Origin of the sequence: Yeosuana aromativorans, from assembly GCF_014646655.1 — a bacterium.
Taxonomy (GTDB): Bacteria; Bacteroidota; Bacteroidia; order Flavobacteriales; family Flavobacteriaceae; genus Yeosuana; species Yeosuana aromativorans.
Genome location: NZ_BMNR01000001.1, coordinates 684,243 through 741,913 on the forward strand (window position 1 = coordinate 684,243; position 57,671 = coordinate 741,913).

52 protein-coding genes (1 of these 52 only partly in view) are annotated in these 57,671 nt (G+C 35.8%); 19 read left to right on the top strand and 33 right to left on the bottom strand.

Annotation, left to right across the window (positions count from 1 at the left end; genetic code table 11):
* Nucleotides 1-31 precede the first annotated feature (31 nt).
* Together IEW94_RS02755 and IEW94_RS02760 are read right to left on the bottom strand one after the other, a co-directional pair.
* Nucleotides 32-631 (bottom strand): YceI family protein, encoded by a 600-nt coding sequence (locus IEW94_RS02755; protein WP_188649727.1) that lies wholly within the window; start codon nucleotides 629-631, stop codon nucleotides 32-34.
* Nucleotides 632-1,095: 464 nt separating this feature from the next.
* Nucleotides 1,096-1,677 carry a DUF4468 domain-containing protein gene (locus IEW94_RS02760; RefSeq protein ID WP_188649728.1) on the bottom strand — a complete coding sequence of 194 codons (582 nt, stop codon included), beginning with the start codon at nucleotides 1,675-1,677 and terminating at the stop codon, nucleotides 1,096-1,098.
* A 360-nt stretch (nucleotides 1,678-2,037) separates the two neighbouring features.
* On the opposite strand from IEW94_RS02760, the gene IEW94_RS02765 reads away from it, so the two are divergent.
* The 4 genes from IEW94_RS02765 to IEW94_RS02780 all read left to right on the top strand — a co-directional run bounded on the left by IEW94_RS02765 (nucleotide 2,038) and on the right by IEW94_RS02780 (nucleotide 5,070).
* Complete coding sequence (locus IEW94_RS02765; protein ID WP_188649729.1) at nucleotides 2,038-2,895, top strand: YicC/YloC family endoribonuclease; 858 nt, start codon at nucleotides 2,038-2,040, stop codon at nucleotides 2,893-2,895.
* 65 nt (nucleotides 2,896-2,960) lie between these two features.
* On the top strand, nucleotides 2,961-3,533 hold the full coding sequence (gene gmk, locus IEW94_RS02770) for a guanylate kinase (protein WP_188649980.1): 573 nt from the start codon (nucleotides 2,961-2,963) through the stop codon (nucleotides 3,531-3,533).
* A 9-nt stretch (nucleotides 3,534-3,542) separates the two neighbouring features.
* The gene (nadD, locus tag IEW94_RS02775; RefSeq protein WP_188649731.1) at nucleotides 3,543-4,121 is read left to right on the top strand and encodes a nicotinate (nicotinamide) nucleotide adenylyltransferase; all 579 of its coding nucleotides are present in this window, start codon (nucleotides 3,543-3,545) and stop codon (nucleotides 4,119-4,121) included.
* 85 nt (nucleotides 4,122-4,206) lie between these two features.
* A complete protein-coding gene (locus tag IEW94_RS02780; RefSeq protein WP_188649733.1) occupies nucleotides 4,207-5,070 on the top strand; it encodes an NAD(P)-dependent oxidoreductase in 864 nt (287 codons plus the stop codon).
* Between the two features lie 77 nt (nucleotides 5,071-5,147).
* Here the strand turns inward: IEW94_RS02780 and IEW94_RS02785 are convergent, their stop codons facing one another.
* Nucleotides 5,148-6,089 (bottom strand): nicotinic acid mononucleotide adenyltransferase, encoded by a 942-nt coding sequence (locus tag IEW94_RS02785; protein ID WP_188649735.1) that lies wholly within the window; start codon nucleotides 6,087-6,089, stop codon nucleotides 5,148-5,150.
* Between the two features lie 129 nt (nucleotides 6,090-6,218).
* Here IEW94_RS02785 and IEW94_RS02790 point away from each other — a divergent pair, with 129 nt between their 5' ends.
* Entirely contained in the window at nucleotides 6,219-7,220 is a 1,002-nt protein-coding gene (locus IEW94_RS02790; RefSeq protein ID WP_188649737.1) for an NAD(P)H-dependent glycerol-3-phosphate dehydrogenase, read from the top strand.
* 1 nt (nucleotide 7,221) lies between these two features.
* Here IEW94_RS02790 and IEW94_RS02795 read toward each other — a convergent pair whose 3' ends face one another.
* From IEW94_RS02795 to IEW94_RS02825, 7 genes are all read right to left on the bottom strand, one after another.
* Nucleotides 7,222-7,617: a hypothetical protein gene (locus IEW94_RS02795; RefSeq protein ID WP_188649739.1), complete on the bottom strand. Its 396-nt coding sequence runs from the start codon at nucleotides 7,615-7,617 to the stop codon at nucleotides 7,222-7,224.
* A 35-nt stretch (nucleotides 7,618-7,652) separates the two neighbouring features.
* Nucleotides 7,653-9,068 (bottom strand): efflux transporter outer membrane subunit, encoded by a 1,416-nt coding sequence (locus tag IEW94_RS02800; RefSeq protein WP_188649741.1) that lies wholly within the window; start codon nucleotides 9,066-9,068, stop codon nucleotides 7,653-7,655.
* A gap of 5 nt (nucleotides 9,069-9,073) precedes the next feature.
* Nucleotides 9,074-12,211 (bottom strand): efflux RND transporter permease subunit, encoded by a 3,138-nt coding sequence (locus IEW94_RS02805; protein ID WP_188649743.1) that lies wholly within the window; start codon nucleotides 12,209-12,211, stop codon nucleotides 9,074-9,076.
* Between the two features lie 12 nt (nucleotides 12,212-12,223).
* Complete coding sequence (locus IEW94_RS02810) at nucleotides 12,224-13,357, bottom strand: efflux RND transporter periplasmic adaptor subunit (protein WP_188649745.1); 1,134 nt, start codon at nucleotides 13,355-13,357, stop codon at nucleotides 12,224-12,226.
* A gap of 9 nt (nucleotides 13,358-13,366) precedes the next feature.
* Nucleotides 13,367-13,867: a GbsR/MarR family transcriptional regulator gene (locus IEW94_RS02815; protein ID WP_188649747.1), complete on the bottom strand. Its 501-nt coding sequence runs from the start codon at nucleotides 13,865-13,867 to the stop codon at nucleotides 13,367-13,369.
* Nucleotides 13,868-13,990: 123 nt separating this feature from the next.
* Nucleotides 13,991-15,010 carry a phenylalanine--tRNA ligase subunit alpha gene (gene pheS / locus IEW94_RS02820; RefSeq protein WP_188649748.1) on the bottom strand — a complete coding sequence of 340 codons (1,020 nt, stop codon included), beginning with the start codon at nucleotides 15,008-15,010 and terminating at the stop codon, nucleotides 13,991-13,993.
* Nucleotides 15,011-15,155: 145 nt separating this feature from the next.
* Nucleotides 15,156-15,512 (bottom strand): hypothetical protein, encoded by a 357-nt coding sequence (locus IEW94_RS02825; RefSeq protein ID WP_188649750.1) that lies wholly within the window; start codon nucleotides 15,510-15,512, stop codon nucleotides 15,156-15,158.
* A gap of 69 nt (nucleotides 15,513-15,581) precedes the next feature.
* On the opposite strand from IEW94_RS02825, the gene IEW94_RS02830 reads away from it, so the two are divergent.
* Complete coding sequence (locus IEW94_RS02830) at nucleotides 15,582-16,112, top strand: CvpA family protein (RefSeq protein ID WP_188649752.1); 531 nt, start codon at nucleotides 15,582-15,584, stop codon at nucleotides 16,110-16,112.
* Nucleotides 16,113-16,119: 7 nt separating this feature from the next.
* Here the strand turns inward: IEW94_RS02830 and IEW94_RS02835 are convergent, their stop codons facing one another.
* The 11 genes from IEW94_RS02835 to IEW94_RS02885 all read right to left on the bottom strand — a co-directional run bounded on the left by IEW94_RS02835 (nucleotide 16,120) and on the right by IEW94_RS02885 (nucleotide 27,807).
* Complete coding sequence (locus tag IEW94_RS02835) at nucleotides 16,120-16,746, bottom strand: carbonic anhydrase (protein ID WP_188649754.1); 627 nt, start codon at nucleotides 16,744-16,746, stop codon at nucleotides 16,120-16,122.
* A gap of 39 nt (nucleotides 16,747-16,785) precedes the next feature.
* A complete protein-coding gene (locus IEW94_RS02840; protein ID WP_188649756.1) occupies nucleotides 16,786-17,535 on the bottom strand; it encodes an SH3 domain-containing protein in 750 nt (249 codons plus the stop codon).
* A 1-nt stretch (nucleotide 17,536) separates the two neighbouring features.
* Nucleotides 17,537-19,309, bottom strand: coding sequence for a BatD family protein (locus IEW94_RS02845; protein ID WP_188649758.1), 1,773 nt, complete (start codon nucleotides 19,307-19,309; stop codon nucleotides 17,537-17,539).
* A 19-nt stretch (nucleotides 19,310-19,328) separates the two neighbouring features.
* Entirely contained in the window at nucleotides 19,329-19,706 is a 378-nt protein-coding gene (locus IEW94_RS02850; protein WP_188649760.1) for a four helix bundle protein, read from the bottom strand.
* A 46-nt stretch (nucleotides 19,707-19,752) separates the two neighbouring features.
* A complete protein-coding gene (locus IEW94_RS02855) occupies nucleotides 19,753-20,628 on the bottom strand; it encodes a tetratricopeptide repeat protein (RefSeq protein ID WP_188649762.1) in 876 nt (291 codons plus the stop codon).
* A 97-nt stretch (nucleotides 20,629-20,725) separates the two neighbouring features.
* Nucleotides 20,726-21,763 carry a vWA domain-containing protein gene (locus tag IEW94_RS02860; protein WP_188649764.1) on the bottom strand — a complete coding sequence of 346 codons (1,038 nt, stop codon included), beginning with the start codon at nucleotides 21,761-21,763 and terminating at the stop codon, nucleotides 20,726-20,728.
* A 99-nt stretch (nucleotides 21,764-21,862) separates the two neighbouring features.
* Complete coding sequence (locus IEW94_RS02865) at nucleotides 21,863-22,870, bottom strand: vWA domain-containing protein (RefSeq protein ID WP_188649766.1); 1,008 nt, start codon at nucleotides 22,868-22,870, stop codon at nucleotides 21,863-21,865.
* Entirely contained in the window at nucleotides 22,870-24,531 is a 1,662-nt protein-coding gene (locus IEW94_RS02870; protein WP_188649768.1) for a BatD family protein, read from the bottom strand. Before IEW94_RS02870 ends, IEW94_RS02865 begins: the two co-directional genes overlap by 1 nt.
* Before the next feature lie 7 nt (nucleotides 24,532-24,538).
* Entirely contained in the window at nucleotides 24,539-25,405 is an 867-nt protein-coding gene (locus IEW94_RS02875; RefSeq protein ID WP_188649770.1) for a DUF58 domain-containing protein, read from the bottom strand.
* A 90-nt stretch (nucleotides 25,406-25,495) separates the two neighbouring features.
* On the bottom strand, nucleotides 25,496-26,497 hold the full coding sequence (locus tag IEW94_RS02880; RefSeq protein WP_188649773.1) for an AAA family ATPase: 1,002 nt from the start codon (nucleotides 26,495-26,497) through the stop codon (nucleotides 25,496-25,498).
* 185 nt (nucleotides 26,498-26,682) lie between these two features.
* The gene (locus IEW94_RS02885; protein ID WP_188649775.1) at nucleotides 26,683-27,807 is read right to left on the bottom strand and encodes a DUF4382 domain-containing protein; all 1,125 of its coding nucleotides are present in this window, start codon (nucleotides 27,805-27,807) and stop codon (nucleotides 26,683-26,685) included.
* Nucleotides 27,808-28,054: 247 nt separating this feature from the next.
* Between IEW94_RS02885 and IEW94_RS02890 the strand changes: the two genes are divergently transcribed.
* Both IEW94_RS02890 and IEW94_RS02895 read left to right on the top strand, forming a co-directional pair.
* On the top strand, nucleotides 28,055-28,807 hold the full coding sequence (locus tag IEW94_RS02890) for an SDR family NAD(P)-dependent oxidoreductase (protein ID WP_188649777.1): 753 nt from the start codon (nucleotides 28,055-28,057) through the stop codon (nucleotides 28,805-28,807).
* A gap of 34 nt (nucleotides 28,808-28,841) precedes the next feature.
* Entirely contained in the window at nucleotides 28,842-29,975 is a 1,134-nt protein-coding gene (locus IEW94_RS02895; RefSeq protein ID WP_188649779.1) for an ATP-binding protein, read from the top strand.
* A gap of 148 nt (nucleotides 29,976-30,123) precedes the next feature.
* Here IEW94_RS02895 and amaB read toward each other — a convergent pair whose 3' ends face one another.
* Nucleotides 30,124-31,677 carry an L-piperidine-6-carboxylate dehydrogenase gene (gene amaB / locus IEW94_RS02900; RefSeq protein ID WP_188649782.1) on the bottom strand — a complete coding sequence of 518 codons (1,554 nt, stop codon included), beginning with the start codon at nucleotides 31,675-31,677 and terminating at the stop codon, nucleotides 30,124-30,126.
* A gap of 122 nt (nucleotides 31,678-31,799) precedes the next feature.
* On the opposite strand from amaB, the gene IEW94_RS02905 reads away from it, so the two are divergent.
* Nucleotides 31,800-32,858 carry an isoaspartyl peptidase/L-asparaginase family protein gene (locus IEW94_RS02905; RefSeq protein ID WP_188649784.1) on the top strand — a complete coding sequence of 353 codons (1,059 nt, stop codon included), beginning with the start codon at nucleotides 31,800-31,802 and terminating at the stop codon, nucleotides 32,856-32,858.
* The gene (locus IEW94_RS02910; protein WP_188649786.1) at nucleotides 32,851-33,168 is read left to right on the top strand and encodes an antibiotic biosynthesis monooxygenase family protein; all 318 of its coding nucleotides are present in this window, start codon (nucleotides 32,851-32,853) and stop codon (nucleotides 33,166-33,168) included. The genes IEW94_RS02905 and IEW94_RS02910 overlap by 8 nt, the downstream gene beginning before the upstream one ends.
* Nucleotides 33,169-33,175: 7 nt before the next feature.
* Here IEW94_RS02910 and IEW94_RS02915 read toward each other — a convergent pair whose 3' ends face one another.
* The 4 genes from IEW94_RS02915 to IEW94_RS02930 all read right to left on the bottom strand — a co-directional run bounded on the left by IEW94_RS02915 (nucleotide 33,176) and on the right by IEW94_RS02930 (nucleotide 35,761).
* Nucleotides 33,176-34,006: an endonuclease/exonuclease/phosphatase family protein gene (locus IEW94_RS02915; protein ID WP_188649788.1), complete on the bottom strand. Its 831-nt coding sequence runs from the start codon at nucleotides 34,004-34,006 to the stop codon at nucleotides 33,176-33,178.
* 44 nt (nucleotides 34,007-34,050) lie between these two features.
* Nucleotides 34,051-34,539, bottom strand: coding sequence for a YciI family protein (locus IEW94_RS02920; RefSeq protein WP_188649790.1), 489 nt, complete (start codon nucleotides 34,537-34,539; stop codon nucleotides 34,051-34,053).
* A gap of 95 nt (nucleotides 34,540-34,634) precedes the next feature.
* Nucleotides 34,635-35,102 (bottom strand): CYTH domain-containing protein, encoded by a 468-nt coding sequence (locus IEW94_RS02925; protein ID WP_188649792.1) that lies wholly within the window; start codon nucleotides 35,100-35,102, stop codon nucleotides 34,635-34,637.
* Nucleotides 35,099-35,761: an NAD(P)H-binding protein gene (locus IEW94_RS02930; protein WP_188649794.1), complete on the bottom strand. Its 663-nt coding sequence runs from the start codon at nucleotides 35,759-35,761 to the stop codon at nucleotides 35,099-35,101. Before IEW94_RS02930 ends, IEW94_RS02925 begins: the two co-directional genes overlap by 4 nt.
* A 42-nt stretch (nucleotides 35,762-35,803) precedes the next feature.
* On the opposite strand from IEW94_RS02930, the gene dinB reads away from it, so the two are divergent.
* Nucleotides 35,804-36,916, top strand: coding sequence for a DNA polymerase IV (gene dinB, locus IEW94_RS02935; protein ID WP_188649796.1), 1,113 nt, complete (start codon nucleotides 35,804-35,806; stop codon nucleotides 36,914-36,916).
* Nucleotides 36,917-37,015: 99 nt separating this feature from the next.
* Here dinB and pyk read toward each other — a convergent pair whose 3' ends face one another.
* From pyk to IEW94_RS02960, 5 genes are all read right to left on the bottom strand, one after another.
* On the bottom strand, nucleotides 37,016-38,452 hold the full coding sequence (pyk, locus tag IEW94_RS02940; protein WP_188649798.1) for a pyruvate kinase: 1,437 nt from the start codon (nucleotides 38,450-38,452) through the stop codon (nucleotides 37,016-37,018).
* Nucleotides 38,452-38,937 (bottom strand): IPExxxVDY family protein, encoded by a 486-nt coding sequence (locus IEW94_RS02945; RefSeq protein WP_188649800.1) that lies wholly within the window; start codon nucleotides 38,935-38,937, stop codon nucleotides 38,452-38,454. The genes pyk and IEW94_RS02945 overlap by 1 nt, the downstream gene beginning before the upstream one ends.
* 124 nt (nucleotides 38,938-39,061) lie before the next feature.
* On the bottom strand, nucleotides 39,062-39,796 hold the full coding sequence (rnc, locus tag IEW94_RS02950) for a ribonuclease III (protein ID WP_188649801.1): 735 nt from the start codon (nucleotides 39,794-39,796) through the stop codon (nucleotides 39,062-39,064).
* Between the two features lie 7 nt (nucleotides 39,797-39,803).
* Nucleotides 39,804-41,054 (bottom strand): beta-ketoacyl-ACP synthase II, encoded by a 1,251-nt coding sequence (fabF, locus tag IEW94_RS02955; protein WP_188649803.1) that lies wholly within the window; start codon nucleotides 41,052-41,054, stop codon nucleotides 39,804-39,806.
* 12 nt (nucleotides 41,055-41,066) lie between these two features.
* The gene (locus tag IEW94_RS02960) at nucleotides 41,067-41,300 is read right to left on the bottom strand and encodes an acyl carrier protein (RefSeq protein WP_007647141.1); all 234 of its coding nucleotides are present in this window, start codon (nucleotides 41,298-41,300) and stop codon (nucleotides 41,067-41,069) included.
* A 190-nt stretch (nucleotides 41,301-41,490) separates the two neighbouring features.
* Between IEW94_RS02960 and purN the strand changes: the two genes are divergently transcribed.
* Together purN and IEW94_RS02970 are read left to right on the top strand one after the other, a co-directional pair.
* Nucleotides 41,491-42,063, top strand: coding sequence for a phosphoribosylglycinamide formyltransferase (gene purN, locus IEW94_RS02965; protein WP_188649805.1), 573 nt, complete (start codon nucleotides 41,491-41,493; stop codon nucleotides 42,061-42,063).
* On the top strand, nucleotides 42,056-42,697 hold the full coding sequence (locus tag IEW94_RS02970) for a ribonuclease H1 domain-containing protein (protein ID WP_188649807.1): 642 nt from the start codon (nucleotides 42,056-42,058) through the stop codon (nucleotides 42,695-42,697). Before purN ends, IEW94_RS02970 begins: the two co-directional genes overlap by 8 nt.
* 18 nt (nucleotides 42,698-42,715) lie before the next feature.
* On the opposite strand, the gene IEW94_RS02975 is transcribed toward IEW94_RS02970, so the two are convergent.
* Complete coding sequence (locus IEW94_RS02975) at nucleotides 42,716-44,674, bottom strand: M1 family metallopeptidase (protein ID WP_188649809.1); 1,959 nt, start codon at nucleotides 44,672-44,674, stop codon at nucleotides 42,716-42,718.
* 232 nt (nucleotides 44,675-44,906) lie between these two features.
* Here IEW94_RS02975 and IEW94_RS02980 point away from each other — a divergent pair, with 232 nt between their 5' ends.
* Nucleotides 44,907-45,842, top strand: coding sequence for a PfkB family carbohydrate kinase (locus tag IEW94_RS02980; protein WP_188649811.1), 936 nt, complete (start codon nucleotides 44,907-44,909; stop codon nucleotides 45,840-45,842).
* A gap of 154 nt (nucleotides 45,843-45,996) precedes the next feature.
* The gene (locus IEW94_RS02985) at nucleotides 45,997-47,895 is read left to right on the top strand and encodes an amidophosphoribosyltransferase (RefSeq protein ID WP_188649813.1); all 1,899 of its coding nucleotides are present in this window, start codon (nucleotides 45,997-45,999) and stop codon (nucleotides 47,893-47,895) included.
* 499 nt (nucleotides 47,896-48,394) lie between these two features.
* Here the strand turns inward: IEW94_RS02985 and IEW94_RS02990 are convergent, their stop codons facing one another.
* Nucleotides 48,395-49,003, bottom strand: a complete 609-nt coding sequence (locus IEW94_RS02990) for a superoxide dismutase (protein WP_229669425.1) — start codon at nucleotides 49,001-49,003, stop codon at nucleotides 48,395-48,397.
* 135 nt (nucleotides 49,004-49,138) lie between these two features.
* On the opposite strand from IEW94_RS02990, the gene IEW94_RS02995 reads away from it, so the two are divergent.
* The 4 genes from IEW94_RS02995 to IEW94_RS03010 all read left to right on the top strand — a co-directional run.
* A complete protein-coding gene (locus IEW94_RS02995; protein WP_188649815.1) occupies nucleotides 49,139-52,273 on the top strand; it encodes a UvrD-helicase domain-containing protein in 3,135 nt (1,044 codons plus the stop codon).
* 23 nt (nucleotides 52,274-52,296) lie between these two features.
* A complete protein-coding gene (gene kbl / locus IEW94_RS03000) occupies nucleotides 52,297-53,490 on the top strand; it encodes a glycine C-acetyltransferase (protein WP_188649817.1) in 1,194 nt (397 codons plus the stop codon).
* A 123-nt stretch (nucleotides 53,491-53,613) separates the two neighbouring features.
* Nucleotides 53,614-54,972: an OmpA family protein gene (locus IEW94_RS03005; protein WP_188649819.1), complete on the top strand. Its 1,359-nt coding sequence runs from the start codon at nucleotides 53,614-53,616 to the stop codon at nucleotides 54,970-54,972.
* A 66-nt stretch (nucleotides 54,973-55,038) separates the two neighbouring features.
* Nucleotides 55,039-57,671, top strand: the 5' portion of a protein-coding gene (locus IEW94_RS03010; RefSeq protein WP_188649821.1) for a PD-(D/E)XK nuclease family protein. It continues 133 nt past the right edge of the window; the window shows 2,633 of its 2,766 coding nt (coding positions 1-2,633); its start codon is at nucleotides 55,039-55,041; its stop codon lies off the right edge, out of view.

Sequence of the window (57,671 nt, forward strand, 5' to 3'; positions counted from 1 at the left end):
TGTTATTTAACTGTTTAATATTTAATTTATTTTAATTGTTTAATGCTTTTTGAAATATGGTTGAAAATTCAATGGTAAGTTCATCACCTGTAGTTATTGTTCCAAATAAGGCTGTTGGGGGTTCTATGTTAAACTCGGTCATTTTAATTTTTTTCTCACCGGTCAATTTTATTTTAGATCCTGTAATAGTAACTGTAAAATCCAACGGGATGGTTTTTTTAACACCAGCAATAGTTAAATCACCAATGGCATTTACATCAAATAGTCCATTACCTTTGCTGACAGTTTTTTTGACTTCAGTTAACCTAAATGAAATAGTTTTATACTTATCTGTTTTTAATGCTTCATAAGTGTTTTTATCCATTCCACGTTTACCGCTTTTTATACTTTCTGCAACAATATTAATAGTGATTTGTTCTATTTGACCTGCTTCAAGATTATTGAAATTAATTTTGCCGCTTTGACTTTCAGCAACTTCATGCCAGTCGTGAATACTGGAAGTCCCCATGATTTTTAAAGATGATTCTCCATTAATTAAGTCAAACTCCTGAGCTTGAATTGAATTGAATGATATTGTCAAAAGAACCACTAAACTTAAAATTCCGGTACTTATTTTTTTAGATGTTTTCATTATAAAATTATTTTTAATTATGGTACAAATTTCTATATGAAACAAATGTCAAAACATGATATTTCTCATATCTGGGTGCAGTGAAAAAAGAAGATGTCAAAACATGATTTTTCTCATGTTTGAGTGCATTTTAAAGAGTAAATTTTAAAATATGATATTTCTCATAAACACAAAAGAATGAGATAGTACATCGCTCCTAAAGATATTAAAGTGAGCAAAGTACGGCGGGTAAAAGTATACCTGACAAAACAAATTAAATTGAGCCAATATTAATTGATTCTATTGGTAACGCTTTAAATATCTTTTGTAAAAAACTATTCAGGACAAGAAAAAAAGGATATATTTAAATAACCTATTCTCTCATCTTTAAGTGCCGCCTATTGTAGTAACTTTAGGCTTCTTTTAGATTTTTTTTTGGAATGTTTATAAAACGCTTATAATAAAGTATTGATCAAAAAGGCTTATTACCATTCATCCTCTTGGTCTTCATTGTTTAAATAATTTGACAAACTCTCATTTAAACCGTTAAACAGAGTTTCTATTTGGGAAGGAACTTTGGAATAATCAACATCTATTTTGCCACTTTTATCATAATAATCACCCTTTTTAAGGTTGATGTTAACCTTCTTTTTACTATTTGAATCGTATGATAATTTTAAAGGTTTAAGCTTGTATTGTCCGTCTTCAAAAGATATTTCTATTTGGTAGGTCAAACCCTCGCAGCCATAATCGGCTCCCGTTCCATAACAAATGGCATTATCGGTAAATCCCTCAAAACGGATTTTATCATTCTTTTCTTTCTTTTCTATAACTTGATCGGGGTCTTTATATTTATCAGAAAGCCAGTTCAGGGTTTTAGAATATAACTCATCTTTTTTGGCTTTTCTCACACTCATTGTAACGTCTCCAGGGCTCAATCCGTTAGCATCATAGGTGAATTTTTCTGAAGTATTATGTTTCTTTTTTTTTGAAACAGCATCAACATCATTTTGGGAAAATGAAATGGCTGAAACCAAGACAGCAGTTAATAAAATGATTTTTTTCATAACCAATTATAGTTTGGGGTTGTTTTTTATTCTCATAAAATTAAAAAACTAATTGTTATAATCACTATTAATTAGCTATAAATATGCACTTTATAACTTTTTTACTGTTTCCTTTTAATTTCAAAAACCTAACAAAAGTCATGTTTTATTTAAAATATTTTTTGTTGTTTTGATATTGTAATCGGGAAGAACCCATACCCAGATTATGTGAGAGAAGGGAATATATCTTAATATGTTCCCTTTTTCTATTACTATTCCCAAGCTTTTTTGTTGACATTCACTCTAAAAACAAAACAGCCTGATATGTATTTCCAAAACCTTTGGTTTTAATTACCTTTGTATAACTTTATACACAAGCTTATGATATATTCAATGACCGGTTACGGGAAATCCATTTTACAGTTACCTACCAAAAAAATAACCATAGAACTTAAATCCTTAAACAGTAAAAGTTTAGATTTAAATGCCAGAATGCCTTCAATATACAGAGAAAAAGAACTGGACATAAGAAAACTTCTTGCCGATAAATTGGAACGTGGTAAAATTGATTTTTCTATTTATGTAGAAGCAACCGCCGATGACACTTCTACACAAATAAATACACCAGTGGTAAAGCAATATATCCAGCAATTAAAAAAAGTAGTAGATGGTGATGAAATTGAATTGCTTAAAATGGCCGTTAGGTTTCCTGATGCCTTAAACACGGTGCGCGAGGAAATAGATGAAACCGAATGGGAAGCCATTCAAAATGAAATAATCAAGGCTATAGAGTATATAACTGATTACAGATTAGATGAAGGCAAAGTACTTGAAAAGGAATTCAATAAACGCATTGCCCTTATAAGTGATTTACTTGACCAAGTCATTGCCATGGATCCTGATAGAATTGACGGTGTTCGTGAACGATTGACCAAAGCCATTGAAGAAATTAAAGAAAAATATGATGAGAACCGGTTTGAGCAAGAACTGGTTTATTACATTGAAAAATTTGACATAACCGAAGAGAAAGTCCGTTTAAAAAACCACTTGGATTATTTCACGGAATCCATAAACTCAAAACATTCCAACGGAAAAAAGCTTGCCTTTATCAGTCAAGAAATAGGAAGGGAAATAAACACTATTGGTTCAAAAAGCAATTATGCTCCCATGCAGCAATTGGTGGTTCAAATGAAAGATGAGCTTGAGAAAATCAAGGAACAACTATTAAATGTCCTTTGATATAATTTGCAGCACTCAATAACAATATTCAGTTAAAAAACATATTCTTGGAAAAACAAAAAACTATAAATAAAGGCAAACTAATTGTATTTTCAGCACCATCTGGTTCGGGCAAAACCACTATTGTAAGGCATTTATTGGGCATTGAAGATTTAAATCTAGAATTTTCCATTTCGGCAACATCCAGAGAAAAACGGGGGCAGGAAGTCAACGGCAAAGATTATTATTTTTTGTCTGCCAAAGAATTTAAGACCAAGATTAAAAACGGTGAGTTTTTAGAATGGGAAGAAGTCTATCGTGATAATTTTTACGGAACCCTAAGATCTGAAGTGGAGCGTATCTGGGCCATGGGCAAGCATGTGATTTTTGATATTGATGTGTCCGGGGGCTTGCGTATCAAACGTAAATTCCCAGAGGAGACACTAGCTGTTTTTGTAAAACCTCCCAGTATTGATGAGCTTAAAATCCGATTAAAAAAACGCAAGACAGAAAGTGAAGATAAAATAAACATGCGCATTTCTAAAGCATCTGCCGAATTGGCCACAGCGCCTTTATTTGATGTTATTATTGAAAACAATAATCTGGATAAGGCCCTGATTGAAGCTGAGACCTTAGTTAGAACATTCATCAACTCATAACAAATTACCATGAAAATCGGACTGTTTTTTGGTTCTTTTAATCCTATTCATATTGGCCATTTGGTAATTGGCAACCACCTAGTTGAATACAGCGATTTAGATCAAGTATGGTTTGTGGTGACACCTCACAGTCCTTTTAAAAAGAAAAACACCTTGTTGGATAATTATCAACGTTTGGAAATGGTGTATCGCGCCACAAAAGACTACACCAAACTAAATCCCTGTGATATTGAGTTTAACTTACCACAGCCCAATTACACCATCAACACGCTCACTTATTTGCAGGAAAAATATCCGCAACACGAGTTTGCCCTAATTATGGGAGAAGACAATTTAAAAAGTTTTCACAAATGGAAAAATTATCAATTGATTCTTGATAACCATCATATTTATGTGTATCCTAGAGTTTCTGATAATTCAATGGAAACCCAGTTTGATGGGCATCCAAAAATCCATCAAATACAGGCACCTATCATGGAGCTGTCTTCAACTTTTATTCGAAAAGCCATTAAAGAAGGTAAAAATGTCCAGCCCATGTTACCTCAGCACGTTTGGGAATATTTGGATGAAATGAATTTTTATAAATGATATTAGTTTAAATCTTTTCTTAATTTCAGAAAAGGAAATCTCAACAACATAGTCATATCAAATACATCATAAAAAATTATAAGCCATGAAAATCACATTTTTAGGATTAGGAATTATGGGTAGCCAAATGGCTCATAACCTTGCCAAAAACAATGCAAACTTGACCGTTTATAACAGAACTCCTATTGACTATTCTTTATTTAAAGCGGAAAACGTAACCATAGCTGATTCATTGGAAAATGCTGTAAAAGATGCCGATATCGTATTTAGCATGCTTTCAACTCCCGAAGCTGTTGAAGAGGTTTTTTTTGGAAATGGAAAGGTCTTAAAATTAATGAAAGACCATGCTATTTGGGCAGATTGCACAACGGTAAATCCTTCCTTTAGCAAACAGGCTTTTGAGCAGGCAAAATTAAACAACATCAGATTTTTAGACACTCCTGTTTCTGGCTCAAAACCTCAAGCCCAAAACGCTGAACTGATATTTTTTGTTGGAGGAAACGCTGAAACTTTTAATGAAATAAAGCCTTATTTAAATATGATGGGCAAAAAAACCATTTTGGTTGGAGACATAGGTAAAGGAGCATCTTTAAAAATGCTGGTAAATGTAATGCTAGCGCAGTCCATGGCTATCTTTTCTGAAGCTGTTTTATTTGGCGAAAGCATGGGAATTTCCAAAGACTTTTTACTGGATTTGTTACCAAACTTAGTGGTTTCAGCTCCTTTTACAAAGTTTAAAGCTGAAGGAATACGAAATGATAATTATGAGGTTCAATTTCCTTTGGAGTGGATGCACAAAGATTTACATTTGGCTACGCTAACGGCTTATGAGGTCAATCAACCTTTATTCCTTGCCAATCTAACAAAAGAATTATATGCAGGAGCCAAAAACAACGGCATGGAACGGCTTGATTTTTCTGCAATATTTAAGCATTTAAAAAACAACTAATAACCACAACAAAAGAAACCGCTTAAAGTACTTGACTTTAAACGGTTTCTAAACTAAATAACCAACCAAACTATGTATTATCCTCGAGTGCTCTCTCTTGGATTACTAACTTTATTTTGTCTTTCTTTTCGCAATTTTCCTGAGGTGACCGAAGTCTTACCTTTTGTGTTTGCTGTTTTTAAATACTGAATATATCCGCGACCTTCAAACTGATAAACACTTTGAGAAGATGGTTGATATAACTCAATCTTTCCGTCATTTATAACGTTCAATTCAAAGTATTCATTGTTGAAGAAATCATAATCTAATGTTAAAGTTTTTAAATAGGCATCTCCATTGACGTTTCCTACACCGTAAACTCCTGTATAATCCCAAATCAAGTTAGAAACATTGGTGCCAGGGTTGTCTTGTGAACTCCTAAAAGTATCATCATTGCCCCCTGATATAAACTGCAAGTAATTTTCATTATCAAACTCATTTACAGCACCATAATCGCTGGTATATATTTTTTCCCAAGCTTCATATTCCTGCAAGAAATAATGGATATTATCATAAAACACATAGTCATAATCAAATGTGCTACGTTGATAGCCTTTTAAAAAGTAAGACGTATCATTATTAGGATTATATAGCTCTATGGTGTTATTATTTATTTGGTAAACATCAAAGGTCTCAAAACCATCAACATCGTGGTTTACATCCAAAATCATATCATACGCATCATAATCACCAACAGCAATTCCAAATCCATTTCCAGTGCTACCTATACCTACCAAATTATTGTTGGCATAAAGGGTTCCGTTCCTAAATGAAATGGTAAATGCCATTTGTAAAAACGGTGTCGTACCATAACCAACGGTTTCATTAACATCAACATACCATAATTCGTAAGAATTCAAAAGTTGGTTTATTGAGATTGTAGGTTCCTCTACATAATTGTCTACAACAACATCTGTATAACATGAGGTAAAAAGTGTTGCAGTTAATGCAAATCCTAAAAGTAGTTTTAAAGTTTTCATACGCCTTAATTTTATCGTTCTGTTAACAGTTATTCAAAACACATGCCAAAAAAATTTGTGTTTTAAAATTACTGGCTTATCTATCACTGATATTTTATGTACTTTTGAAATTGAAACTCTCTTTAAAGTATGGACAAACAACTAAAATATGCCGTTTTTGGGGCCGGAAGTTGGGCAACTGCCATTGTGAAAATGTTATGTGAAAATCTTCCTGAAGTTGGATGGTATATGCGTAGTGTTTATACCAAAGAGCATTTGTTGCGCGAACAGCACAACCCTAATTATTTGAGTTCGGTTGAGTTTCATTTAGAACAATTGAAACTCAGCAATGACATTAATGAGATTGCTGATTATGCCGATGTATTGATTTTTGTGATTCCTTCTGCTTTTATGCATAGCGAACTTGAAAAACTAACCATTGATATTTCCAACAAAATAATTGTTTCAGCCGTTAAGGGTATTATTCCAGAGTCAGGTTTGTTGGTTGGTGAACATTTTAATACGTTTTACAAGGTTCCTTTAGAAAACATAGCTGTTATTGCTGGTCCTTGTCATGCTGAAGAGGTTGCCCTGGAACGCTTATCCTATCTTACCATTTCATGTGCCGACCCTAAAAAAGCCAAGGAAATTGCTAAGAATTTGTCCAGCGATTATATTAAAACCAAAATCAACGATGATATTATGGGTGTTGAATACGCCGTGATGCTCAAAAATATTTATGCTATTGCAGCCGGTATTGCCCATGGTTTGGGGTATGGAGATAATTTTCAAAGTGTTTTAATGAGTAACGCCATTAGAGAAATGAGGCGCTTTATCAAAAAAATGCACAAAATGAAACGCAACATCAATAATTCTGCTTACTTGGGTGATTTGTTGGTAACTGGTTACTCGGTTTTTTCAAGAAATCGCATGTTTGGGAACATGATTGGAAAAGGCTACACAGTAAAATCAGCTCAAATGGAAATGAGCATGATTGCCGAAGGGTATTACGCCACAAAGAGTGCCCACTTGCTCAATGAGAAAAACAAAAAAAAGACAAAGCTTCCTATTATTGATGCAGTCTATGAAATTTTATACGAAGGCAAAGACCCTAAAAAAACGTTTAAAAAATTGACAGAAAAGTTGGATTAGCTTATTTAACCAAAACGCCTTTGGTATTCATTACAGGAATGGTTTGCAAGGCTTTTTCATTAATCGTGTTCTTTCTGAATAAAAAGGTTTTATCAAACATCACACTCCCTTCAAAAAACGTGACCTTAAATTCGTTGTTAAGCTGTAATACCTCATCTTGCATAAGTTCTATTTTGGCGTAACTTTTTGCAGGAAGCCTATCCAATTTATGACGCATAACCGATGTCTCTTTTGTTTCACTAAACCCTTTGCTTACTATTAAAACCATTTCCAAATCTACAGTCTTGTCATTAATAATGTAAGCCTTCCAGTCGTTGGTTTTATAAATATCGTTATACTCATTAACAACCGCTATATAAACATTTTCAACTTTTGGAATATGGATGTCTTTTTTCATAGAGCAGGAATATTAAAATCAATAAAGGGCTTAACTTATTTCAAACCGCCGCCTAGTGCTTCATATAAATTGACAACCGAAAGCAATTGATTAAGCTTACTGTCAATAACGTTCAACTCGGCATTTAAAGCGCTCTGTCTGGCTGTTAATAAATCCAGGTAATTCGCAAAACCATTGTTCAACAGTGCTTCTGAATTTTGTTCCGCTTGGCGCAAGGCTTCCACTTCATTTTCCCTGAATTGGTATTTTTTGGTTTCAGCACGATAGTCATACAATGCATTTGAGACTTCGTTCCCTGCAACCAAAAGTGATTTTTTAAAGTTTAACAACGCCTGTTCTTGCTTTGCTTTTGCCACTTCATACTGCGTTTTAATTTTACGTTGGTTAAAAATAGGTTGGGTCAATCCTCCAACCACAGTAGCAAACAATGAATTTGAGTTTACTAATTTATCCAATTCCAAACTTTGAAAACCACCTGTTGCTGTTAATGTCAGAGATGGATAAAAATTGCTCCTAGCTACATTGGTAAGCTCAAAGGACTGGATTAAATTATATTCTGCTGATTTAACGTCTGGTCTGTTTGCCAACAATAACGCTGGAACGCCAAGTTTTAAATCCGTATCAATATGCTGAGCTTCCAAAGGACTTCTTTCAAAGTTTTGTGCTGGTTTTCCCAACAAAATACTTAAGGCATTTTCAGTTTTAAAAATAGCTGTTTCCAAATCTACTTGCAAGGCTTTGGCATTGTTGTACTGCGCTATATTTTGATCTACAGCCACTTGTGTAACCTGACCGGCATCCTTTAAAGCCTTGATGGTTTCAACACCTTTTTCTCTGGTTTGAATTGTTTCTTTAGTAATAGCCAATTGTGCATCTAAGGCCAATAATTGATAATAGGTAGTTGCTATACTTGAGATAAGTTTTGTTTTCACTGCTTGATGGGCAGCAACGCTTTGCAAATAACTGGCCTGATAGGCGCGTTTATTACTGCGAATTTTTCCCCAAATATCTGCTTCCCAAGACAGGGTTGTCGACAATTCAAACTGTTCAATGGATCCATTAAAAATAGACCCAAACTGACTGTTTTTTGCCAGTTCTTGGTGTGTTGCTGTTCCTTTAGCATTAAGGGTTGGCAGAAATCCAGCTTTACCTTGCTTTAAATAAGCTTCAGCTGAAAGTATTTGTTGAATGGCAATTCTGATATCAAGATTGTTTTGAAGTCCTTCTTCTATGTATTGATTTAAATAACTGTCTGTAAATAATGTTTTCCAAGACACATCGGCCATTGATATACTGTCAGTTGGGAAGTTATCGGTTCTGTATAAATTTTGAGTGTCTTCAAACTCAGGCCTTTTATAATCCTTTGCCACAAAACAACTTTGCAGTGATACAGAAACAATGACAAGCAAAACGGCCTTGCTAAAAAATTTATGTGATTTTATAGATTTCATACGAATTATTCTTCAATTGTTTGAATGGCTGGTTTATTCGAAATTTTTTCTTGTAACCATTGAAATAAAATAAACAGGGTAGGAATGACAAAAATTCCTAAAATGGTACCTATTAACATACCTCCAGCGGCTCCACTACCAATCGATCTATTACCCTCAGCGCCTACCCCTTTTGCCAACACCAAAGGCATTAAGCCTAAAATAAAGGCAAAAGACGTCATTAAAATAGGTCTTAAACGCGCCTTGGCACCATTAACCGCAGCATGCAATATGCTTTCTCCTTGTCGCCGTCTTTGAAGCGCAAATTCCACAATCAAAATGGCATTTTTAGCCAATAGCCCAATCAACATAATCAAAGCTATCTGAAAATAAATATTGTTTTCAAGACCTAAAAATTTGGCAGTTATATAGGCCCCAAAAACTCCTAAAGGAAGCGAGAACACAACGGCAAGCGGTAAAATATAACTCTCATATTGCGCACATAATAAAAAGTAAACAAACAAAATACTCAATATAAAAATAAAGGTTGTTTGGCTTCCGGCATTAACCTCTTCGCGTGTTAAACCAGAATAGGCCACAGAATAATTACTTGGTAATTTAGCAGCTTCTTCCTCAATGACCCTAATAGCGTCACCTGAACTGTACCCTGGATTTGTTGCGCCCGTTATGCCTGTTGAGTTAAATAAATTAAAGCGTGTTACCGATTGAGGACCGTATACTCGTTTTAAAGTGACAAACTGGGTAATGGGTGTCATCTCACCAGAATCTGTTCTAACGTACATACTGTTTAACGAACTAACATCTGCCCGATCTTCAGGTAAGGATTGAATATATACACGGAATTGCTTTCCAAACCGTGCGAAGTCTGATGCATAAACCCCACCTATATATCCTTGAAGTGTGGAGAATATGCTATTGATTGGTACTCCTTTTTCTTTGGCCAATGGCACATTGACTTCCATTTCATATTGTGGATAGTTTGTGTTGAAAGATGACTGCGCATATTTAATTTCTGGATGTTGCATTAAAGCCCCAATAAACTCATGATTGACTTTATCCAACTCCGTAAACGCACCACCAAAACGGTCTAATAAATTAACCTCAAATCCTGCCGAATTACCAAACCCTCTGATACTTGGAGGCGCAAAGAAAATAATATTGGCACCCGGTATGGTAGAAGCTACACCAAATAGTCTTCCTGTAATGGCTTCAGTTGAAAGAGATTCGTCTTCACGGTCTTTCCAATCTTTAAGCTTGACAAACCCCATGGCATAATTACTACCTGATCCACTTATTAAACTACGCCCTCTAATAAACGACATATCTTCAACCCCTGGCATGCCTTTAATTTTCTTATATAGCTCATGGGTTATTTCGCTTGTTCTATCTAAAGATGCACCAGCAGGCAATTCAATGTTTGTAAAAATGATACCACGATCTTCATTAGGCACAAATCCTGTTGGTATTGTGCTTGACGACCAAAATATTCCAACAACAGCCAATATCAATAATAGTATGGGTATCCATTTTTTCTTATAAAAAAACTGGATGGATGTTTCATATTTTTTTACAGTAGCATTAAATCCGCGGTTAAAAAGTGCATGAAAACGCTGGATAGGATTCTTGCTTTTCAATTCTTCATCTTCATCATGATGTTTTAAGAATAAGGCACACAACGCCGGACTTAATGTCAAAGCATTGACTGCTGAAATCAGAATAGCAATAATTAATGTGACTCCAAACTGTTTGTAAAACACCCCTGTTGGACCTTCAACAAACGTTACCGGAATAAATACAGCCGCCATAACCAAGGTAATGGACACAATAGCTCCCGCTATTTCATGCATGGCTGTTAAAGTTGCTTTTTTAGGGTTTTTCTCCCCTTGGTCTATTTTGGCATGAACCGCTTCAACTACCACAATGGCATCATCAACTACAATTCCAATGGCTAAAACTACTGCAAAAAGAGTCAACAGGTTAATGGAGTACCCAAACAGATTCAAAAAGAAAAACGTACCGATAATGGAAACGGGTACCGCTATTGCTGGAATTAATGTGGACCGTAAATCCTGTAAAAAGATAAATACTACTATAAATACCAGTAGAAAAGCTTCTAACAAGGTGGTTACCACTTTATCTATGGAAGCTGTTAAAAACAAACTGGTATCATACGGAATAAAAATATGTAAGCCTTTAGGCAAGTTTTTTTCAATACCATCTAATGTGGTCTTAATGTTTTCTATAATATCTTCAGCATTAGAACCTTTTGTTTGAAAAATTCCCATAAAAACTGCAGGATGCCCCAAGCTTTCTGCGTTAGAGGAATACGACTGTGCATCCAATTCAATTTTGGCTACATCATTTAACCGTAAAAACTGACCATTGCCTAGTGCTTTAACTATGATGTTGGCATATTGCTTTTCATCTTTAAAACGGCCGCTGTACTTTAAAACATAAGAAAACGCTTCGCCATTATTCTCACCAAGTGAACCTGCTGCGGCTTCTAGGTTTTGCTCTTTTAATACCGCCGTTATGTCTGATGGAATTAAGTTATATGCGGCCAGTTTTTCTGGTTTTAACCAAATGCGCATGGCATAATCTTGCTGCGAAAACACACCAACATTACCAATACCATTGATACGCTGCATGGCCGGAATGACATTGATTTTTAAATAATTCTGAATAAAAGTAGCATCGTAATTATCATTATCAGAATACATCGACAAGAACATCAATGCGCTGGTTTGTTGCTTTTGGGTTGTTACCCCAGTTTGTTTTACCTCTTGTGGTAGTAACGGATTGGCCCGTGATACTCTATTTTGAACGTTTACAGCGGCGACATCGCCATCTACATTTTGGTCAAAATAAACGGTAATATTTGCGCCTCCATCATTTGAAGCCGTTGAGGTGATATAAGTCATTCCTTCAACACCATTAATCTGTTCTTCAATAGGAATGATAACACTTTCCAGAACTGTTTCTGCATTGGCACCAGGATAAAATGCAGATACCGTTACGGTTGGCGGTGCAATATCTGGATATTGTTCAATGGGCAAACTCGTGATGCTTATAACGCCCAACATGACTATAATGATAGAAATAACCGTGGACAGTACAGGTCTTTCAATAAATGTCTTTAACATAATGATACGTTTCTAGTTTTTAAACAATATTTTAATGGGTTTGATAATACTATCAAAAGGAACAACTTGTGGCGTAATTGGCATATCACTTTTAAGTTTGCCAACACCCGTAGTTACAATAGTATCCCCATTTTTAATACCAGATTCTATAACGTATAAATTATCAATATTGGCTTTAACGTTAAGCATTGAGCTTGTTACGGTATTATCCTTAGAAACCTTAAAAGCAATGATATTGCCCTGTTGTTCATAAGTTGCTTCCTGAGGAATTACAATGGCATTTTCATAAATGGTTGGAATCTTAATTGTTCCACTATTGCCATTGGTTAACAATTGGTTTGGGTTATCAAAAATTGCTCTAAAATTAACAGTTCCTGTGTTTTGGTTTATTTGCCCCGAACTGGTTTGTATGGTTCCAGTTTCTGAATAGGTTTCCCCATTGGCAAGCACTAAACTAACTTTAGGAAAATTAGCAATCTTTTCGTTTAAATTCTTTCCATTAGCATTCTGTAAAAAATCCAGATAATCCGCCTCGTTCATACTGAAAAAAGCATAGACTTGTTTGATATCTGTAACCGTAGTAAGCGGCATATTATTAGTTGCACTTACCAAGGAACCCTCTCTAAAATTAATGGCTCCTACGTAACCATCTACAGGGCTTTTAACCATGGCATAATCAATATTGGCCACAATGCTACTGTAATTGGCTTTGGCTTGGGCTAAATTAGCTTTGGCGGTCTCTAGCTGTACAGGACTGATAATATTTTTTTCAACCAATGGAATGAGCTTATCAACCTCCACTTGAGCCACATTGATTCGGGCTTTGGCAGCACTGGCATCCTGGCTTAACGATTGGGTTTCTAGTTTAAATAGAATTTGCCCTTTTTTTACTTTTTGCCCTTCGTCCACAAGCACTTTTTGAATATAGCCAGATACTTTTGGCCTAACATCACTATTAACAATCCCCTCTATATTTGTTGGATATTCTTTATAGCCTGTTACCGTTTTTGGGGTTACTTGGGCCACTGGAAATGTAGCTGGGGGCCGTTGGCCTGCTTGTTGGTTATCTTGCTTATTTCCACAACTTGATAAAACTACGGTTGTTAAGCAAACTGCTAGTATTGATTTTATACGGATTGTACTCATGTTAAAAGGTTATATGTTGTTTATTGTATTGGTTATTTTTGTTCGTAATGCTAAAATAGATTTCGTGGCTTCATCTAAAAATTGAATGTAATTGTCATGAAACGCCAAATCAAATTTTGTTGTACTGTCTGAAATGGTTGAATTTGCATGTTCTTTATATGCTTTAATTTCCAAGTGCAGTTCTTTTTGGGCCGACCACGTTTCGATCATGTCGTCAATACTTTGAATCATGGCATCTTGATTCATTACAAAATACTTTTTTCGGTCTCCTGGTTTGGTAAAATATGCTATTTTTTTTAAGTCCAGTAAATGATTTAAGTGGGTAGATATGGTACTTTTACTGGCACATAGTTTGGTTACCAAATCCTCAAAAGTGGTTCCTGCCTTTCCCGTTAATATGATGTAAGATAAAATACGCGCTTCAACAGGAGCCAGATTGTCTTTACTTTCTATCAAAACGCCTAACTTCTCAACCAAAGCATGTTTTTGCTTACATAATTCATCATTCATAACCTGCAAATTTGAACACAAATATACTTTAGGTTCGTTTTTAACCGAACTAAACGAAGTTAAAAAAATGTTAAATAAAAAAGCCGACAAGAATCGGCTTGAAGTTTCTATACCAAAATCTTTTTAAAAAGCAGACTTAAACTGTTCTAAAAAACGAACGTCATTTTCACTCAATAACCTAATATCACTAATTTGGTGAAGTAGTAAAGCAATACGGTCAATACCCATTCCAAAGGCAAACCCGGAATATTCTTTAGAATCTATACCGCAGTTTTCAAGTACATTGGGATCTACCATGCCGCAACCCATAATTTCCAACCAACCGGTCCCTTTGGTCATTTTATAATCAGTTTCGGTTTCCAGTCCCCAATACACATCTACCTCAGCGCTGGGCTCAGTAAATGGAAAATACGATGGGCGCAAGCGTATTTTGGACTTTCCAAACATCTCAGTTGTAAAGTATTGAAGTGTTTGCTTAAGGTCTGCAAAACTAACGTCCTTATCTATATACAAGCCTTCCACTTGATGGAAAAAGCAGTGTGACCGCGCTGAGATAGCCTCATTTCTAAACACTCTACCAGGTGAAATGGTTCGAATTGGCGGTTTATTATTTTCCATATAGCGCACTTGTACCGAACTGGTATGTGTACGCAACAATATATCGGGATTGGTTTGAATAAAAAAGGTGTCCTGCATATCACGGGCCGGATGGTATTCCGGCAAATTCAACGCCGTAAAGTTATGCCAATCATCTTCAATCTCTGGACCTTCACTGACATTAAAGCCGATTCGTGAAAAAATATCAATGATTTGGTTTTTTACTATGGAAATAGGGTGACGTGCACCAATCTCAATAGGTTCTCCTGGACGCGATAAATCACCATAAACACCTTTAACCTCTTCTTTGCTTTCAAGTTCTTCCTTTAACGCATTAACGCGTTCTTCTGCTGATTTTTTAAGTTGATTGATAACTTGACCAAATTCTTTTTTTTGGTCATTGGCCACATTTTTAAACTCTGCAAAATAATCGTTTAGCAGCCCTTTCTTTCCTAAGTATTTTATTCTGAATGCTTCTACTTCCTCTTTTGATTGGGCTTTAAACGCCTCTACTTCAGCAATCAGTTCCTTTATCTTGTCTATCATGATATCAATTCAAAAAATGATGGCAAATTTAATGATTTTTGTTTGAACTGCGTTAGTGATGGAGCAATTGTTGGAGCTCTCCCAATTTTATTGGGAAGCGACTTGCGAGAGCACGGCTTTTTAATTAAAAAGCAACGCCCAAATATTAGTTTATAAATTCTATTTCCAAAAAATAGTTAACAATGGCTTCTTTCATCAAAACGCTTTGCTCACCTGCCTTAAGATGTGGCAAGGCTTCTTTAACTTTGTAATGTGGCCAGCCTTCTTCATCCACGAAATCAAACTCATAATAGCCGTAGGGTGCCAACAGTTTGCAAATAGCTATATGCATTAAATCCAGCTTTTGGTCTTTTTTAAACGTCCGGTTTAATTGTCCCAGCTCCTGAACACCAATCAAATAAATAATGGCATCAAGGTCCAACGGGGCTCCGTCAGCAAATTGTTTGGATAACTTTTGGGTTACCACTTCCCAACGTTGTTTTAATTGATCGTCTCTTGACATTTTATGTTACAAAGTAAAAAAGTTACAAAGTGACAAAGTTAATTTATATTTGTTATAAATCTGTATGTTATGAGTATTTTGGACATTGCTTTATTGGTCTTATTGATTTTAGGACTGGTTCGTGGTTTTAGCCGTGGCTTTTTTGTTGAAATAGCGTCTGTGGTAGCACTGATAGCTGGCGTTTATGGGGCGTTTCATTTTAGCAATTTTGCAGCCACTTTTTTAAATGAACGGGTTGATTGGAATGAGAATACGGTTAACATTGCTGCATTTGCCATTACTTTTATCATTATTGTTTTGGTGATTGCTTTGGCCGGAAAAGCCTTGACCAAAATAGCCGATTTTGCCATGTTGGGGCTTTTAAACAAATTACTTGGCGCATTGTTTGGTGGCTTGAAAGTAGCCCTGATACTGAGTGTTATTTTAATTGTGTTGGATAAAATGCACGCTAATGTATTATTTGTTAAAGATGCCGATAAGGAAAGTTCTGTACTTTACAAGCCTATTAAATCTTTAGTGCCTACTATTTTTCCAACGATTCTGGTTAACGGAAAACCTATTGGTGAAGATATTACAGACGACAATAATGATGAAGGGTGATTATGGTTTAATCTAAATGATAAATTTCCATAATACTTTTTAGAATGCGTTCAAAATCGATTTTCAAATCGATAAGTTTACCAGTATGCACATCAAACACCCAACCGTGAACCTTTAACCCTCGCTCTCTTGATGCTTTTTGCACTGCTGCCGTTTTTATAAGGTTTACACATTGTTCCTGAACATTTAGTTCTACTAAACGGTCATATTTTTTTTCCTCATCAGTAATGGCGTTCAACTCGGTTTTATGAATACGGTATACATCCCGTATGTTGCGTAGCCACGAGTTTAAAATGCCTAAATCTGCGGATTGCATAGCAGCTTTAACGCCACCACAGGCATAATGGCCACAAACCACAATATGTTTTACTTTCAAGTGAACGACTGCATACTCAACAACCGACATGGCGCTGAGGTCTATACCAGAAACCATATTAGCTATATTTCGATGGATAAAGGCTTCTCCGGGACCTAGCCCCATTAAGTCTTCGGCTGTGACACGACTATCCGAACAACCAATGTATAGGAGTTCTGGGCTTTGTCCTTTTCCTAAATTATCAAAATAGTTGTCATCTTCAGATAACTTATTTTGTATCCATTTTTTGTTGTTCTCAAAAACCCTGTCTAAATCCATATTGGCTTATTTTATATAGATAAAGATAAACCAAAAATATCAAAGTTGTTTAATGTTGTCGTTTTCTATCCAACCTGTTTTACCATCGGCCAATTTAATTTTTTTCCAACGGTTAATCGTGTCTAAAATTTTAACCTTGGTGCCTTCATGTAGTCTAAACACCTCATTGCTTCTGGTATTGGGCTCACTTTTTATAGTTGCTTCCTGAGCAAAAACAATCGCCTCTTTGTCATTTTGGTGAACATTATATTTATGGAAAGCAATCACAACAGATATGATTGCTATAAAAAGAAAGAGGTTGCTGGACACAAATGCCAATCGTTTTTTAAATGTTGAATAAGTGAAATAATATACCAAAAACAACAATACAAATAAGATAACGGATGCTACAGCAACTTTGGCCCAATTATCAAAACTCATGATACCCGTTATGTTTTTTATCAGTTTAGAAAAGCCCGCATCAGGAACGGCGTCTATGGCATCTACGGTCATATTCTTGGCAAATGCTAAATTGTTTTTTATATCGGGGTCATTAGGTGCCAATTGTAAGGCTTTTTCATAATAATAAATACTGGGTGCTATATTGTTGAGTTTATAATGCGCATTAGCCAAATTGAAATACAAAGCTGCTGAATGGTTTTTGGTTTCAAGTATAGCCTTGTATTTATCAATAGCTTCAGCATATTTCCCTTGGTTATACAACTTGTTACCTTGATCAAATAATGTTTGATTTTGGGCAAAACCCCCAAGACTTAACAAAAACGATAGTATAAATAAATACTTTTTCATCTTAACGTGCTTGTTTATCAATTAATGAAATGGTTTTGGCTGCTTTATCATAATCCTCTTGCATGGTCACTGCTGTAATGGGCGTGTACCTTGCCAAATCACAATTTTCCATAATACTGCTAAAATCCTTGATGGTCTCTTCGTCAACCCCTCTATCAGAAAGTAGCGTTTTTATTTTGTCCTTGCTTAAATCACTGGTCTCTATTCGTAATTTGGCTTTTAAATAATTATGTAAGGCTTTTTCCATAGCAACATAAAAGGCTTCTTTTTGGCCCAATGATTTTTTGGCGTTGCTTAAATATTTTTTAGCCAATCTATCTGCGGCTCTTATTTTGTTTCCATAAACATCGGCGTCGCGTTCCGCTTTTTTCTTTCTGATGAGTATGGCAAATGGTATAGCCAAAAACGGTAATAGTAATGAACCCCAAAACAATTTGGTCTCAAAAAAATAAGATGGCTTAATTGATGTAAACTGCGTTTTTGTTTTAATAAATGCAAACTGGTCTTTATTGAGAACAACAGGTTGTTTTACCGTATTTGATGTTGTTGAGTTCTCATTTAAATTATTTAAAGGCCCGTCTAACACATCGATGACTTTTTCATCTGATGACAAACGTTTATAGGTTTCTGTCTTTAAATCAAAATACGAAAACGAGATGCTAGGTGTTGGATATTTACCTTTGTATTGTGGCACTACCGTGTAAGTATCTGAAATAGACCCTTGCATGCCATCTAATGTGGTTCTAACATTTTCATTGTGCTCAGGTTCGTACACTTCTAATGAACTTGGTAAGGAAATTTTGGGTAGTTTGATAAGTTTTAAATTTCCATTTCCTTTAACCTCAACTTTTGCCTGTAATGATTCTGAAGCTTTAAGCTCTGTTTTGGACAAGGAAACATCAAACGAAAAATCACCAACAGCCCCCGAAAAATCAGCAGGTTTTCCCGCTTCTGGCAACGGTTTTACGTTAATGGTTTTCTTTCCTGCCGAAACCGTTCTGTGCGCTTGCATCATTAATCGTCTGCCAAAAATATCACGCCTGCTTGTTGGCACTTGTACGGTGATATCCAAACTAAGCGGTTCAATATCCAGTTTTCCCGATTTTTGTGGATACAGCACTGTTTTTCTTAACACCAAAAACCGATAGGTCTCTCCGTTATAGGTTCCTGTTTGTACTTTTTGACCTTGCATATCAATGTTCTGGCTCCAGAAATCATTATATCTTGGGCTATCAATTTCCTGCCAATTGTCAACACCTGTATCTGGTGAGACATACAGTTTATAAACCACAGTAATGGCCTCATTTAAATACGGATTGGTTTTAGAAATTTCGGCTACTAAATGTATGTTTTCAGAAGCAATATAGTTAGGATCATCGGGGTCTTTTGGTATATCAACTGCCGCTGTAACTTGAATTTTTACCGGTATTGTTTTATAAATTTTACCATCTATTGTAATGGTTGCCTGATCAATGGTAAAGGTTCCCTGCTTTTTGGGTGCTAAAAAATAACTATATGTTTTGGTAAAGGATCGTACACCGTTGATCCAAGAATTACTAACGGATTGATTGGGGCCGCCAACAACTGTAAAGTTGCTGAAATCTGGTGGATTAAAATGATCACCATCTTGGTTCATTTCAAAATCCACACGCAACCGCTCATTAATACCTAGTTTGTTTTTACTAACCTTTGTTTCAAATTTTACTTGAGCAAAAGTTATCTGAGACACCAACAGTGTCAAAAAAACCAATACTATGTGTTTACTCAATTTCATAATAAATAACGAACAACGATTAACGACTTTTGATGCTTGAATTATTGTTTTTAGATGTTTTTATACTCGCAACAAAAATTGAAATTAATTGATTATTTTCATCTATTGCCTTTAAAATATTTTCTTCACTTCCATTATACAAATTGGCTTTTTTAATTATTCTTAAACAATTATAACTTTCCCTTAATTCCTTTAAAGAAACCCCCATTTTATGAACAAAATCTTTATGTGATTCAGCACTTCTTGCTTCACCATAATTTAAAGCTGGCGACCCTGAAGACCTAATTAATTGATTGCCATAATAATTCCCTGAGTAATTATTTTTTAACCCTTCAACCAAATTTATGATTAATACTGCAAAATCGATAATTCGTTCTTCTAAATCACTCGTTTTCATTTAATTCTTATCTCACAAATCGTTAATCTTTAATCCTCAGTTTAAATTACCAATCTTTATCTGTTTTTATTTTGACGCCTTTTTCCTTTTCGGCATTCATTTTTTCCTGAACCTTTTGTTCTTGGTTATTCATGGCCTCAAGAAGGCTTTTTATTTGTTGTTGCGATAATTTTCCAGGCTGCGGCTGTGGTTGTGCGTTCTGCTTGTCTTTCTTGTCTTGATCACCTTTGCCTTGGTCTTTTTTATCATCTTTAGGCTTGCCTTGATCATCTTTTTTGTCGTCTCCTTGTTTTTTATCCTGGTCGCCTTTGTCTTTATTATCGTCTTTTTTATCCTTATTGTCTTTGTTGTCCTTGTTTTGGTCTTTTTTATCTTTCTTATCCTTGTTGTCTTTGTTATCTTTCTTATCCTTGTTGTCCTTGTTATCTTTATTGTTTTTGTTTTGGTCTTTTTGTTGCTCTGCACATTGCTTGGCCAATCCTAAATTATAGCGTGTTTCTTCATCTGTAGGGTCATTTCTCAAAGCATTTTTATACGCTTCAACCGCTTCTTTGCATTTTTTTCCTTTCATCAAAATATTGCCTATGTTATGAAACGCCCTGTGTTTTTCTTCTTTTGAAGTCGCTGTTTTAGCAGCTTCTTGTTGACGGTACAGGGCTTCCTCAAAGTCGCCGTTTTTATAATACGAATTAGCCAGATTATAGGTTGCTACACTATTTGATGGGTGTTCTGAAATAGCCTTTCTGTAAGCCATTTCAGCCGAAACAAAATCGTCATTATTAGCCAATTGGTTTGCTTGATAGACATATTCATGAGCTTTCTTTTGGGCCAATTTGTCCTGCTTATCTTCTTGTTTGTCTTTTTCTTGTGCAAACGAACAGGTAAAAAATAAGGTTAATATGATTAAGACTGTATATTTCATTTGTTATTGTTTGTTTTAAATACGCATCAATCTGTCTATTTTAAACAAAAATTACTTTAAAGGTATTAAACCATTATGTTTGAATCCGTTAAAGGTTTTATAAATTCTCATTAAATAAATTTAATTTCTTTAGCCATTCTGTTTTTCGTTCCAATAAGAAAATATCAAGTAGCAAGAAGAAAATGGCAAATCCTAAAAACCATTGAAACTGGTCTTTAAAATCGGCATATTGCTTGGCCTCGAACTCCGTTTTATCCATTTTATTTAAAATCTCGGTAATTTCATCAACCACTTTGCCTGTGTTTCTTCCATTTATGTAAACACCATTGGCGTTGCTGGCAATGTCCTTAAGCACTTCTTCATTTAAACGAGTAATGACAGTTTCTCCCTGACTGTCTTTTTTATAATTTAAAACAATCCCATTGCGTTTTTCTGGGATTGGTCCACCTTTAACGTCGCCTACGCCAATGGTATAAATCCGAATGCCTTCTTTACTGGCTTCTTTTGCAACAGCGGCCGCTTCTTCACTATGGTCCTCTCCATCTGATATAATAATCAAAACGCGGTTGGTCTGTTCGGCATCATCATAATAGGTTTTTGCCAAATTAATGGCCTCATTGATAGCCGTTCCTTGTGATGACAACATATCGGTATTCATACTTTGCAAAAACATTTTAGCTGCTGCATAATCTGTTGTGATGGGCAATTGCGGAAATGCTTTTCCTGCATAAGCTATGATTCCAACTCGGTCACTGGCCAATTTATTGATGATTTGAGTAACCAGCTGTTTGGCTTTTTCCAATCGGTTGGGGGCAATATCTTCGGCCAGCATACTTTTGGATACATCGATTGCAAACACAATATCAACACCTTCGCGTTTTACGGTTTCAAGCTTGGTGCCTATTTTTGGATTTACCAATGCAATAGCTAAGCAAGCAAATGCTAAGCACAAAACAATCACTTTTAAGACGGATTTAAACAAAGATGTATTAGGGCTCAACCGTTTTAACAACTCCTTTTTAGCGAATTTTTGCTGTGCTTTATGCTTCCAAACTTGCAGAATGAGAAAACATAGAATGATCACAGGGATAACACCCAATACCCAAAACCATATTTTTTCGTCTAATTGATACATTAACTGTTTATTTGTTTTTCGTGGATTTGTTTATTTGATTTACCACGAATTCACTAGTATTTATTTATTCTATTTTTTTTCAAATTCTATTGGTTCTTTTTAAACAAAACTTCTAAAAAAGGTATATCTAAGCAATAGTTCAAATAGCAATAAAGCGCCTGCCAATAAAGCTAACGGACGATATTTTTCTTGGTAATTATAATACTTAAACTCATCAATATCTGTCTTTTCAAGTTTATTGATTTCACCATAAATCTCCTCTAACTTTTTGTTATTGGTTGCCCTAAAGTATTTCCCACCGGTTACATCTGCAATATCCTTGAGTAGGGCTTCGTCAATTTCCACCTGCACACGACCATACTGGAACTCACCCGTTCTAGGGTCAATGGCCACAGGCGATAAAGCTGTTCCGTTGGTTCCCAAACCTATGGTATAGACTTTAATTCCGTATTCAACGGCCAATTCGCTGGCTATTTTAGGATCTATAAAACCTGAATTGTTAACACCATCGGTCAATAAAATAATCACTTTACTTTTGGCCTTGCTGTCCTTTAACCTATTGACGGCTGTGGCCAGTCCTGTTCCAATAGCGGTTCCGCCTTCAATAATGGTGTTATATTTTATGTCATTTAAAGACCGTATAACGATAGCCTTATCACTAGTTATTGGTGTTCTGGTATAGGCTTCACCAGCGTATTCAACCAACCCTATTCTATCATTGGGCCTGCCTTTAATAAACTCTGAAGCCACGTTTTTAAGTGCTTCCAATCTGTTTGGCGACAGATCTTTTGCCAACATACTAGCTGACACGTCAATGGCCATAACAATGTCAATTCCGCGTGTGGTTTTTGTCCTTGTAGACACATCAACCGTTTGGGGTCTAGCAATGGCCGTAATCAATAATGCTAAAGCCAACAACCTTAACACAAACAAGGCATGTTTTGCTTTTGGTAACCACGTGTTGGTGGTTTTAAACCCTTTTAGGCTTGATATTTTAAGTTCTGCTGTTTGCTTTTTGTGCTTAAGCACGTACCATAATATTGCCAATGGCAGCAATAACATCAACCAGAATAATTCTTTGTTTACAAATTCAATGCCTTCAAACATTATTCTTTAGGTTTTATAAGTTCTACTGAATTTAATATACGTTTGGCCATCTGGTCTGCGTAAACATCCTGGTCTCTCCAAGTTATAATGATTTCTTGAATGACATTGTTTGAATTGAACGCCAAAATAACGTAATCGCCTTTCACCAAATCATTTGATTTGCTTGTTGGAAAATCACCTTTACCGTAGGTTTTCAATCCTTCAGCGCCATTGGGTGTTTCAAATTTTTCGTCTTTAACAACCATATTTTGAGCGCCATTATTTTCCCAAGATTTTAGGGTTTTTTCAACAACCTGTTTTAAATCTATTTTATTATCACCTTGTGTGCTGACTTTTGATGTGGACACCAAAATACTGAATTGCCCCGTTACGTCACCATACCCAAATGCTGTTGTTTGCGTAGGTTGTTTCATGCCCTTAGTGTTTTTATTTTGTTCAGGAACAATACGCTTTAACACCTCTGGTGTTGAAATGGTAATTGGTGGCACCCCATAATCACTGGTTACCCATTCGCCTTCCAACAATTCTTTGCTATGGTTTCCAATAATGGTGTCAACCACATAATTAAAACCGTACTTTATAGAAAATCCTGTAAAAACGGTCAATATAAAGGCTACGCCAACAGCAGCGGTAATAATGATTTTTTTTCGTTTTTTCTTTCTTTCAATCTCTTCTTTGTATTGCTCATCCAATAGTTTTTCTTCTTCTGTTGGCTCTGGCAGCACTTCTTTTACATGGTCAATTTCAACATCAATTGTTTTTCTGTCCAATTCGGCTAGTGCCACATCTGGAGCCGATTTTGCAAACTTAACCAAGTCGGCACGCCTTAAGATGTCTTCAATGTTTTTTATGGTCTCTGGGCTTAAATCTATTTGATTGCCTTCTTTAAGCAATCGCAGCCTGTTAACAAGTTCCTCCGTAGTGCTTTCCATGGCATGGTCATACACTTGTTCGTCTAAATACTTTCTAATGATATCCGTTAGCTCAGAATAGTATTCTTTAAACTCCGCTTGTTTTAAATAGGTGCTTTCCTCTAATTTTTTTATGGCCAATTTAGCGCGATCATAAGGTGGCAACAAGGCTATTTTCTCTGATTCGGTAAGTGGTTTTTTTCGCCATAAAAACCAATATAGCAACCCTGAAACTATGGCTAAAGCAACCAAAATATAGAGTGCGTATTTCCACCATTGACTACTGGGTTTTTGAACTTCTATTATAGGTTTGATATCATAAAGGCCTTGTTTTGTGGAATCGACCAAAATATTCCTGACCTCGACTTGTAACGAATCCGTGAAAATGGTTTTGTTTCCTATAATAATTTTTTGCCGTGGAATGGTGTAGTGGCCAGAATCAAATTGGGTTAATCCGTAGCGTTTAATGAGGTTGAATTTATCTTTTTGCTTTAAAGTGTCTGTTTTATACGATTCAATCATCTCCAAAGGGGTGAAGGTTTGGCCTTCGGGGAACACTACCAAGCTTGTAGTATCTGTCTGTACTTGAATTTTATAGGTTATTTGTTCACCTATTTTAATGGAAGTTGAATCTATTGTGGCTGAAACTTGTGCGTGCAAGAACCAAGATGCAAGAACAAAGATACAAGACAATATATACTTTTTTATTAATCCTCCCTCTACATTCATAATTCTCAAATCGTAATTCATAAATCGTTTACCCTCTTGCTTTAAAATATCCCAATAATTTTTTTACATAACTTTCATCAACCCTGCAATCAATGGTTCCAGCGCCAGATTTTGTAAAGCTTTCTTTGTAATAAACTACTTTGTCATGATAGTATTTGCCATAATTGAGACGCACTTTTTTTGATGAGGTGTTGACTAGCATAAGCTCACCTGTTTCACCATCTTGCATTTGTACCATTCCCAAATTGGGCATGTCTTCTTCACGTTTATCATACACACGAATTCCAGTTACATCATGTTTTTTGGCTGCAATTTTCATGGTGTGCAAATAATCATCTGCTATAAAATCAGATAGGATGAACACAATGGCTTTTTTCTTCATCACACTGGATAAAAACTTCAAGGCTTCTGCAATATTTGTTTCCTTGCTTTGTGGCTCAAACTCAATTAGCTCACGAATTATCCTAAGCACATGCGAACGTCCTTTTTTAGGTGGAATATAGAGTTCGATTTTATCTGAAAATAAAATCAACCCTATTTTATCATTGTTTTGTGTAGCCGAAAACGCCAAAGTTGCCGCAATTTCTGTAACAACTTCGTTTTTAAATTGTTCTTCTGTACCAAAAAATTCTGACCCCGAAATATCTACCATGAGCATCATGGTGAGTTCACGTTCTTCCTCAAAAATCTTTATAAAAGGCTCATTGTATCTAGCGGTGACATTCCAATCAATATTCCTAACATCGTCACCAAATTGGTATTGGCGCACTTCACTAAAGGTCATACCTCGTCCTTTAAAAGTGGAATGGTATTCTCCACCAAAAATATGATCAGACAGCCGGCGTGTCTTAATTTCTATTTTACGTACTTTCTTTAGTAATTCTTTAGTGTCCATTTTCCAATTTACGATTGAAGATTTTTGATTTATGTTTTCTTCAAGTTAAGAAATCACAAATTGTAATTCAGCATTCTTAAATCTAAAATCCTATGGTACTTCTATTTCGTTTACAATTTTGTTGATGATATCTTCTGACGTTATATTTTCAGCTTCAGCTTCATAAGTAATGCCTATTCTGTGTCTTAGCACGTCATGAACCACAGCACGAACATCTTCAGGAATCACATAACCTCGTCGTTTGATAAATGCATAACATTTTGCAGCGGTGGCTAAATTGATACTTCCACGAGGTGATGCTCCAAAGGAAATAAGTGGTTTTAAATCTGGAAGTTTATGTTTCTCTGGATAGCGGGTTGCAAATACAATGTCCAGGATATATTTTTCTATTTTCTCATCCATGTAAACCTCTCTAACAGCATTTTGGGCTTTTAAAATCTGATCGGTAGAAACCACGGCATTCACTTTGTCCCATTCACCTTTCATATTGGCCCTCATGATTAATTGCTCTTCAGCAATTTTTGGATAGTCAATAACGGTTTTTAGCATGAACCTATCCACTTGGGCCTCGGGCAACGGATAAGTACCTTCTTGTTCTACTGGGTTTTGAGTTGCCATAACCAAGAAAGGTTTATCAAGATTAAATGTTTCATCGCCAATGGTCACTTGTTTTTCTTGCATGGCCTCAAGTAAGGCTGATTGCACTTTGGCCGGTGCTCTATTAATCTCATCAGCCAACACAAAATTGGCGAAAATAGGCCCTTTTTTAATTGAGAAATCACTAACCTTTATATTGTAGATTAATGTTCCTGTAACGTCTGCTGGCAATAAATCTGGCGTAAACTGAATTCTACTAAAACTACCATTAATGGCCTTAGCCAAGGTATTGATAGCCAAAGTTTTTGCCAGTCCTGGAACTCCTTCAAGCAATATATGACCTTGTCCCAGCAAACCAATCAGCAAGCGCTCTACCATATGCTTTTGCCCTACAATAACCTTATTCATCTCAAGCATGAGCAAATCAACAAAAGCACTTTCCTTTTCTATTTTCTCATTGATTGTCTTAATGTCAATTGTACCTGTTTCTTCCATTATTATGTGTTTTTTAAAAAAAATCGAATATACCACCCTTATTTGAGCAATGCAAATTGTTAAAATTTTAAATGGAACGCTGTTAATGATTGGTTAAATTATCAAATGGGCTCCGTTAATAATTGGTTAAAAAAATAGCGCGACACCTAAGCGTCGCGCTATTTAATAAAGCTGTTTTTAATATTTTATTCAGCTACCAACGTAATTGGATCAAGAACGGTTTCTGTGTTAGATGTCACCACAACATCTATAGAACCATCTTTTGTGTAATCTTGTGATACAAAACCAGTAGCACTTATTGTTACAATATATGTTCCGGTTGGGATGTCTTCAAAAAGAAATTCTCCAGTTTCATTTGAGTCCATAGTAGCAACAACATCGCCGCTATCTTTATCTTTAACCGTAACGGATACAACAATATCATTGGTTACATCACCACTTATAGAACCTGGTTTCATAGTTAATTGAATAGGGTCTGCGATTGTGGTTGTTTCACCATTAACAACAGTTACTCCCATTGCTGTTCCTTCAGCATAATCTGATTCTGAATCTAAAGGTGTTGCAACTACATCATAGGCTCCCGCTGGCACACCCCATAAAGCAAAAGCTCCTGTATCATCTGTATTTGCTGAAATTACAAAATCATCACTAGTATCTTCTGTTCCCATATCATCTACCAATACTGATACCATAGAGGGCACATCATTTGGTTCTATGGTTCCTTCAATAATTCCTGAACTTACTTCAGTACTTACATTAAGAACTGGTTTCAAAATAATATTACCAGAATTACCTGCATTAACTATCGATTTTTCAACATTAAAATCTAAAATAAAATCATATGTAAATCCTTCTTCTATAGTGGTATTTACTTTAAGTTTCAAGCCTGATTGTTGAGCACTAGGTGTTTTTAAATCAAATGTTTCTGGTTCATCAGCATCATTTCTAATTACAATGGTATTTCCATCTCCCAACACCAATCTCATTTGGCTTAATGTTCCTGCAGGAATAGGAAAACGATCTACAAGAACTTTGCTGATTCCTCCAGTAAAATCCAATAAATTTACTGATCCTGCCTCAGCATTAAGAGACATCCAACCACTCTCACTGTCGCTATCATCATCCATCTTAATCATAACATCCACAATTTCAACATTTACGGCATCATAGTCACCGGGAGCATCTACAAGTTTTACTGATATGGTAGGTGCTTCTGCACTCATTTTGCTTGATTGCGAGTCACTACATCCAAAGATGGATATCATTAAAAATGCTAGTAGAAATAATCTTAATCTGTTCAGTGTTTTCATAATTTTATGTATTAATTGTTTTGGGGTTCGTTATTATATACGTTCACAAAGTTGTAAATAGATTGTTTTTTTCGAATAAATTGTCTTTTACTTTTTTGTTTAACATTACTTACTAAGTATAGCAAGGGTTTTGAATAGATTTATAGATAATAACAATTTCTACTTTTACAAATAGCAAAAACAATTATACAATTTTATATGCCTTTTAAGTATTTTTATGTACTAATTGCAAAAAAATCAATATAAAATGAATAAAACAGCCCTTATTACAGGAGCAACAAGTGGTATAGGAAAAGCAACGGCTTATGAGTTTGCTAAACATGGTATTCAATTAATTATATGTGGAAGACGACAAGAAAGGCTTGATTCCATTAAAAAGAAATTAGAACCATTAACCAAAGTTCATACCTTACAGTTTGATGTTAGAAACAAAACAGATGTAAAAAATGCCATTAACTCAATTCCTGATAATTTTAAAACCATTGACATCCTTATTAACAATGCCGGAAACGCACATGGTTTGGACCCGATACAAGATGGCAGTATTGACGATTGGGATGCCATGATGGATATCAATGTAAAAGGTTTGCTTTATGTGAGTAAGGCTATTATCCCACAAATGACCGAGCGACAGTCCGGACATATTATAAATATTGGCTCATCGGCAGGAAAAGAAGTCTATCCCAAAGGGAATGTGTACTGCGGCAGTAAACATGCCGTTTTAGCCATAACCGAAGGCATGCGCATTGACTTGAATCCATACGGAATCAAAGTAGGCGCCGTCAATCCTGGTTTGGTAGAAACCGAATTTTCAAAAGTCCGTTTTAAAGGTGATGCCATTGCCGATACCGTCTACAAAGGATTTGATGCTTTGCAGGCTGAAGATATTGCTGAAATCATATATTTTGTGGTCTCACGCCCTACCCATGTTAACATTGCCGATTTATTGGTGTTCCCAACGGCGCAGGCCAATAGCACTACGGTGAAAAAGGAGTTATAATTAAAAGATTCCCGCCTTAGCGGGAATGAAGAATATGATTAACAAACGCCTTCTTATAAAACATCTTTTGGCTCATAATGATGAAAACAGTTTTTATGATAAAAAACGTAAGATTGATATTAGCCATAAAGAAGGCAAGGCCAAGTTTTTAAAACATATTTGTGCGCTTTCCAACAGCAACCCAAAAAACAACTCATACATCGTCATTGGGGTTGATGATGAAGACAATAACATTATTGGGGTTGATTTTTTTGATGACAGCAAAATACAAAACCTCATCAATGCCTACTTAAGCAATCCACCCATTGTTCAGTATGAAAACATTCCTTTCCCGCATTTGCCAGATGACAAAGTAGTTGGCTTAGTAACCATACGCCCCATTGGTAAAATAACATCTCTTAGAAAAAACATTTGGAAATATTATGGTGGCTCTGTTTTTTTTAGGGATGGCAGCATGAGCATGCCCAAGGTTTTTGATATTGAAATTAAGGATATCAACTCTAAAATTGTTGAAGCCATTGAAAACAATGCCCAAAACAACATTGAACACACCTTGAACGGGGTTTTTGATTTTATGAAGAAGCGGCAAGACTATAATCCTCAATACAAAGTGTTCAAAGAATATTTTGTGGTTTGCTGGGCCGGACAAAAAAAAGTGGTCAAAGAGGAGACGTTTTTCTCTAGGGTAGACATCGAACTTGTCAATGAACAGGTGCGTCTGTTTTTTTCAATCCTGGATGAAGTATCCATCAGCTTTGATGATGATTATTTTAAAATTGTGGAATACGTAAACCTTGGGTTACAAAATAATTACAAATACTACCCTTTGGAAGAAACCATTATCCGTTTTGAAAACAATGCCAATTACCTCATAGAAACAACCCTATTGTTCCAGCCTCCCCAATTTGACAAAAAAACATTACATCATATATATAATAGTAATAATACTTTGCTTGAAAAACTAAAAAAAGGACTTTCACTCACAAAACATGAAGAACTTGATTTAAGAAACTTACCAGCAACCTATTTAATTTGCTACCTTAACTTATTTCACGAGGCCATTGACAAACTTAACGAAGCCAAACCGTATTTAAAAAACCATAGCGAAGAAGTCTATGGTTTATTTAAAGAGTCCATTAGGATTTTAAGAAAAGTTAAGTATAGCTAAATAACACATACATTTAACCATAACTTAACTTTTGTGTAAGATAATAAAACAAAAGAAATTGCATATTTGCAATGCTATTAATCAATTACATACAAAACCTTGTTTCTCCCGATAAAAGTTCGGCATTGAAGTAAGGTTTTTTTTATGCTTACAAATCAAACTTGATGCCTTGAGCCAACGGCAACTCAGTTGTGTAATTGATGGTATTGGTTTGTCTTCGCATATATACTTTCCAGGCATCACTACCAGACTCACGACCACCACCGGTTTCTTTTTCGCCTCCAAAAGCACCACCTATTTCAGCACCAGATGTTCCAATGTTAACATTGGCAATACCACAGTCAGAGCCATTTACAGATAAAAACTGTTCCGCTTCACGCAAGTTATTGGTCATAATGGCTGATGACAACCCTTGAACCACACCATTTTGAATCGCAATGGCATTTCCAACATCACCTGAATACTTCAACAAATATAAAATAGGCGCAAACGTTTCATGTTGAACAATTTCAAAATCTGGCTTTGCTTCTGCAATAGCTGGTTTTACATAACAGCCGCTTTCGTAACCTTCGCCTGTAAGCACGCCGCCTTCAATCACCAAATGTCCACCTTCTTCAACAACTTTAGCTAAGGCATTTTGGTACATCTTTACTGCATCTGTATCAATTAGTGGCCCCACATGATTGTTCTCATCCAACGGATTCCCTATGCGCAATTGTTTATAGGCATCTACAATAGCGGTTTTTACTGTATCATAAATAGACTCGTGTATTATCAATCGTCTCGTTGAAGTACATCGTTGTCCTGCGGTTCCAACAGCGCCAAAAACAGCACCAATTACGGTCATTTTTATATCGGCATCTGGTGTTACAATAATAGCATTATTTCCCCCTAACTCCAGTAAGCTTTTACCTAAACGTTTGGCAACTTCCTGCGCCACTATTTTACCCATTCGGATAGAACCTGTTGCAGAAATCAATGGAATCCTTGAATCCTGAGTCATAAACTCTCCTACTTGATAATCGCCATTGATTAAGCATGAAATGCCTTCCGGTAAATTGTTTTTTGCAAAGACCTCAGCGGCTATATTCTGGCAAGCAATACCACACAACGGCGTTTTTTCACTGGGTTTCCAAACACATACATCGCCACAAATCCATGCCAAGGCTGTATTCCAACTCCACACGGCAACAGGGAAATTGAATGCAGAAATAATTCCTACAATGCCAAGCGGATGGTATTGTTCATACATTCTATGTCCTGGGCGTTCGCTGTGCATGGTTAACCCATGCAATTGACGGGACAATCCAACGGCAAAATCACAGATGTCAATCATTTCCTGTACTTCCCCAAGTCCTTCCTGATAACTTTTTCCCATTTCGTAAGAAACCAGTTTTCCTAAGGCTTCTTTCTTTTCGCGCAGTTTATCACTAAACTGACGCACTATGTCACCACGTTGGGGTGCCGGCATGGTTCGCCAAGTTTTAAAGGCAGTTGTTGCTGTTTCTATTACTTTTTGATAATCTTCTTTACTGGTCGTCTTAACTTTTGCAATCAAATGACCATCAACAGGAGAATAGCTTTCTAGGATTTTTCCACTTGAAAAATGATTGGATCCCGTAGATGTTCCATCATTAATATCTTTAACACCTAGTTGGTGTAATGCTTGTTTTATTCCGAAATCTACAGTAACAGCTTCCATATTTGCTAATTTTTTGCGAATTATTAAATTTTGAACAAATATACTAATAAAATGTAGCTTAACTAAAGCCATTGGTTTTAAAAAATATTAACTTTCAGATTCGCAGTTAATTTCAAATCATTATGAAAAATGTTCTCTATTTACTTGGCCTGTTATTAGTTCTTACCGGTTGCATGAACCAATCAGAAATAAAAGCGTTAACCTACCAAAAAAGTGAACCTGTTGATAGTACTAAAATCAGAACATCTGAATTTTCAATTGTAATCCACGGTGGCGCTGGAACAATTTTAAAAGAAAACATGACGCCCGAGAAAGAGGCAGCCTACAAAGCCAAACTTGAGGAAGCCATTCGTGTAGGCTATACCATTTTAAAGAATGGAGGAAGCAGTCTTGATGCCGTTCAAAAAACCATCAATGTTATGGAAGATTCGCCGTTGTTCAACGCTGGAAAGGGAGCCGTTTTTACCAACGCAGGAACCAATGAGCACGATGCCTCCATAATGGATGGAAAAACCTTAAATGCGGGAGCCTCAGCAGGAACTTCAACCGTTAAAAACCCTATTAACCTAGCAAGGGCCATTATGGAACATTCACCACATGTTATGCTTTCAGGAAAAGGCGCCGAACAATTTGCCAAGGAACAAGGATTGGAACTCGTTTCCCCTGAATATTTTTATACTGAAAAAAGTTTTCAAGCGCTTCAGCGGGTTAAAAAATCTGAGCAAGTGTCTTTGTCTTTTTATAATGAAGATATCAAAGACACTAAGTTTGGAACGGTGGGATGTGCCGCTCTTGATAAACATGGAAACTTAGCGGCTGGTACGTCAACAGGTGGCATGACCAATAAGCGCTGGGGACGTATAGGTGATTCGCCAATTATTGGAGCAGGAACCTATGCCAACAACGCCACGTGTGCAGTGTCCTGCACGGGATGGGGAGAATATTTTATAAGAGGTGTAGTAGCATATGATATTTCTGCTTTAATGGATTATAAAGGACTGTCCTTGCGGGATGCTGCAAAAGAAGTCATCCAGAAAAAAATACCTGCTCTTGGGGGTGATGGTGGTGTGATAGCTGTTGATAAACTGGGTAATATGGTTATGGAATTTAATACAGCAGGCATGTTTAGGGCAACCATGAACGACAAAGGCGAATTATATATTGGCATGTACAATGAATAAAAAACCTCCTTATTATGCAGTGATTTTTACTTCAACACATTCTGAATATACGCATGGATATCAAGAAATGGCAGAACAAATGGAATTACTTGCTAAACAACAAAAGGGGTTTTTAGGAATGGAAAGCGCTCGAGACCGCGTTGGCATTACTATCAGTTATTGGGATAGTTTAGATGCCATTAAAAAATGGAAACAACACAGCAGTCATCTTATTGCTCAACAAAAAGGGCGACAAGATTGGTATAATTGGTATGATGTTAAGATTTGTAGGGTTGAACATGAATATTCTTTTGAAAAAAAAGATTCTTAATAAAAAATCATCTTTTTATATAGGTTTTAAGTATATTGTGGTCAGATTTAAACGTATGAATCTTTTCTGTTTTTAAGATTTTCAAGTCCTTTGAAACCCAAATATGGTCCAGGGATAACAGCGGCAAATTATAAAACCACGTTTCCCTAAATCCATTGCCTTTTTTATTAAATGCCTGATTAAAATCTGTTTTAAGTTGTTTTAAATATGAAGACTCATAAGGGGTGTTAAAATCTCCTAGAACAACGGTATTATTCTTTTCCTTTATGGATTGATTTATATAGGTTAATTCCCATTTTCTGGGTACGTCTGGACTTCCTGTAGCATCTACTGCATAAAAATTGATACCTGCTGTTTTAAAGTTTATGACGGTTGTATTGTAGTTTGAAACCTTTTCACTAATAATATCTAAAGGTGTTTTTGAAAAAATAAAGAGTTCTTTGTCAGATTTATAATAATAGTCATTAGAATATTGTTTCTTAAATGACTGTAAATTGTTTTTAGGAGATTCAACCAAAACCAAGACATCAGGAATATTTCCGTTTTCTTTAAAAGCGTCTTCAAAGGTATTATCTCTTGATGCGTTCCAAAAAACCACTTCTAAATCCTGTTTACTGATGGTATCTGGAATATGTATTTTAAAGCTCCTGCTCAACCAGGTTAACAATAACAAAGATGCTATAATCAAATTATATCGTCGCCATTGTTTGGTAAGTACAATTGAAAACAACAAAACCAAAAGAATAATTACGGGCAATGGAAAAGTGTAAAAATACAATGAAGATACGTAATTATGTTCCTTTATCACAAAGTGCAATGCCAACAAACCTAAAATCATTGCAACATTGATAAGCTGCAAAATGATTCTGAAAACCTTAAAAACTATCTTAACGAAAACCCTTTTGCTGCCCACCACGGATGTATTTCAATAATTAATCTACCCGCTTTTACCATGGGATCTGAGTTGGCCAAACTATCGGCCATTTTTAAAGTGGGCACATTATAAATAGTAATGCCTCTTATGTCACCGTTATCACCAAATGGTCCAGAAATATCTGCATACCCCATTTGATACATTTTTGTTAAATGTGCCAAATGCAAGGTTTGAAGGCTATCAGCTTCTGCTTTAGTTTGAGAACGAGTTGGGCCACTTTTCAAAAAAGCCATAAAATACTGTTGCATTAAAATGGTGTCTTTAGTTGTTGCATCAACATAATCAAAGGTTTGAAAACCTTTTGCAGTCAACTCCTCTTTTATTTGTTTTTGTGTTTTTTTAACTTCATTTAATGTCGGTTCAACCGTTTGTTTTGTTTCCTTTTTGCATGAAATCATCACAGCTAATACCAACAAAATTAAATAGACTTTTCTCATTTGTTTAAAAATTTTCAAGAACCTTTGGTTCAGTATTTTAATTATATCAGTGGTAATGCCCATTACCTATCAAACGCCCATTATGGGCTTTCACATCACCAAGTTTTATAAGGATGTTTACTTAATTGTGAATTATAATATTTAATGTCTCCTGTTACTTCTTTGCCCAGCCAACCAGGTTTTTTAAACGATTCATTTTCATGTGCCAATTCTATTTCGGCGATAATCAATCCGTCGTTATCTCCACTAAACACATCCACTTCAAAAACATGTGTACCAACCTTTATTTCAAACCGCTCTTTATCAATAATTCCGGGTTCACAAAGCCCTAAAAGTCCTTCGGCCTCCGTTTTTGAAATTTCCTTTTCCCACTCAAACCGTGTGGTCCCATTGCTATCTGTTTGCCCTTTTACGGTTATAAATCCTTGCTCTCCCTTTAATCGAACCCGCACTGTTCTGTGTTTATTGGTATTTAAAAATCCCTGGATGATTCTTGTGCTTTTAAATGCTTCTTGTTTAAAATCATTTGAAGTTACTAAAAACTTGCGTTCAATTTCTATCATAAACTATTTGATATATTTTGAATCTCGTTGGATGGAATTCGCCCAGATTTATACTCATTGTTAGCCAACCAAACCATGGCGTTAACAATGGCTTTTGGATGAATGGACCGATATTTCTTTAAACTTCCAACCAAAAAAGGATCTACAATACGCATAAATAGCTTTGCTACTTTTTCGCCTAATCGTTTTTCATCTCTAGTTCCTCCAATCAAAGACGGTTGTAAAATATATGTGTTTTTAATGCCAAACCTTAACACGCCCTCTTCCATTCTACCTTTGGTTCTGTTATAAAACAGCTTGCTCTTTTTATCAGCGCCCAATGCCGAAATCACCACAAACGTATCTATGTTTTTCTGAACGCAAAGATTGGCCAATGTAATAGGAATGCCGTAATCAATCTTAAGATACAGTTCCTCATCTGGAGTTTTAGCCTTAGTTGTGCCGATACAGCAATACACTACATCGGCAGAAAATAAATCGATATGCTTTTCCAATTCAAATAAATCTACCAAATGCTCCTCAATTTTGGGATGCGTGATGTTACACGAACTTCTACTGAATAACCGAACGGTTCGATACCTGTTATCTTCTAAAAGTTGTTTTAATAGCAGGTTGCCCGTAAGACCTGTAGCACCAATAATAATTGCTGTTTTTGACATGGCTTTTAATTCTCTTTGATAAAGATATTATATTTTTACAAGATGTCTGAGATTCTGCCCATTAGAAAAATTATTCATGTTGATATGGATGCCTTTTACGCATCTGTAGAGCAATTGGATAACCCAGAACTTAAGGGGAAACCCATTGCTGTTGGCGGAAGCGAAAAACGTGGTGTTGTGAGTGCCGCCAGTTATGAGGCCAGAAAATTTGGCGTAAAAAGTGCCATGAGCGGTATGCAAGCCAAACGTTTGTGTCCAGAATTACTTTTTGTACGGCCTCGTTTTGATAGATATCATGAGATTTCAAAAAAAATAAGACGTATCTTTTTTGATTATACCGATTTGGTTGAGCCATTGTCTTTGGATGAGGCCTATTTAGATGTGACCCAAAATAAAAAAGGAAATCCAAGTGCCTCTTTGATTGCCAAGGAAATTCGTGAGCGCATTTTTAAAGAAGTGGGATTAACGGCTTCAGCAGGAATCTCAATCAACAAATTTATAGCCAAAGTAGCCAGTGATTATAACAAGCCTAACGGACAAAAAACGGTAAATCCTGAAGACGTCATTTCCTTTTTGGAACAACTTGACATCCGAAAATTTTATGGCGTTGGAAAAGTGACCGCTGAAAAAATGTACCAAATGGGCATTTTTACGGGATTGGACTTAAAACAAAAATCCATAGAGTATTTAGAAGAACACTTTGGAAAGTCTGGAAAGTACTATTATTATGTAGTTAGAGGAATCCATAACAGCGAAGTTAAACCCAATAGAATAAGAAAATCATTAGCTGCTGAGCGTACTTTTAATGAAAATCTATCCAGTGAAATTTTTATGTTGGAAAAGTTACAGCAAATTGCCAAAGAGGTTTCCAGACGCTTAACCAAAAGCCGTGTGGCCGGCAAAACCATTACTTTAAAAATCAAGTACAGCGATTTTACTTTACAAACCCGCAGTAAAACGCTTCCTTATTTTGTGAGCGATCACAGTGTGATTCTTGAAACGGCAAAAGATTTATTATATCAAGAAAAATTGAACAATTCCGTACGGTTGCTCGGGATTTCTATTTCAAATTTGAATACAGACAAAACGCCTTCAAACAAAACGCAAACTGAAAAAGAAAAAAGTGTAAGCGTGCAATTGAAGTTTGAGTTTTAAAAAATTTTTGGTTCAATTGAAGTTCTTAAAAAGAAAAAAGTGCTCAAACAGTTTTTTTACTGCATGAGCACTTTTAGTATAAGTTTTATTAATGAAGTTTTAGTCACCAGAAATCTCTCTTACACGTAAGGTGTTTACCATCCCTTTTTCGGCAATTGGCATAGACGCTAAACTAATGACCATATCACCCTTGGTAACATAATTATTGGCTTTTGCTATTCTGTTGATATCACCAACGGTTTCATCGGTTGAAACAAATCTATCATAAAAAAAAGCCTTCACACCCCAAAGTAAACTTAACTGTGTTAAAATACGCCTATTTGATGTAAATACTAAAATATGGCAGGATGGTCTCCATGCTGAAATTTGAAAAGCCGTGTACCCACTATTTGTTAAGGTTGAAATAGCTTTGGCATCAATTTCATTGGCCATATTAGCCGCATGGTAACAAATCGATTTAGTTATATATCTATTGGTTCTTATATGTGGTGGTAATTGTGGCACTTGAATTAACGGTGAATCTTCAACACGTTTTAAAATGTTTGCCATTTGCTTGATGACTTGCACCGGATACTGCCCAACAGATGTTTCTCCTGAGAGCATCACAGCATCGGCTCCATCCATGACAGAGTTGGCAACATCATTAACCTCAGCCCGGGTAGGTGTTAGGCTGGTAATCATGGTTTCCATCATCTGGGTTGCAATAATAACGGGTATTCTTGCTTTCTTGGCCCTCAATACCAATTGCTTTTGGATCAAAGGTACTTCTTCAGCAGGAATTTCTACACCCAAATCTCCTCTGGCAACCATAATACCATCACAATAGGCTACTATTTTATCAATGTTTTCAACGGCTTCTGGTTTTTCAATTTTAGCTATAATGGGGATTTTTTCATCACTATGCTCATTAATTAAATCGCTTAGTTGCATGAGGTCTTCTGCATGACGCACAAATGATAAGGCTATCCAGTCCACTTGTTGTTTAATGGCAAAAATGGCATCCTCAATATCCTTTTCTGTTAATGCTGGCTGTGAAATATTCGTATTAGGTAAGTTTACGCCTTTTTTGGATTTTAGCGGTCCGCCTTGAATTACTTTTGCTTTTACCTCGTTATCTTTATTGGTTGAAACAACTTCAAATATCAATTTACCGTCATCCAAAAGAATGCGTTCCCCTGGCTTAGCATCTTGAGGAAACCGCTCATAAGTCATGTATACACGCTCTTTGGTTCCTTCAAATCGCTTTCCAGTGGCAAATATGATTTCATCTCCCGGTTGAACTACCACCTCTTCTTTCATAACACCCACACGAAGTTTGGGTCCCTGTAGGTCGGCCAATATAGCTGCGTTATAACCGTATTCGTCGTTGAGGTCACGTATCATCTTGATACGCTCTGCTACATCCTTGTAATCGGCGTGTGAAAAATTTATTCTGAAAACATCTACACCTTCATCAAGCATAGCTTTCAAAACTTCTTTTGTACTGGTTGCTGGACCCAAAGTGGCCACTATTTTGGTTTTCTTTCTTTTTGGCATTAGCTAAAAATTAAATTTTCTTTAGATTTTAATTGACTAAGATCAATAGTGTAGGCTGTTGCAATTTGTGGGATACTCAATATTGTATTGATAATACGTCTTTCTTTATTTAGATTGAATTCTTCCTCAATTTTCAATAAATAGTTAACGTGTTTTAGTTCTGGTAATAAATAATATGTTTTTGTAACGGTTTGGTTTGTTTGAAACAAGGATTGTGAACGTTCTTTTTCATAATCATTTGTTTTACAAATATTTGACACCAAATTCCACGTTAAAAATTGCTTCTTGTCTTCCCATTTATAAATGGAATAAGTTGATTTTCCGTTGTTATAATCTAAGTCTTTTTTATTTCTAACCAGATTAATCCCCAAACTTTTATTTAAAAGATATGCCAAACGGTAATCTTCAATGGTGCAATGAATGCCAATTAATGTACAAATCGTCTCTTCAAAAACATCATCAAGGATAAGTTTGTGTACAGCCATAACTTATATAAATCGGTGTAAATATAATATTTAAAAAATTGAAAGTAGTAAGTTTTTATCAATCTTAAAAAGAATTGCTAACTAAAACGTTGTAGTGAATTAGGATTTTTTCAGATATAAAAGTTTATCTGGACATTTTATTTTGAAACACAAAAAAGGCTCGTTTTGATGCCTTTTCCTCAGCTTTTTTCTTTGAAGTGGCTCTCGCTTTTGAAACCACCTTGTTATCAACTGATAATTTTACCGAAAAATGCCTGACCTCATCATTACCAGTATCTTCATACACATGATAGTTAAATGTTTTCTTTTCTTTTTGGCACCATTCTATCAATAGACTTTTGTAACTAATGACCTTGCCTTCTAACTGGGCTATATCAACATACGGAATAATAACGCGCTTGTAAATAAACTTCTCACAGTATTTGAAACCCTTGTCCAAAAAAATGGCACCAACCAAAGCCTCAAACAAATTGCCGTGGATGTTATCGCCAAATTGAGACGAGGCTATTTTGCTTTCTATTAAATTGATGAGGTTTAAATCTTTTCCCAGTTCATTTAAATGTTCCCTGCTGACAATTTTAGATCGCATTTTGGTTAAATAGCCTTCATCCCCACTGGGAACTTCAACATATAAATGGGATGCTATAACGGCACCCAGCATGGCATCACCTAAAAACTCCAAGCGTTCATAATTTATGGCATTCCCTTCGCCATCTTTGATGTTCATGGAGCGATGCGTAAAAGCGGTCCTGTAAATTTGAATGCTTTTGGGCTTAAAGCCCAAGACTTTTTTTAATTGAATAAAAAAATTCCCGTTACCTTTAGAACGGGAATTTAATATGTCTCTAATATGTTTCAATCGGATATTAGTCTAATCTCTTGAATACTACACAAGCATTATGGCCTCCAAATCCAAAGGTATTGCTCATGCCTACTTTAACGTCTCGTTTTTGAGCTTTGTTTAACGTTAAATTTAATTCAGGGTCAATGTTTTCATCAACAGTTGCATGGTTAATTGTTGGAGGAACCATGCCGTGTTCCATGGCCAAAATGACCGATATGGCTTCAATAGCACCTGCAGCACCCAATAAGTGCCCGGTCATTGATTTTGTTGAATTAATATTTATATGCTTTGCATGACTTCCAAAAACTTCTGAAATAGCTTTTAGCTCAGCAACATCCCCTAAAGGTGTGGATGTTCCGTGTGTATTGATATGGTCAACATCTTCTGGTTTTAGCCCAGCATTTTCCAAACAGTTTCTCATAACCGCCATCACACCAATTCCATCAGGATGTGGCGCAGTCATGTGGTAGGCATCAGAAGATAATCCACCACCAATGAACTCTGCGTAAATTTTGGCGCCTCGTTTCTTGGCATGTTCATATTCTTCTAAAACCAATGCACCTGCACCTTCACCCAAAACAAATCCATCTCTGGTCCCATCAAATGGTCGAGAAGCCGTTTCTGGACTTTCGTTTCTGGTTGATAGGGCATGCATGGCATTAAATCCTCCCATACCAGCAATGGTAACCGCCGCTTCGCTTCCACCAGTAACAACTACATCACAATGCCCCAATCGAATAGAGTTTAGGGCATCAAACATAGCGTTTGCTGAAGAAGCACATGCTGAGACCGTGGTATAATTAGGCCCCATAAAACCATGCTTTATGGAAATATTTGCCGGTGCAATATCGGCAATCATCTTTGGGATAAAAAATGGGTTAAACCTAGGAGAGCCATCACCAGCGGCAAAGTTTAAAACTTCTTCTTGAAATGTTTCCAGTCCACCTATTCCTGCTCCCCAAATAACCCCAACTCGCAATTTATTAACTTCGTCAAGATTTAATTTGGCATCTGCAATCGCTTCATCTGCTGCTACCATTGCATATTGCGCAAATTTATCCATCTTGCGTGCCTCTTTTCTATCAAGAAAATTGGTAGCATCAAAGTTTTTAACCTCGCAAGCGAACTTTGTTTTGAACTTTTCGGTATCAAAATAGGTTATAGGTGCAGCTCCACTTTTACCACCAATTAGGCCTTCCCAAAATTCATCTTTGGTATTGCCAATTGGTGTTAAAGCGCCTAATCCTGTAACTACAACTCGCTTTAATTCCATAAAAGTCCTTGCTTATTTTGCAGCCTCTATATAGGATATAGCTTGACCTACAGTTGCGATATTTTCAGCTTGATCATCTGGTATTTGAATGTCAAATTCTTTTTCAAATTCCATGATTAGTTCAACTGTGTCTAATGAGTCCGCTCCTAAATCGTTTGTGAAGCTTGCTTCAGTTACAACTTCGTTCTCATCAACTCCCAATTTGTCTACGATAATCGCTTTTACTCTTGATGCAATGTCTGACATAATCTTTTAATTTTAGGTTTTTAATTAGTTGGCAAAAATAAAAAACTTTATTTTTAAAACACGACTTTAGTTTAAAAATGTGTTTCTAAATTTACCAAAATAGTTTCAAGTATTTGAGATTTACCTTCAAATTGTTAATAATTATTCTTTTTTTTGTTCAACCATTTATCATATCCCTATCTGTTTTACTATGAAACGTGTCATTATTTTTGCTTCTGGTTCTGGATCAAACGCCGAAAACTTAATCACTTTCTTTAAAGATAATGACCAGGTTTCTGATTTTATTGTGTTGACCAACAATCCACAAGCTAAAATTATTGATCGCTGCAAGAGACTCAAAACCAGTTGTTTGTCATTTAACCGAACAGCTTTTTATTCTACCGAAATTATTTTAGACCTATTAAAAAACCATAATCCTGATTTAATTGTGCTTGCTGGGTTTTTATGGAAATTCCCTGAATCCATTCTAAATGCGTTTCCAAAAAAAGTGATTAATATTCACCCAGCGTTATTACCAAAATATGGAGGCAAAGGTATGTATGGTATGCATGTTCATGAAGCTGTTGTGGCCAATAAAGAGGATGAAACAGGTATCACTATTCATTATGTGAACGAACATTATGACGAAGGCGCCATTATTTTTCAAGCAAAATGCAAGATCTCATCCACAGATACGGCCGAAGATGTCGCCAACAAAATCCATGAATTGGAAATGGAGCATTTCCCAAAAGTGGTAAACTCCTTTTTATTCGCAAATGAGTAAAAAAAAGAAAAAATATTATACCGTTTGGAAAGGGCATCATACAGGAGTGTTTGAATCTTGGGATGACTGCAAGGCACAAATCACCAATTTTGATGGTGCCCAATACAAATCGTTTGAAAGTTTTGATGCCGCTAAAAAAGCACTAAAAAGCAACTACAAAGATTATATAGGGAAGACAAAAACCTTTAAAAGCGAACTATCTGAAGAGCGGCTTAAAAAAATAGGACAGCCCAATTATAATTCCATTGCCGTTGATGCGGCCTCAAGTGGTAATCCTGGTAAAATGGAATATCGAGGCGTGGATACCAAGACAAAGAAACAACTCTTTATTCAAGGGCCTTTTGAGGAAGGCACCAATAACATCGGAGAGTTTTTGGCCATTGTGCACGGGTTGGCGCTCCTTAAAAAAAATAACAGCGACAAACTTATTTACACCGACTCAAAAACAGCCATGAGTTGGGTTAAAAAGAAAACTTGCAACACCAAATTGGAGCGAAACGACAAAAACAAACCCCTTTTTGATTTGGTTGACAGAGCTGTTAACTGGCTAAAAACCAACACTTACAAGACTGTCATTGTAAAATGGGAAACCAAAGCCTGGGGAGAAATTCCTGCTGATTTTGGAAGAAAATAATTATTAGGCTTATTTAATTTACTTTTCAGCATTCCACACATTATTGTTTCTATCGATATCTGGTAATTGGTGCTTGGCATCCAGTTCTACATGCTTTATTTTAGAGGTGGTGTTTACATTAAATTGGGCGTCTTTACCAAATTTCCAAACCTCAACCGGCACTTTAAAGTTATGGGGTTTGCCGTTGCTTTCTGTAACCGTTACCAAAATAGGCATTACCATTTGTTGGTTATTGGTTACCGTAATCATGGCACCGTTAGAAACCTTGTCTTGAACATACTCAACTTTAGTAATGGCTTGGTCCAACTGCCAATTGTGGTAATACCAGCCTTGCCAAAACCAGGTTAGATCTTCACCAGAGCCATTGTCCATGCTTCTAAAGAAATCGGCCGGACGCGGATGCTTAAAAGCCCAATTGTGGATGTATTGTCTAAAGGCATAATCAAAGGTATCAGGGTCTAAAATAACCTCTCGCAACAATACCAAACCAAAGGCCGATTTAAAATACGCCAGCGGATGCACATACTTGTAGTCCATATCATCAGCAGGCATCATCAGCGTAGCGTGCTCCTTGCTGTCTTCCATAACTTGAATGATCTCATTGGCAGGATTGCCTTTACCTGGCGCATACTCGCCATCTCTTTTGGGAGCAAACTCACCGTTGTTGTAATCCTCATGCACAAAAATATCAATAAAGGTATTGAAGCCTTCATCCATAAAGGGGTGTCGGCGCTCATCAGACCCCACAATCATAGGAAACCAGGTGTGACCAATTTCATGCGAGGCCAATAAAAACATATCATAGGGTTCGGCTTTCCAGCTATTGAACACAAATCCGGGGTATTCCATGCCTCCAACAGACCCAGCGGCCGAAGTGGCTACCGGATACGGAAATACAAACCAACGTTTAGAGAAATCTTCAACAGAAGCTTTTAGAAATTCGGTAGATCGCGACCAGGCTTTTGGCTCTTTAGTAGAGGCCTCTGGATACACCGATTGCGCCAACGCTGTTTTGCCCTCAGGCAAGTTGATTCTAGCGGCATCCCAGATATAATCAGGCGACATGGCCCAGGCCACATCGCGGGTGTTTTCCATCTTAAAATGCCAAGTGACCGTTCTTGTCTTGTTTTTGGTGACCGGGTTATTAACTTCATTGGCTTTTCTTATAAAAACAGGCGTATCGGATTGGCTTGCTTGTTCTAAACGCTTTAAGGTTTTATCATTTAAAATCTCATTGGCATTCACCAAAGCACCTGCGCCCACCACGACTTGGTTGGCAGGAACCGTTACTTGGTAATCAACGGTTCCATAATCCAAATACATCTCGCCCCCGCCAATAAATGGCAAGGTGTTCCAACCGTAATAATCATCATAGACACACATTCTGGGATACCAATATGAGAATTCAAAAATCTGACCATCATTGGTGTCCATAAAACCAGACCGTCCACCACCACTACTTGGTTGTAATGTATAGGAATATTTAATTGATAACTTGGTTTTTCCTTTAGGCTTTACATAATCTTCCAATCGGATTTGCATGCGTGTGCCTTTTACAACATAAGGAACGGTTACCAATGAATTGTCTTTCAAAACCTTGACACTCTCTATGGTGTATCCTTTTGAATCGTCTTGTGATGCATCTGGATTTCTTAATGTATTGTCTCTGGCCTCTGGCTTTTCGGTGTTTTGGTCCAATTGCAACCAAAGCATATCAAGCTCATCAGGGCTGTTGTTTACATACTCTATGGTAACCGCTCCATCCAATAGATGTGTGTTAACATCAAAATCCGCCTTAATGGTATAATTCGCTTCGTTTTGCCAATACCCCGAGCCTGGTTTGCCACTGGCACTTCTTACAGAATCGCCTTTATAATTATAAAAATCAGTCACGAAAATTTTGGAAGGATCGTATTGGGCATAGACGATGTTAAGTGTTAAAAACAACACGATAACTAGATTGTTGGCTAACCTCATATTTTTTGTAATTAAATAAGATTCCGAAGATAGGTATTCTAAACAAAATCTCTATAAATTGTTTCTTTAGAATTTCGTTAAAAATGCCTTCTTTTTTATTTTTTTTGGTCAATACTAGCATTAGGATTGCTTTATTGGCTTGAATACTAAAATCAAAACAACAACTCTTTTTCTATGTTAAAAACAACTAAAATAAAACCTTATATTTGCACAAAAATTATCAATCCTCTTCATGAGTAAATTAGTCATTGTAGGTACTGTAGCTTTTGATGCTATTGAAACCCCTTTTGGAAAAACCGATAAAATTCTTGGTGGCGCTGCTACCTTCATTGGATTATCAGCCTCGCAGTTTGATATAGACTCTGCAGTTGTATCAGTTGTTGGCGGTGATTTTCCGCAAGAATATTTAGATCTTCTTTCAAGCAAAAACATAGATATTTCAGGTATTGAAATTGTAACCAAAGGGAAGACCTTTTTCTGGAGCGGAAAGTACCACAATGATATGAATACCCGAGATACACTGGTAACTGAGCTTAATACCTTGGCTGATTTTAATCCAGTGGTTCCTGAAAATTACCGTGATGCCGAAGTGGTTATGTTAGGAAATTTACATCCTCTCGTCCAATCAAGCGTGTTGGACCAAATGACCACAAAACCTAAGTTAGTGGTTTTGGACACCATGAATTTTTGGATGGACAGCGCCCTTGACGATTTACATAACGTCATGAAACGTATTGACGTAATTACCATTAATGATGAAGAAGCCAGACAGTTAACAGGCGAATACTCATTGGTTGTAGCCGCCAGAAAAATCCATGAAATGGGACCTAAATATGTGGTCATTAAAAAAGGTGAGCATGGCGCTTTGTTATTTCATAATGATAACGTGTTTTACGCTCCTGCCTTACCTTTAGAAGAAGTATTTGACCCAACAGGAGCTGGTGATACATTTGCAGGAGGATTTGCGGGTTACATTGCAAAAACAGGAGATACCTCATTTGAAAACATGAAAAATGCCGTAATATATGGCTCAACCTTAGCATCGTTTTGTGTTGAGAAATTTGGAACCGAACGCATGAAAACATTATCAAGTGACGATGTGCATAAGCGATTATTGAAATTTAAGAAATTAACACAATTTGAAATTGTCTTAAACGATAATTTGTAATTTTACGTTATGAAAATTAGACATTTGTACATGACCCATAAAAAGCAAATATTAAAAACATATAATATACTCTTAACATGACCCAACGCGCTCAAATAGAGCGCGTTTTTTAGTTAATATTGAAAAGACAACAACCTATAATAACAAAATTTAAATGAGCGATGCTTTAAAACATGAATGCGGAATAGCAGTCATAAGGCTTTTAAAACCATTAGAATTCTACAAGGAAAAATATGGAAGTGCATTTTATGGTGTCAATAAAATGTACTTAATGATGGAAAAGCAGCACAATAGAGGTCAAGATGGCGCTGGTTTTGCAAGTATTAAATTAGATACCAATCCTGGTGAACGTTATATTAGTCGGGTTCGATCAATAGCGCAACAACCCATTCAGGACATTTTTGCTCAAATTAACCAACGTATCAATAAAGAGTTTAATGAAAACCCGGAATATGTAAATGATGTTTCTCTGCAAAAAAAGAACATTCCTTACATTGGTGAGCTTCTTTTAGGGCATGTAAGATATGGCACATTTGGGAAAAACAGTGTAGAAAGCGTACATCCGTTTTTAAGGCAAAACAACTGGCAGCATAGAAATCTCATACTTGCCGGCAATTTTAACATGACCAATGTTAAAGAACTCTTTAAAAATCTGATTGACTTAGGCCAGCATCCAAAAGAATATACTGATACGATTACCATCATGGAAAAAATCGGTCACTTTTTGGATGATGCCGTTAGTAAAATTTACAAAGACTTAAAAAAAGAAGGTTACAATAAAAGAGAGGCTTCACCGCTTATTGCAGAACGCCTAAAGGTGTCAAAAATATTAAAACGAGCTGCCAAAAACTGGGATGGCGGTTATGCTATGGCTGGCCTTATAGGTCATGGTGATGCGTTTGTTTTGCGTGATCCTGCTGGTATTCGTCCGGCTTTTTATTACAAAGATGACGAAGTAGTGGTTGTCGCTTCAGAACGCCCTGTAATTCAAACCGTTTTTAATGTGAAATTTGAAGACATTATAGAATTACCGCCAGGGCATGCTATCATCACCAAAAAATCAGGAAAAACCTCGGTCAAAAAAATATTAGATCCTTTGGAACGCAAAGCTTGTTCCTTTGAGCGCATTTACTTTTCAAGAGGTAGTGATGCCGACATCTATCAAGAGCGTAAAATGCTAGGGCGCTTGTTGATGCCCAAAGTTCTTGACACCATTGATAACGATATCAAAAGTACTGTTTTTTCATACATTCCAAATACTGCTGAAACATCGTTCTTTGGCATGATAGAAACCGTTGAGGACTTTCTTAACAAAAAGAAAACCAAAGCTATTTTAAGTGGCAGCAGAAATTTATCGGCAGAGCGGGTTACCCAGATTTTATCTGAGATGCCGCGTATTGAAAAAATAGCCATTAAAGATGTTAAGTTACGGACCTTTATTACAGAGGACAGCAGTCGTGATGATTTGGTAGCCCATGTTTACGATGTCACTTATGGCGTCATTAAACCGACGGACAATCTTGTTATTATTGATGACAGTATCGTTCGTGGTACCACATTAAAAATGAGTATCATCAAAATGCTGGACAGGTTAAACCCAAAGAAAATAATAGTTGTTTCTTCGGCGCCTCAAATCCGTTATCCGGATTGTTATGGCATTGACATGGCAAACTTAGAAAGTTTAATAGCCTTTAGAGCGGCTTTGGAACTTTTAAAGGAAACCAATCAATATCACATAGTCAAAGAGGTATATGACAAGTGTATAGACCAAACAGAATTAGAAGATAAAGAAGTTAAAAACTTTGTGAGGGAAATTTATGATCCGTTTACCGATGAGCAAATTTCAGATAAAATTTCAGAATTATTGACTAATGAAACCGTAAAAGCTGAAGTAAAAATCATATTCCAGTCGGTTGAAAACCTGCATAAGGCATGCCCAGACCATTTAGGAGATTGGTACTTTACGGGGTATTATCCAACCGTTGGTGGAAACCGGGTTGTGAACAGAGCTTTTATTAACTTTTATGAAGGCAACAAAAAAAGAGCTTATTAATTGTAAATTTTTGATTTTAACTCACTTAATCCAAGAAATACACATTTAATCTAAAATAAATGCTGTTTATCTAAAAAATAAACTTTTTATCCAAAATACATATAAATTGGTCTCACCATAACATAAGTAGGTTAAGTTCATGGTAGATTTGGGGCAAAAAAAGGTGAACAACTGTTCGCCTTTTTTTATGCCCTTTTTATTTTTATACTTCAATCAACTGCCCGTTTTATCAATAAAACCAACCTTTTATTTCGTTTAAGCCAAGATATCAGTAGTTGAACTAAAATATTTTTTCAGTTGTTTATGCCTCCATACATTTGAAGCACCATAACATAAGTAGGTTAAGTTTATGGTAGATTTGGGGCAAAAAGGTGAACTCTCGTTCACCTTTTTCATTTTTAATTCCCATGAGAAAATGACAATCTAACTTTTCATTACAGAGCATAAAAAAAGCAAACCCAAAAAGGTTTGCTTTTTCATTATAAATATATTTTAATATTTATTTTGCTTCTGCGTAACGTCTTTCAACTTCATTCCAGTTAATCACATTAAAAAATGCGTTGATGTAATCTGGACGACGGTTTTGGTAGTTTAAGTAATAGGCGTGTTCCCACACATCAATTCCTAAGATAGGCGTTCCACCGCAAGAAACACCAGGCATTAATGGATTATCTTGGTTTGGTGTTGAGCAAATTTCAACCTTACCTCCTTTGTGAACGCATAACCAAGCCCAACCAGAACCAAAACGAGTAGCGGCAGCCTTACTAAAAGCATCTTTAAAAGCATCTACTGAACCGTATGCTGCAATGATAGCTTCTTTTAATTCACCGGATAAATACCCTTTACCTTCTGGGTTCATTACCTCCCAATACAAGCAGTGATTGTAAAATCCACCTCCATTGTTTCTTACCGCCATATTATTCATATCCAAAGTAGCAAGAATATCTTCAATGGATTTATTTTCCATATCGGTTCCAGCTATTGCGGCGTTTAAATTGTTTGTATATCCTTGATGGTGTTTTGTATGGTGTATTTCCATTGTACGTGCATCAATATGAGGCTCTAAAGCATCATACGCATATCCTAATTTCGGTAATTCGAAAGCCATAATTATTTTGTTTTAATGTATTAATATTTTATTTCATTCAAATTTACGCATTTACATACAAAACACTTCAATTAAAAATAATTAATTGTTATCAACTCATTGATAGTTTTTATCTTGTATGCAAATTCATTGAATATGCAAAATGGCCATTCTTTTACAGTTTATAATGCATCTGCAGGAAGCGGAAAAACCTACTCGCTTGTAAAAGAATACCTTAAAATTTTATTTAAGTCAGAAAGAAAAGAACCATTTAAACATATCCTGGCCATTACATTTACCAATAAAGCGGTTGCAGAAATGAAGGACCGCATAATTGAGACTTTAAAGTTGTTTTCAAACGAACGGATTTTAAAAGATTCCAATAGCATGTTTGAAGCTATTTGTGATGAGTTACAAATTGATGCAAGTACGCTTCATTTAAAATCTAAAAAACTTTTAGACACCATCATTCATAATTATGCGGCTTTTGATGTGTCTACTATTGATGGGTTTACCCACAAAATCATCAGGACTTTTGCACACGATTTAAAAATCCCTTTAAATTTTGAGGTTGAACTGGATCAGGATTCCCTTTTAAGTGAAGCGGTTGACAGCTTGATTTCAAAAGCTGGTACCGAAAAAAAACTAACCAAAGTACTGGTGGATTTTGCCATTGAAAAAGCGGATGATGATAAAAGCTGGGATGTTTCATATGATTTTAATAAGATTGCCAAACTATTGGTTAATGAAAACGACATTCCGTTTATTGAAACCCTTAAAGACAAAACCATAGATGATTTTAACGTCCTTAAATCGCAACTAAAAACACAGATAAAACAAACTGAAAACAATATTGTTGAAGTTGCAAAAGGTGTGTTAAGCTTAATTGACGAGTGTGGGTTGGAGTTTAATGATTTTTCTAGCGGTTACTTGCCTAAACATTTTAAAAATTTAGCTGATAGTAATTATGATTTGAACTTTGGCGCAAAATGGCAAACGGATTTAACCGAAAACAGTCCATTGTACCCAAAACGGATTACACAAAATATAGCTGAAACCATCGATGAAATCCAACCTCAGCTAGTTGAAGCTTTTAATACAACAAAAAAGGCCGTTTTTCAACTTAAATTTTTAAAATCATGCTATAAAAATATAACCCCGCTATCTGTTTTAAATGCCATAAATAAAGAACTTCAAGCATTAAAGGATGACCAAAACAAAATGCTTATTTCTGAATTTAACAGTATTATAAGCAACGAAATCAAAAACCAACCAACACCATTTATTTACGAACGTATTGGTGAAAAATTCAAACATTATTTTATTGATGAATTCCAGGACACCTCGGTATTGCAGTGGAACAATTTAATGCCGCTCATAGACAACTCCCTTTCAGCAGAACACGGCAGTGCCTTATTGGTTGGTGATGCCAAACAAGCCATTTACCGTTGGCGGGGCGGACGGGCAGAACAGTTTATTGGTTTGTTCAATAAAACCAATAACCCGTTTCAAATAGAACAACATGTTGAAACCCTACCAAAAAATTACAGAAGTTTTCAGGAAATTGTAAGTTTCAACAATGGCTTTTTTAAATTTTTGTCATCACAGGTTTTCAGTGATAAAACCCATGAATTGCTCTATCAAAATTCATATCAAAACACATCTATAGAACTTAATGGCTATGTGAATCTTACTTTTTTGGATATTGACAAAGATGATGACCGTGATGAGTTATATACATCAAAAGTTTTGGAAACCATTAACGCTTGCCTTGAAAACAATTTTTCACTAGGGGACATCTGTGTTTTAGTGAGAAAGAAAAAAGAGGGTGTTGCCATTGCCAATTATTTAAGCCAAGAAGGTATTCCCATCATTTCCTCTGAAACCTTATTGATTTACAATGCGCCCGAAGTTGCCTTTATAAATGATATGCTGACCTTATTGATTCAACCAAAAAACAATGATGTAAAAATTCGTGTGCTGGATTATTTGGCTCACAAGTTTGGTGTTGATGATAAACATGCTTTTTTTAGCAACCACATTCATTTACCAACTAACCAGTTTTTTAAAAGCCTTGAGGGTTTTGGTGTATTTATAAATAGCCATTCCCTGTTACAATTATCTCTTTATGATTTAACCGAAACCATTGTGAGATGCTTTAATCTTGTAAAACAGTCTAATGCTTATGTTCAGTTTTATTTAGATATTGTTTTAGATTATACCCAGAAAAAGGGGTCAGATATTTCAGGGTTTTTAAGTTACTTTGAAAAGAAAAAAGACAGTTTAAGCATTGTGTCTCCAACAGGACAAAATGCTGTTCAAATCATGACCATTCATAAATCAAAAGGGTTGGAATTCCCTGTTGTTATTTTTCCTTATGCTGATTTGGATATTTACTTTGAAAAAGAACCCAAAGCGTGGTTCCCTTTAGAAGAGGATACGTTTAACGGATTTTCCCATACACTTTTAAATTACAATAAGGATTTTGAGCATTATGGAGCAAATGGGTTGAACATTTTTAATGTACACGAATCTGAAAAAGAACTGGACAACATCAACTTGTTATATGTAGCATTAACGCGTGCCATTGAGCAGTTGCATATCATTTCAAAAAAAGATATTTCTACCAAAAACGAAGTAAACAATAAGCGGTTTTCCGGATTGTTTATTAATTACCTGATGCATTTAGGGTTATGGAATGATTCCAATCTAAGTTATAGCTTTGGTAACCCAGAAAAATCTTCTACAGATTCTTTAAGGAAATCAGCTTTGAAGGAACTGGAATTTATATCATCTGCCAAAGAAGATCACAATATACGTATCGTGACTAGTTCTGGCTATCTGTGGGATTCGCATCAAGAACAAGCTATAGAAAAAGGAAATCTTATACATAACATGCTATCTAAAATCAAAACAAAAGATGATGTGGATTTTGTTGTAAATGATTTTATCATGTCATCCATGATAACCAAAGAACAAGCGGGAAGCCTAAAAAAAACGATTTTTGAAATCATTGACCATCCCAAACTCACTGCTTGCTTTAGTTCGGAGAATACCATTTATAACGAAAGGGATATTATAACCAAACAAGGTCATGTTTTAAGGCCGGATAGAGTTATTATAAACTCTAATAACGAAGCTATTATAGTTGATTACAAAACAGGTCAGGAAGATAAAAGCCACGTACAACAAGTTATAACGTATCAAGATGTTTTGGAAGACATGAACTTTAGCGTTATTAAAAAAATTCTTGTCTATATAGATAAAACCATTCACGTAAAAGAAGTTTAACTTTGTAAAAAATTAACAGGATTATGTACAGTAAACTAAAACAACATTTACAGCAAGAACTTCAGGAAATAAAAGATAACGGGCTTTATAAAACAGAACGGATTATCACGTCTGCCCAAGGTGCAGAGATTACTTTAAATACAGGCGAAACCGTTTTAAACTTTTGTGCCAACAATTATTTAGGATTGTCATCTCACCCAGATGTTATTCAAGCGGCCAAAGACACCATGGATACACATGGGTTTGGCATGTCTTCAGTGCGTTTTATTTGCGGAACCCAAGATATCCATAAAGAACTGGAGCAAAAAATAGCAGATTTTTACCAAACAGAAGACACTATATTGTATGCAGCGGCTTTTGATGCCAATGGCGGGGTTTTTGAACCTTTATTTGGTCCCGAGGATGCCATTATCTCAGATTCTTTAAATCACGCCTCAATTATTGATGGTGTTCGTCTATGCAAAGCCGCCAGATACCGGTATGAAAACAGTAATATGACAGATTTGGAAAAGCAACTTATCGCAGCAAATGAAAATGGCGCCCGTTTTAAGATTATTGTAACCGATGGTGTATTTTCAATGGATGGTTTGGTTGCTCCCTTAGATAAAATCTGTGATCTAGCAGAACAATATGATGCCTTGGTCATGATAGATGAATGCCATGCTGCCGGATTTATAGGCAAAACAGGCAGAGGGACCCTTGAGGAAAAAGGCGTTATGGGAAGAATTGATATCATTACAGGAACTTTAGGAAAGGCCTTAGGCGGTGCAATGGGTGGTTATACAACCGGCAAAAAAGAAATTATTGATATGTTGCGCCAGCGTTCTAGGCCATATTTATTCTCAAATTCTTTGGCTCCAGCTATTGTTGGTGCTTCTATAAAGGTTTTTGATATGTTGAGCAACGACACAAAATTGAGAGATACTTTAGAATGGAACACAAATTATTTCAAAAAAGGCATGAAAGATGCCGGTTTTGATATCATTGATGGTGATTCTGCCATCGTTCCAGTCATGTTATACGATGCAAAACTGTCCCAAACCATGGCCAATATGCTTTTAAAAGAGGGCATTTACGTAATTGGGTTCTTTTTTCCTGTTGTTCCAAAAGAAAAAGCAAGAATAAGAGTACAATTGTCTTCTGCCCATACAAAAGCGCATCTAGATAAGGCTATTCTTGCATTTACAAAAGTTGGCAAATCACTAAATGTTATCTAAAAACAGCTCTGAACCATTGATAATTAAAGAAAATCATCATTTTTTTATATATTTGTCTTTGTTAATAAAATTTAACAACTTACTTTTGTTTACAATTAACACTTAAAAATTAAACTTTTGAATATGAAAAATCTTAGCAGATTATTGTTCGCTATGTTGCTTGTACTTGGTTATAGCAACGCTAATGCGCAAGACAAAAACAACCCATGGCAAATTACTATTGGGGCAAACGCAGTTGATTTCTATCCTACTGGAGAAAATGCTCCTCTAGGTGACATTTTTAGTGAATACTTCAATGTAAGTGACCACTGGAATATTTTACCATCATTATCATCAATCTCAGTATCAAAGTATTTAAGTGATGGATTCTCTTTTGGAGTAGCTGGATCTATAAATAAAATAACTAAATGGGGAGATGCTTCAGTTAATGATTTATCTTATTATGGCATTGACGGAACCATTAAGTATAGCCTTGGTGAATTATTAAACTCTAGCGTTATTGAGCCTTACCTAGGCGTTGGTGGAGGTTACACTTGGGTAGATGAAATTGGTGCTGGAACATTAAACGGAACTGTAGGATTTAACATTTGGGTGAGTGATAACGTAGGTTTCACTATTCAATCAGCATATAAACATTCTTTTGAAGATTACTTAAATACACATTTCCAACACACAGCTGGTGTTTCTATCAAATTTGGTGGAACTGACACTGACGGTGATGGTATCTATGACAAAGATGATGCTTGTCCAGACGTTGCTGGTTTAGCAGCATTCAATGGTTGTCCTGATACTGACGGTGATGGTATTGAAGACAGTAAAGATTCTTGTCCAAACGAAGCTGGTTTAGCTGAGTTTAACGGTTGCCCTGACACTGACGGTGACGGCGTTGCTGATAAAGACGATGCTTGCCCAACTGTAGCTGGTTTAAAAGCCTTAGCTGGTTGTCCAGATGCTGATGGTGATGGTGTTAAAGATTCAGATGACAAATGTCCTAACACTGCTGGTCCTGCTGCAAATCAAGGTTGCCCTTGGCCAGACACTGACGGTGATGGTGTTTTAGACAAAGACGATAAATGTCCAGATGTTAAAGGTACTGTTGCCAACAACGGATGTCCTGAAGTATCTGCAGAAGTTCAAAAAACATTAAATGAATATGCTAAAACAATTTTATTTGATACTGGTAAATCAAGTATCAAAAAACAATCTGCAGCTGTCTTAGGTGATATCATCAAAATTCTTAAAGAATACCCAACAGCTAAATTTACTGTTGAAGGACACACTGATAGCGTAGGTAGCGAAGCTTTAAATCAAAAATTATCTGATGCTAGAGCTAATGCTGTAAAACAATACTTAATTGAAAACGGTATTGATGCCTTTAGATTATCTGCTCTTGGTTATGGTGAATCTAAACCAATTGACACAAATGCTACTGCCAAAGGTAGAGCTAACAACAGACGTGTTGAAATTAACTTAGCTAAATAAATTAGTTAACAAATAATATGTTTAAAAACGCTTCGGATATCCCGAAGCGTTTTTTATTTTTATGTAATGGCTAATTTTATTTTTGATGTCCTAAAAGATTTGCAAAACAAAAACGCAGATCTATCTTCAATCACTTTTATTTTACCCAGTAAAAGAGCGGGGTTGTTTTTACAACACCAACTATCTTTTGTGGTTAAAGAAACCATGTTCTTGCCCAAGATCTGGAGTATTGAGGAATTTGTTGAAGAGCTCTCTCAGCTTAAAACCATTTCAAACACAGAACTCCTCTTTGAATTTTATAGCACTTATAGCAACCTCACTAAAAAAGATGACGTTGAACCTTTTGATTCATTTTCAAAATGGGCACAAATACTCCTTCAAGATTTTAATGAGATTGATCGCTATCGCATTCCACAAGATCACATATTCAATTATTTAAGTGCCATTAAAGAAACTGAAAACCTACATTGGTCACTTGAAGAAAACCAAACAGATTTTATTAAAAAATATTTAGCGTTTTGGAATAAACTCCACACCTACTATAGCCATTTCACAGAAGTATTATTATCAAGAAAATCAGGGTACCAAGGCCTCATTTACAGAGAGGCCGTTGAAAATCTAGAAAGCTATATTCAAAACAGTCAAGATATTAGACATGTTTTTTTAGGATTTAACGCCCTTAATACATGTGAAGAAACTATTATCCAAGAATTATTGCAAAATGGTCTGGCTGATATTTATTGGGATATTGATGAGGTGTTTTTAAACAATCCCATTCATGATGCAGGTTTGTTTACAAGAGCCCACAAAAAAAATTGGAGTTATTTTAAAAACAATCCGTTTAACTGGATAACAAATAATTATTCAAAAGACAAAAACATATCCGTTTATGGGATTCCCAAAAATATTGGTCAGGCCAAATTTATTGGTACGCTACTCAATCAATTGAAAACAGAAAATACATCATTAAGTAATACCGCTGTTGTATTGGGAGATGAAACCTTATTGATTCCTGTTTTAAATTCTTTGCCACCTAACGTAGATGCCTTAAATATAACCATGGGGTTTCCGCTAAAATCAATCCCTTTAGCTTCCTTGTTTGAGTACTTATTCCACATTCATAAAACAGATAGCCAATCATTCTATTATAAAGACATTATTAACCTGGTGTCACATCCTTTTATCAGGCCTTTGTTTTATGCAAATGACTCGGATTACGCATCAAAACTCATTCAAACTATAGAAGAAAACAACCTGATTTATATATCGGGCCAACGTATAAAAGAAATAACAGATTCAACCAATACTGATTTAATAGATACGTTGTTGGAAAGCTGGGATTCTATTGATTTTGCGTTAAAAAAATGTTCCCAACTTATCCTGATTATCAAATCTCATTTAGATAAAAACAAATTAGCTAATGTTTTGTCCTTGGAATACTTGTTCCGTTTTAATGAGTTGTTTAATGAGCTTTCCCGGTTAAACTCCAGCTACAACCACATCAAGGATGTTTCAACGCTGTACAGTATTTACAAAGAATTATTGAGTTCTGAAACCTTGGATTTTAAGGGAGAACCCCTAGAAGGTTTGCAAATTATGGGTATGTTGGAATCACGTGTGCTGGATTTTGAAACCGTTATTATTTCCTCGGTTAATGAAGGCATCCTTCCGGCAGGAAAAAGCAATAATTCGTTTATTCCATTTGATGTTAAATTAGAGAACAACCTGCCCACATACAAAGAAAAAGATGCTGTTTACACCTATCATTTTTACCGATTGTTACAACGTGCAAAAAACATCCATCTCTTATACAATACAGAAGCCGATGTGCTAACTGGTGGAGAAAAAAGTAGATTCATTACACAATTAGAAATTGAAGGAATCCACAATATCTCGCATCAAATTATTACACCAAAAGTTCCAAGTATCAATCCTGTTTTAAAGGTCTTTGAAAAAACACCTTTGGTTTTAGATGCTTTAAAAGCCATTGCTGAAAAAGGGTTTTCTCCATCATCACTTACAAACTATATACGAAACCCTATTGATTTTTATTACCAAAAAGTTTTAAAGATTAAAGAGTATGATAATGTTGAAGAAACCGTTGCGGCCAATACCTTAGGGACCGTAATACACAATACACTTGAGGATTTTTATAAAACTCACATTGGACGCTTTTTGAGTATTGAGGATATCAACAACATGAAACCGCTCATCACAAAAACAGTCGCCCTTCATTTTAAAGATGTTTATAAAGAAGGTGATATCACCAAAGGAAAAAACTTAATTGTATTTGAAATTGCAAAACGTTATGTGTCCAACTTCTTAGATTTAGAAATAAACGATTTAAAACAAGGAAACACCATAAAAATCATAGGTATTGAAACCGAAGCAAATGCAGTAATTGATTTTCCTGAACTTGATTTCCACATTAAAATTATTGGTAAAATTGATAGAATTGACGAATATAATGGTGTAACCAGAATTATAGATTATAAATCTGGAAACGTAGGGCAAGGAGATGTAGAGATAGTAAACTGGGAGGATATTACAACCGATTATAAAAAGTACAGCAAACCGTTTCAAATACTTACTTATGCCTACATGATGCAGTTTTCTGGCAAGTTGAAATTCCCTATTGAAGCTGGTATTATATCCTTTAAAAACTTGAAATCAGGATTTTTGAAATTTGCAACAAAAGA

What these genes read in the sequence shown, in the direction of transcription:
- IEW94_RS02980 (WP_188649811.1), top strand. Translation starts at nt 44,907, where the DNA reads ATGAGTAAATTAGTCATTGTAGGTACTGTAGCTTTTGATGCTATTGAA.
- IEW94_RS02925 (WP_188649792.1), bottom strand. Translation starts at nt 35,102, where the DNA reads ATGATAGAAATTGAACGCAAGTTTTTAGTAACTTCAAATGATTTTAAA.
- nadD (WP_188649731.1), top strand. Translation starts at nt 3,543, where the DNA reads ATGAAAATCGGACTGTTTTTTGGTTCTTTTAATCCTATTCATATTGGC.
- IEW94_RS02765 (WP_188649729.1), top strand. Translation starts at nt 2,038, where the DNA reads ATGATATATTCAATGACCGGTTACGGGAAATCCATTTTACAGTTACCT.
- IEW94_RS02800 (WP_188649741.1), bottom strand. Translation starts at nt 9,068, where the DNA reads ATGAAATCTATAAAATCACATAAATTTTTTAGCAAGGCCGTTTTGCTT.
- IEW94_RS02985 (WP_188649813.1), top strand. Translation starts at nt 45,997, where the DNA reads ATGAGCGATGCTTTAAAACATGAATGCGGAATAGCAGTCATAAGGCTT.
- IEW94_RS02880 (WP_188649773.1), bottom strand. Translation starts at nt 26,497, where the DNA reads ATGGAAGAAACAGGTACAATTGACATTAAGACAATCAATGAGAAAATA.
- IEW94_RS02910 (WP_188649786.1), top strand. Translation starts at nt 32,851, where the DNA reads ATGAATAAAAAACCTCCTTATTATGCAGTGATTTTTACTTCAACACAT.
- IEW94_RS02990 (WP_229669425.1), bottom strand. Translation starts at nt 49,003, where the DNA reads ATGGCTTTCGAATTACCGAAATTAGGATATGCGTATGATGCTTTAGAG.
- IEW94_RS02790 (WP_188649737.1), top strand. Translation starts at nt 6,219, where the DNA reads ATGGACAAACAACTAAAATATGCCGTTTTTGGGGCCGGAAGTTGGGCA.
- IEW94_RS02920 (WP_188649790.1), bottom strand. Translation starts at nt 34,539, where the DNA reads ATGAGAAAAGTCTATTTAATTTTGTTGGTATTAGCTGTGATGATTTCA.
- IEW94_RS02890 (WP_188649777.1), top strand. Translation starts at nt 28,055, where the DNA reads ATGAATAAAACAGCCCTTATTACAGGAGCAACAAGTGGTATAGGAAAA.
- fabF (WP_188649803.1), bottom strand. Translation starts at nt 41,054, where the DNA reads ATGGAATTAAAGCGAGTTGTAGTTACAGGATTAGGCGCTTTAACACCA.
- dinB (WP_188649796.1), top strand. Translation starts at nt 35,804, where the DNA reads ATGTCTGAGATTCTGCCCATTAGAAAAATTATTCATGTTGATATGGAT.
- purN (WP_188649805.1), top strand. Translation starts at nt 41,491, where the DNA reads ATGAAACGTGTCATTATTTTTGCTTCTGGTTCTGGATCAAACGCCGAA.
- IEW94_RS02810 (WP_188649745.1), bottom strand. Translation starts at nt 13,357, where the DNA reads ATGAGTACAATCCGTATAAAATCAATACTAGCAGTTTGCTTAACAACC.
- IEW94_RS02895 (WP_188649779.1), top strand. Translation starts at nt 28,842, where the DNA reads ATGATTAACAAACGCCTTCTTATAAAACATCTTTTGGCTCATAATGAT.
- pheS (WP_188649748.1), bottom strand. Translation starts at nt 15,010, where the DNA reads ATGATAGACAAGATAAAGGAACTGATTGCTGAAGTAGAGGCGTTTAAA.
- IEW94_RS02945 (WP_188649800.1), bottom strand. Translation starts at nt 38,937, where the DNA reads ATGGCTGTACACAAACTTATCCTTGATGATGTTTTTGAAGAGACGATT.
- IEW94_RS02915 (WP_188649788.1), bottom strand. Translation starts at nt 34,006, where the DNA reads ATGATTTTAGGTTTGTTGGCATTGCACTTTGTGATAAAGGAACATAAT.
- IEW94_RS02885 (WP_188649775.1), bottom strand. Translation starts at nt 27,807, where the DNA reads ATGAAAACACTGAACAGATTAAGATTATTTCTACTAGCATTTTTAATG.
- IEW94_RS02785 (WP_188649735.1), bottom strand. Translation starts at nt 6,089, where the DNA reads ATGAAAACTTTAAAACTACTTTTAGGATTTGCATTAACTGCAACACTT.
- IEW94_RS02795 (WP_188649739.1), bottom strand. Translation starts at nt 7,617, where the DNA reads ATGAAAAAAGACATCCATATTCCAAAAGTTGAAAATGTTTATATAGCG.
- IEW94_RS03005 (WP_188649819.1), top strand. Translation starts at nt 53,614, where the DNA reads ATGAAAAATCTTAGCAGATTATTGTTCGCTATGTTGCTTGTACTTGGT.
- IEW94_RS02805 (WP_188649743.1), bottom strand. Translation starts at nt 12,211, where the DNA reads ATGTTAAAGACATTTATTGAAAGACCTGTACTGTCCACGGTTATTTCT.
- IEW94_RS02860 (WP_188649764.1), bottom strand. Translation starts at nt 21,763, where the DNA reads ATGTATCAATTAGACGAAAAAATATGGTTTTGGGTATTGGGTGTTATC.
- IEW94_RS02870 (WP_188649768.1), bottom strand. Translation starts at nt 24,531, where the DNA reads ATGAATTACGATTTGAGAATTATGAATGTAGAGGGAGGATTAATAAAA.
- IEW94_RS02930 (WP_188649794.1), bottom strand. Translation starts at nt 35,761, where the DNA reads ATGTCAAAAACAGCAATTATTATTGGTGCTACAGGTCTTACGGGCAAC.
- kbl (WP_188649817.1), top strand. Translation starts at nt 52,297, where the DNA reads ATGTACAGTAAACTAAAACAACATTTACAGCAAGAACTTCAGGAAATA.
- IEW94_RS02975 (WP_188649809.1), bottom strand. Translation starts at nt 44,674, where the DNA reads ATGAGGTTAGCCAACAATCTAGTTATCGTGTTGTTTTTAACACTTAAC.
- IEW94_RS02815 (WP_188649747.1), bottom strand. Translation starts at nt 13,867, where the DNA reads ATGAATGATGAATTATGTAAGCAAAAACATGCTTTGGTTGAGAAGTTA.
- IEW94_RS02760 (WP_188649728.1), bottom strand. Translation starts at nt 1,677, where the DNA reads ATGAAAAAAATCATTTTATTAACTGCTGTCTTGGTTTCAGCCATTTCA.
- IEW94_RS02970 (WP_188649807.1), top strand. Translation starts at nt 42,056, where the DNA reads ATGAGTAAAAAAAAGAAAAAATATTATACCGTTTGGAAAGGGCATCAT.
- IEW94_RS02755 (WP_188649727.1), bottom strand. Translation starts at nt 631, where the DNA reads ATGAAAACATCTAAAAAAATAAGTACCGGAATTTTAAGTTTAGTGGTT.
- amaB (WP_188649782.1), bottom strand. Translation starts at nt 31,677, where the DNA reads ATGGAAGCTGTTACTGTAGATTTCGGAATAAAACAAGCATTACACCAA.
- IEW94_RS02845 (WP_188649758.1), bottom strand. Translation starts at nt 19,309, where the DNA reads ATGAAATTGAGTAAACACATAGTATTGGTTTTTTTGACACTGTTGGTG.
- IEW94_RS02995 (WP_188649815.1), top strand. Translation starts at nt 49,139, where the DNA reads ATGCAAAATGGCCATTCTTTTACAGTTTATAATGCATCTGCAGGAAGC.
- IEW94_RS02855 (WP_188649762.1), bottom strand. Translation starts at nt 20,628, where the DNA reads ATGAAATATACAGTCTTAATCATATTAACCTTATTTTTTACCTGTTCG.
- IEW94_RS02865 (WP_188649766.1), bottom strand. Translation starts at nt 22,870, where the DNA reads ATGTTTGAAGGCATTGAATTTGTAAACAAAGAATTATTCTGGTTGATG.
- IEW94_RS02780 (WP_188649733.1), top strand. Translation starts at nt 4,207, where the DNA reads ATGAAAATCACATTTTTAGGATTAGGAATTATGGGTAGCCAAATGGCT.
- IEW94_RS02825 (WP_188649750.1), bottom strand. Translation starts at nt 15,512, where the DNA reads ATGTCAAGAGACGATCAATTAAAACAACGTTGGGAAGTGGTAACCCAA.
- IEW94_RS02830 (WP_188649752.1), top strand. Translation starts at nt 15,582, where the DNA reads ATGAGTATTTTGGACATTGCTTTATTGGTCTTATTGATTTTAGGACTG.
- IEW94_RS02835 (WP_188649754.1), bottom strand. Translation starts at nt 16,746, where the DNA reads ATGGATTTAGACAGGGTTTTTGAGAACAACAAAAAATGGATACAAAAT.
- IEW94_RS02850 (WP_188649760.1), bottom strand. Translation starts at nt 19,706, where the DNA reads ATGAAAACGAGTGATTTAGAAGAACGAATTATCGATTTTGCAGTATTA.
- IEW94_RS02960 (WP_007647141.1), bottom strand. Translation starts at nt 41,300, where the DNA reads ATGTCAGACATTGCATCAAGAGTAAAAGCGATTATCGTAGACAAATTG.
- IEW94_RS02905 (WP_188649784.1), top strand. Translation starts at nt 31,800, where the DNA reads ATGAAAAATGTTCTCTATTTACTTGGCCTGTTATTAGTTCTTACCGGT.
- IEW94_RS02840 (WP_188649756.1), bottom strand. Translation starts at nt 17,535, where the DNA reads ATGAAAAAGTATTTATTTATACTATCGTTTTTGTTAAGTCTTGGGGGT.
- IEW94_RS02875 (WP_188649770.1), bottom strand. Translation starts at nt 25,405, where the DNA reads ATGGACACTAAAGAATTACTAAAGAAAGTACGTAAAATAGAAATTAAG.
- pyk (WP_188649798.1), bottom strand. Translation starts at nt 38,452, where the DNA reads ATGCCAAAAAGAAAGAAAACCAAAATAGTGGCCACTTTGGGTCCAGCA.